Source organism: Planococcus faecalis, assembly GCF_002009235.1.
Taxonomy (GTDB): Bacteria; Bacillota; Bacilli; order Bacillales_A; family Planococcaceae; genus Planococcus; species Planococcus kocurii.
In genome coordinates this window covers 1863944-1921100 of sequence record NZ_CP019401.1, presented here as the reverse complement: position 1 = coordinate 1921100, position 57157 = coordinate 1863944, and the positions used below count along the sequence as shown (strand labels likewise).

Genomic DNA, 57157 nt, shown 5'->3' with positions numbered 1-57157 from the left:
ACGAACCGATTGCTTGTTCGCCATTATCTTGCTCTGTCAAATTGACGGCCAGTATTTCGACATCGCCATCTAGATTGTTTTCATGAAATTGCTGCATGTGTGGCATTTCTGCACGACACGGAGGACACCAAGTAGCCCAGAAATTGAGAATAACTTTTTTGCCGTGATAATCGGATAACTGAACTGTTTGACCATGTTGGTCGGTCAAAGTGAAATCGGGTGCTTTTGCTCCTAGAGAGAGTCCTGTTGAAGTAGGTGTAATGGTTTCTGATTGCTTAGTTGATTCACTCTTCGTAAAGAAATTGAGCGCCATGATGCCAATAGCAGCTAAAAGCAGAATTCCAAAAAGTATTTTTTTAATCATAGAGTCTGTCCTTTCTGTTCAAAGCGGATGTACATGATGCTAGTGACAATCGCTAGTAAAATGAATGTTGCGTTTTGCCATGACCAAAGCGAACCAAATGCACTTGAAATTAGCAACTCTAATGTTAATAATGCGGCAAGCAATAATACGTTCGGGACGTCAGTACGTTTTGCGAGAAAGCGAATAGCCAGAATGCTTATAATCAGAAGCAAAGTATGTAAAATTGCTTCAACCACATTTTTTTCAAAGCTTTGCAGAATTGCTTGATAAGATAAAAAGAACAAAAGCCAGGCAAATGCGGATTGCTTCGCTACCTTCCATTGTTTTTTCTGCACCATAATTAAATAGATACTAACGACAACAATTCCAAGGAAATGTCCATATAAACCGCCGTTAAAATAAAGGATGGATAAAGGCATATTACGAAAGTTTTCGAAATGAAACAGGCTGTAACTGAGTTTCCAGGTAAGGATATAGAACGTCAGCGCATTCCAATACCATTCTCCAATTTTTTCTCCGGTAAAAAAACGCATGAAAAGCTTAGCTACGGCAGCTGCTAACAAAACAGCAATCCATATAGCGGGAATGGTCAGATGAAAAATAGGAATGTAGCTCATGATTGCTCTTCTGATCGGATAGTATTCATTACAAAAGTACCTCCATCTGTATTGGAATTTAACTACTCAACGTGTCCCATTATAGCTGAATGCACATTTTTTTCATCTTTTTTGTTTTGCAGTTAAGCTAAAACAAGATGATTATAAGAGGCACAGTATGATGTCATGGCAGGAACGCTTTGAAACAGAGGAATAGTTGTATAGACAGTGCCAAATGAATTCATCGAAATGATTTATCCGAAATTCATACCTAGTACAGTTACTTTTTTATACAGAGTATCCTATAGATTACCATAGAAATTCACCCTATGAAGACGATTTCACAAATTCGTCTTAACTACAGAAGTAAGTGAGCAGACTTTTATCAGTGATTATGAAAAAAGCTAGAAAGTGACAGTTGTCAACTGAGATAAATACGCTCTTTTTTAAGCAACAAAAAGACGTCTAGCTAGCACCTATTTTCAAGTGCTGGCTAGACGTCTTTTACTTGAATAAATCATTTAGTTTGTCATTGAGGCAAAGGGACCAAATTACAATAGTTTTAGCTTGTTACTGCTTCTTCACTTCTTAATAGGCTTGTTGTCTAAAGGCTTTTCCGACAAGGCAGAAAGTAATTGTGCTTCTTGTTTTTCTTTTAACTTTAAATGAGTTTTTGTATAGCTCGGATTAATCGTGCCGCTGCCTAGTCCTTCATTAATCATCTGGTCAATCGCATGAAAGCGATCAAGTGCTGTTTGTTGTGGATCTTTCATGTTACTTCCTCCTCATTGTCGTTTTAGATTTATCTGGGACAGCATATTGATTCGAATTCCTCATACTTTGCATCATTTTCATTTAGTATACCACATTATCTCAATTTTCTGATAAATATGTTAAGGTAGAGTTAATCTTTTGAGTATGAAATAGAGAAAAAGGAATTGGGGTTTATGGAAAAAGTCAATAACGTTTAGTTTACACAATAAAACTATTGCTACGCTGATTAAAAGGAGATGAGAATCGTGGGAAATGTGCAGAAGACCGTTATTTTTGAAATCGAACGAAGAAACACGCCGGGAGAAAGTTCTTACTGGGAAGAATTTGAATTACCCTATGTGATGAACATGAACGTCATTTCTGCTTTGATGGAGATTCGACGAAATCCTGTCAACATGAAAGGAGAAAAAACGACGCCTGTCACATGGGATATGAACTGCTTAGAAGAAGTATGTGGAGCCTGTTCGATGGTTATCAATGGCTATGCTCGCCAATCATGCACAGCTTTAGTTGACCAATTAAAACATCCTATACGGCTACAGCCTATGAAAACATTTCCAGTTGTTCGTGATCTGATTGTTGATCGCAGTTCGATGTTTGATACGTTGAAAAAACTCAAAGTGTGGATTCCGATTGATGGAACTTATGATCTTGGCGAAGGTCCGCGCATGCCAGAACGCAAACGCCAGTGGGCATATGAGTTGTCAAAGTGTATGACGTGCGGTGTTTGTTTAGAAGCTTGTCCAAACGTCAACGACAAAACCAATTATATTGGGGCAGCTCCTATTTCACAAGTACGCTTGATGAATGCCCATCCAACGGGTGCGATGAACAAAGATGAACGGTTGACCTTACTCATGGGACAGAGCGGCATTCAAGAATGCGGCATGGCGCAAAACTGTGTAGAGGTTTGTCCGAAAGGAATCCCGTTAACCACGTCGATTGCCTCGATGAATCGCGACACAACAGTCCAAATGTTTCGTAATTTTTTTGGGAGTGATCATATGGTTAACTAGAATAGACTAGTGCTTTTTCTCAAACGAATTATAGTCGAAATCTATTTTTTAGTAGATGTGGGATGTTGACCGAATAGATAATTTTGAGTAATTCGTCTTAGGATTAAATTATTAAAGCTATTGATTGTATATTCGCAGGGATTGAGATGAGGCTACAGTCTGTAGTTTTTCGTCTCAAACCTGAGCCAAGAAATGTATAAGTATTTACGTGAGACAGGATGAAATCCGTTATGATATATGCAATAATATCTTCTGAATAAGAAAAGATCTTTTTCAGTTTTTGTAGCTGAATAAAGGTCTTTTTTTTTCACATAAAGGTAACTCAAAATAGTAATTTGCAAACTACAAACCCATCATAGGTGCAATAAGGAATTTTAGCATTATAATGATGGATATAGCTTTTGGAATGTACAGCTTTCCAATCGAACAATCTAGCTAAACGTAGCAGTAGGAGGAATACATATGAATAATCCAGTCATCATTATAGGTGCAGGATTAAGCGGTTTGCGCGCGGCATTACTACTTACAAAACAAGGAATAACTTGTAAAGTGCTTGAAGCACGAGATAGAATTGGTGGCAGAATTTTAAGTGAGTCTGTTCCAAATCAAGAGGATCTCGGAAGATTTGATCTGGGGCCAACGTGGTTTTGGCCGCAACACGAGCGCAAAATTTCGGCTCTAGTAGAAGAATTAGGGTTGGTGAACTTCGTTCAGCAGAACGAAGGAGACATGCTAATGGAACGGTTTCAAACAAAGCCTCCAGAGCGCTGTGTTATGGAAGAACACATTGACGCCAGAGGAGTTCGGTTAACGGGGGGAATGCGGTCCTTAATAGATGCATTGGCAGAGCAAATCCCTGCAGAAATGATTGAGTTAGAAACTCGTGTTAAAGAAATCTGTATGGACGAGCCTGGAAAAATTATGGTTACAGTAGAAAGAGCAGGTGGAAAGTTAGAAAATATGCGTGCAGCTTCGGTTATTTTGGCATTACCACCGCGTCTTGTAGCACGTCATATTAGATTTTCCCCAGCACTTCCGACAGAACTTTTAACTGATATTGCAGAAAAGCCGACATGGATGGGCTCACAAGCAAAAGTGGTTGTGGTTTTTGATCGTCCATTTTGGAGAGAATCTGGATTGTCAGGTTTGGTGTTGAGTTCGGTTGGTCCCTTGCAAGAAATCTACGATGCTTCGCCTACTAATGGGGCAGGTGCGCTCTTCGGATTTTTCGGGATTTCTTCTGAAGTGCGTCAACATATGGGACCAGAAAAAGTAAAAGAATTGGTCGCTAATCAATTAGTTAAACTGTTTGGCAGAGACGCTGAAAATCCCCAAGCAATTCTTTATAAAGATTGGTCTAGCGATTTTAATACTGCAGTTGAAGAAGATTCAAGCCCATTCAAAAATTATGCGAGTTATGGTCAACCGCCATCAGCTGGTGACTGGGAAGAAAAAGTGTTTTTTTCAGGAACTGAGACAAATTCACAGTATAGTGGCCATTTAGAAGGAGCGCTTCAGTCAGCTGAATATGTCGTAAGTAAAATTCTTACATTAACTAGTAAGTAAGATAAAATCAGATACGTTGTTTTATTTGAATGCAGGCCCCATCGCCACAAAAACCTTCAAGCATTTAGTTGCTTGAAGGTTTTTGTGTTGGAGTTATTTTACTCGTTCGCCTTGGACGAACACCGAGATAATATTGCGACGTTGCGTCATATAGACGAGCTTCTGAAAAATATCTTGGAGAGAGTTCATGCCTTCGAAAATTGGCATGGATGAGTCTTTTATCTTGGTATCGATAATTTGTGCGTCAAAAGCATAATTTTTCGCAAGTCGACCAACTGGCAGGCTAATGCTTTCACCGCCACCTGCTGTAGCAAAATAAAACGCTTCATTGACCGTGATACGCGAATCAGCACGTCCGCGAGAATCAGCGTTTTTAGAAGGATCTACACCATCTTCTAGCATGCGAGAAGAAATAACGGCTTGGCGAATGGCGGAATAAATTCCAGGGTCATAACCTGCCGACAAATCCGTACCGAGTCCAATTTCAACACCCATGTCAGCAAAATGTTTGACCGGAATTACACTATTGGCAAAATAAGCATTGGAAATAGGGCAGTGAGCGATTGCAGTTCCTTGTTCGATATACGTTTTTGCATCATCATCGCTCAAGAAATTAGCATGCGCCATAATCGCTTTTTCAGTCAATAAGCCGAAATCATTTAATACTTGTGCGTCATTTTTGCCGAAACGCTCTTTCACATGATTGTGTGCCCAGTCACTCTCGCTACAATGCGAAGTGATATGAACATCGTGTTTAGCGGCAATTTTCCCTAATCCTTCTAAAGCTTCAGATGTACAACTTGGTACAAAACGCGGCGTTACTACTGGGTAGACACCTTGCTTTGTTGTTTTATTCAACTCTTTTACTCGTTGAATAAAGCGTTCTGTGCCTGTTAATGCTTCTTCTAGGCTAGCATCTCTGTAGAAATCCGGGTTTTCAGCCGAGTCATCCATCACGACTTTTCCAACGAGTCCGCGTTGTCCTTTTTCGGCACAAATTTTTGCTAGCAAAAAACTTGCTTCTTCGTGGATGGTCGCAAAGTAAAGAGCGGTTGTTGTGCCGTTTCCAAGCAATGTATCGACTAAGTGGCTATAAGTTTCTTCGGCAAAAGTTATATCTGAAAACTTAGCTTCTAGTGGGAATGTGTACGTATTAAGCCATTCATAAAGTGGCAAATCAAGTGCTGTGCCGGTTTGAGCCCATTGAGGAGCATGAATATGCAAATCGATAAACCCAGGAAGCAAATACTGACCTTCTGTTAGTTCCATCAGCGTTTCTTCACTGCGAGCTTGTTTCAATACCATGTTGTAATCTTGATCATTCGGTGAAAGACGTTTAGCAATAAAGCCATCATCATTTATACAGAAAAGATAGTCTTCCAATATTTCGATTTCCTGTCGGTTAATACTTGAAAAGCCTGTTCCTTTAATAATTTTATTCATAACAGCCGATGCCTCCATAGTTGTTTTGTATAGGTAGATTAAAAGTTCTCATGTGTGTTGACTTATTTTTCATGATGACCATACGTTTCCGACGAGTGTGATTTTTCTTTTGGTTACTTTCAACAATATCAAAACAAGATAGAATAACAAAAGAGTGGGACCGGTATGGGTCAACACTCTTTTTAAAATTGAAACTTTATTTTGCTACCGTTTCCAGCGCCACTTCAATCATGTCATTAAAAGTCGTTTGTCTTTCTTGTGAAGTCGTATGTTCCCCGGTAAGAATATGATCGCTAACCGTTAACAACGTTAATCCTCTTACACCAAATTTAGCAGATAGGTAATAAAGAGCAGCTGCTTCCATTTCAACAGCTAATACACCGTGCTGACCAAGCTTGTTAGTTGTTGCTTGGTCATCAGAGTAGAAACTATCAGAAGAAAATACATTTCCTACATGAAGCGTAAGTCCTTTATCTGTAGCAATATCATAAGCATTTTTGATTAAATTAAAGTTTCCAATTTGAGGAAGATCAATTCCTGGGAAATCTTTGCGGATCATCGCAGAATCCGTTGCAGCAGCTTGTGCAATAATCACATCGCGAATGTTCACGTCTTGCTGAATTGCACCACATGTTCCGATTCTCACAAGATTTTTTACCTGATAGTCATTGATTAACTCATGAATGTAAATGGATGCTGAGGGCATACCCATTCCGGTTCCTTGAACAGAAACGCGGTTTCCTTTATAGGTGCCTGTATACCCCAACATGCCACGCACATTATTGTAGCAACTTACATCTTCAAGAAAAGTTTCTGCAATATAGGTTGCGCGTAACGGATCTCCGGGAAGTAACACTGACTCTGCTATTTCTCCTGCTTTTGCTTCAATATGAAAACTCATTAGAAAAACCTCCATTGTCGTTGTTGTTCTTTTGCATGTAACTGCATCTTTACAAAGCATCATAACATGACAAAAAGAAGTGAGCTGTGAAGACAACTACCTTATTATTGTGAACTTGTTCACAAAAAAAGCAGAGGATAAGGTAGCTGTTTTTTGATTACATACTATTCCACTTGCGAAGCATTTGTATTTCTTCTGCTTGATTGCAAATAGACTCGAGTTTTTTCATATCTACTATATAAATATTCTTTTCACGAATCTCAATTATCTTTTCGTCTTGAAATTCGTTCAAAGTTTTAGACATGGATTCTCGTGTAATCCCAAGCATCGTTGCGAGGAAGGATTGATTGATTTTTAAGTCCACTTTGTAGCCGTCATTACTTTGATCGCCAAAATTGAAATAGAAATCGACGAGTAAATTCGCGACTTTTGTTCGGACATCATGCAAGCTTAAATAACGAATCAAGCGATTTAGTATACGCGTGCGTTCAACAAGGATCTTGTAGGCATTTCTTAAAATCGCTGGGTATTGTTCCACAAGCTCCAAGAAGTCTGTCTTCTTAATTTGCCAGGCTGCAACATTTTCGAGTGCTTCAATAGAAGAAATTCGGTAATTAACAAGAGATAAAGCTTCAACTTCTCCTAAAATTTCTCCAGGTAATGCAAAGCTGAGCACAATTTCTTTGTCTTCGTGCAAACGAAAAATTTTCAGTTTTCCAGAACGGATAATGTAAATATCTTCGCTTTCATCATTTTCAAACATGAGCATATGATTTTTCTTGAATTGACGCTCTTTGAGCAGTAGAAGAATCTGCTGCAAATCGTTTTCTGAGATACCTGAGAAGATAGGGATATCTGAGAGGTTTGTCATCATGTGAATCCGTCCTTTCGATTCGGTAAGTTTCATTGCGTATCCGCCGCTGTTTTTCTAATACCGTAATCCCTTATTGAAAGTCACATGTAATCAACTAGCAATCGTCTATGCTAACTTGAATGTAAGGGAACTTTATTTTTTATTATACAGCACAAACTGAAAATCATATGATGGCGGCTGAATTACACTAATTCTTTTATTTTTCCAACTTACAATGCATAGTATCAATAAATAGAAGCGAGCGAAAAAGTGAGATTGAAAATTTAGAAAAAGGGTATTCGAAAAGAGACGATATAAATGCGAGTTAGAAAAAATAGATATTTGACTTGCTTGATCGTTTAAAAGTAGTTGATTTTTACTGAAAAATAGGGGGTATGAATATGAATAAAAAAGTAGTCGGGATGTCGATCATTGCTTCAATCGCTTTGGTCGGGTGTAGTTCGGGAGAAGATGCAAAAGAGCCAATTATTATTGGAGGAAAGCCTTGGACTGAGCAGTATATTTTGCCTTATATTTTAGGTGAGTACATAGAGTCCAAATCAGAGTATACGGTTGAGTATGAAGATGGCCTAGGAGAAGTGTCAATTTTAACACCTGCTTTGGAAAAAGGTGATATTGATATGTATGTTGAGTATACCGGTACAGGATTAAAAGATGTGCTGAAACGTGATTCAGAACCAGGTCAATCATCTGAAGAAGTGCTCGAGGCAGTTAGAGAAGGGTATGAAGAAGAACTAGGAGCGACATGGTTAGAGCCGCTGGGTTTTGAAAATGGCTATACGTTAGCTTATTCTAAAGATAGCGGCTTTAATGCTGAAACTTACTCTGATTTAGCTGCGATTTCTGCTTCTGAGGATGTCACTTTCGGTGGACCACACTCTATTTATGAACGACAGGGTGATGGCTATGAAGATTTAAAAGCTACTTATGATTTTAAATTTTCGGCTACCGAAAGTTTTGATCCCTCTATTATGTACGAAGCTGTGAAAAATGGAGATGTAGACGTTATTCCGGCATTTACAACAGATAGCAGAATTGAGTTGTTCGACCTAGCGACGACAAAAGATGATTTAAACTTCTTTCCAAAATACGATGCAGCTCCAGTTGTTCGATTAGAAACACTTGAAGAATATCCTGAGTTGAAAGATGTCTTAAACGAGCTTGCTGGGCAAATCAGCGAAGAAGAAATGTTGGCGATGAATTCTAAAGTAGATGTTGATAAAGAGCAACCGCAAGACGTAGCTCGAGAATTTCTAATCGAAAAAGAATTGATTGAAGAATAGAGAAACTTATTAACATGTAAAGTAAGTAGGAAATTTTTAGTAGGTAAGGGGAGTTATTCGATGAAAGCAGTAGAAAATACGTCTATAGCAGAGCGCTTTGCAGAAATTAGAGGCGTTACGATGAAACTAATTGAGCCTTTAGAAACGGAAGATTTTATCATTCAATCCCACGAAGATGTGAGTCCAGCAAAGTGGCATATTGCCCATACCACCTGGTTTTTCGAGCGTATGATTTTAAAAGAATTCAAATCGGATTATGAAGAGTTCAATCCAGCTTTTGATTTTTTGTTTAATTCGTATTACAACACGATTGGACCTTATCAACCACGCCACCAACGCGGCGTGCTATCACGACCGACTGTAAATCAAGTTATTGAATATCGCAATTATGTGGATCAGCAAGTAACTAACTTACTTGCTGAATCAGCTAGTGAAACAAAGGAAGAAATAGAAGCTTTAATATACATGGGCCTTCAACACGAACAACAGCATCAGGAATTGATCTTAATGGATATAAAATACAACTTTTTTGTTAATCCACTTTTTCCTACGTATACAGAAACTGAAAAACGTCCAGTAAGTAAACAGCAGGAATCGCAGTTTGTTGAGTTTGAGGGAGGATTGGTCGAAATCGGTCACGACGGGAATGGCTTTGCGTTTGATAACGAAAGTCCGCGTCACAAGGTTTGGCTTGAACCTTTCAAATTGGCAACAAAACCTGTAACCAATGGAGAATTTCTTGAATTTATAAATTCCGGAGGCTATGAAAAACCGGAATATTGGCTTTCTGATGGTTGGAGTATAGTCAAAGAACACAATTGGAAAGCACCACTTTATTGGCTGAAAGACAAACAACAGCACTGGCAAATCTTTACCTTAGCGGGCATACAGGACCTAGAACTCGATGAACCGGTTAGTCATATTAGTTTTTACGAAGCAGATGCTTTTAGTAGATGGAAAGGCAAAAGGTTACCTACTGAAGCTGAATGGGAATATGCTTCTCAAAGCGTTGCTATTCATGGAAATACGTTGGATGAGGGAGTTTACCATCCTGTAGCAAGCAGTAGCGATTCACAAAGTGAATTGTTGTCTAGGATGTTCGGAGATGTATGGGAATGGACTGCCAGTGCCTATTCACCGTATCCAGGGAGTAAACCGTTAGAAGGTGCATTAGGTGAATACAATGCAAAATTCATGTGCAACCAAATGATTCTTCGCGGAGGTTCATGCGCAACGCCGCTAAAACATATCCGAGAAACATACCGAAATTTTTTTCCGCCAGAAAAAAGATGGCAATTTAGTGGGTTTAGACTAGCACAAGACCAAAATTAATCATTTAAGAGAAGTACAACTGTTTTATGCGAAAAAGCAGACAACCGATTCTACTCGGGTTGTCTGCTTTTTTCTGTAAAAAAAGAATGATATTTCGACTTACTTATTGCAATTTCGTCAAAAAAGAGTAATATACCTAAATAGACATTGCATATCCACAATGGATATTGCAAATAGCTACTTAACATTGAAAATAACTGTTAACTTATATTAGACAGAAAAGGAGTGCAGATTATGCAGCTAACAAAGGGTGTCGAGCAGGCTATTTGTATTATTGTGTTGCTGGCGACGCAAGAAAGCAGCGCGCCGCTTGCTTCAGATGAAATTAGCAAAAGGCTGGGCGTTTCACCGTCTTATATGAAGAAAATAACGAGGAAATTAGTCGTTCAAGGAATTGCTGTTTCGGTACCTGGCAATAATGGCGGCGTTTCACTAGCAAAATCGGCAACGCATATTACAATGCTTGACGTTATTGAAGCAATGGAAGGACCAATACAACTTTACCCAGATACAGGGTTAATCCGTCTCGCTTTTAAAGATGGAGAGTATGCACAAAAAGGACAAGAAATTCTTAAAAATGTTTTTTCACAAGGAGATCGGTTATTGATTGAATATTTATCTAAAGTTACGGCTGCAGATCTCTTGAAAGAAGGATTAGGGATGTCGAATTTACCAACATTAAACTGGAATAGAGAAACGTTAAGTGATGTATTGAAAAAAGAACAGGATGATTTAAAATGAAAATGTTTAAACAGGAATGGAAGCAATTATTTTCCAAACCACTTTTGTTAGGAACCATGGTTGTTATGATGTTTATCCCGATTATTTATAGTGGTTTTTTCTTAGGCTCGTCGTGGGACCCTTACGGAAAAACAGAACGCTTACCGGTAGCGGTCGTTAATGAAGATGTACCATCAGAATATGAAGGCAAGACACTTGATATCGGTTCAGAGTTAGTTGGAAATTTAAAAGAGAATGATGCATTGGATTGGCAGTTTACCGATGCAAAAAAAGCAGAGCAAGGAATGGACGATGGGAAATACTTTATGGTTTTGACCATTCCAAACAATTTCTCGGAACATGCAGCATCTGTAATGAGTGATGATCCAAAACCGATGGATTTGCAGTATGAAACCAATCCCGGTCGCGGATTTTTTATAAAATCAATAAGTAAACAAGCGACTACGACGATTAAAGAGGAAATTGCAGAAAGTGTGACAAAAGAATACGTAAAAGCAGTATTTGAACAAATTGATACATTGGGTGAAGGTTTAGGAGATGCAGCAGAAGGTGCGGAACAACTTGATGATGGAACTGTCAAATTACAAAAAGGCAATGCAGAATTAATCGTAGGGCTTGGCACACTTTCAGAAGGAAGTTTAACTTTTCAGGAAGGCGCAGAGCAATTAGAAATTGGTGCCGGACAGTTTGCTACAGGAGCCGCAGATTTAAATCAAGGAGCGAACCTGTTGAATAAAGGGATTATTTCTTATACAGCAGGAGTAGGCAAGTTGCAAAGCGGTGTGGTTGGACTTGCTGAAGGAACCGCAGAGCTAAATAATAATGGTCCAAAACTTGTTGAAGGATCACAAAAGTTAGAACAAGGTCTAAATTCTCTCGTTCCAGGAGCAGAACAACTGAGTCAAGGTCTGACAGCTACTGAAGCTGGTAGTGCACAGCTAAATAATGGCTTACATGAGCTTCAAACACAAACAAGCGAGTTAACAGGGAGTTCTTCTGGCATTCAACAGTTGGTAGTAGGTCAAGCTGCGCTTGGTGAGGGTCTTGCTAAACTGGCTAATGGCAGTACCACTCTTCAAGAGGGACTTGGTGCATTAAATAACCAACTTCCAACACCAGATCAACTCAACAATTTGCAACAAGGTTTATTAGCTATTCAAGAAAACGTTAACCAATTAAATGGTGCTGTTTCAGCCAGTAGTGCACAGAATGCATCAAAATTGCAGGCGAATCTAGCGGCGGCACAACAAGCTGTTAGCGAAATGCAGCCAACTTCTTCAACTGCAACAGTGGCAGCTCTTGAAGCAACAGCTACTTATAGCAGTTTAACTGCGGAGCAACAAGCCGAATTATCAGCTGCAGTAACTGGAAGTACACAGCAACAAGCAGCAGCACAACAAAGTTCACTTGAAACGCTCGAGCAAAGTCTTGCTGCTGTATCAGCTAACATAAACGAGCAAATTATTCCCGCATTTCAATCACTCGGATCCATGCCTGAGAAAGTAGCAGAATTGAACAGTGCTGTAGATCAAGTAAATCCTGCAGCCCGAGAAGCTCTTGGTGGATATTCAGCTGTCCGAAATGCACTGAACGATCAACTTATTCCAGGTGTGAAGAATCTCAATGCGGGAGCAGAGCAAGCGGTTGAGACAAGTGGACAACTTCTTGCGGGAATTGAAAAAACAGCAGAAAGTCTACCTCAGCTTGCAGATGCAGTTGACCGGTTAGCAGAAGGAAGCTCTTCACTGAATGACGGTGTATCTTCTCTTGCTTCAGGCTCAATTGGACTTGTTGAAGGTGCGAGCGCGTTGCAACAAGGGTCTATAGAATTAGAAAAAGGAACAACTGAATACACAGCAGGAGTATCAAAAGCAGCACAAGGAGCAGGGCAGCTTCAAGAAGGAACGGCTGAACTTGCGGCTAACTCTGCAGAGCTAAATTCGGGTTCCAGTGATTTGGCAAATGGTGCAAATCAGCTAGCCGAGGGCGTACCAGCGCTTTCAAGTGGTGCAGGTGAACTTGCTGGTGGAGCAACTGATTTACATAGCGGAGCCAGCAAACTAGAAGACGGCTCTGGTGAATTAGGTCAAGGCCTTACAGAGCTAGAGGAAGGAACTTCTGAACTTACTACAAGTTTATCTGATGGCGCAGAAGATGTAGCAAGCAAACAAGTAACAGATGATAATTACGAAATGATCGCTGCACCAGCAACAGCAACAGAAAGTGAACGGAGCGATGTACCGAACTACGGTCATGCATTAGCACCTTATATTTTGTCGCTTGCTCTTTTCGTCGGAGCTTTATCTTTCAATTTAGTATTCCCAATTAACGCACCAGCTGGACGCCCGACTTCAGGAGTTGGCTGGTGGTTTAGTAAGTTTTCACTTGGTTTTATCCAAGCAACAGCAGCAGCACTCATTGTTGATGCAATTATGCTGTTCGGTTTCCATCTTCAAGTCGATCACATCGGAGAGTTTATTGCGGTCTCAGTCATCACTTCACTTACCTACATGTTCTTAATTATGTTCTTAGGTATTACTTTTGGAAATCCAGGACGATTTGTGGCAATGATTATTCTCGTTCTCCAATTGGGTGCAAGTGGTGGTACATTTCCTGTAGAATTAACAAATACATTTTTCCAGACGGTGCATGATTTTGTTCCCATGAGCTATGCCATCCTCGGATTCCGAGAATCGATGTCTTCGGCATATGGAACACATACTTTCATTACGAGTATTTTAGTGCTTGGCGCTTTTATTGTCATCTTTAATCTGCTGTTATGGCTAGTACTTAGCTTGCGAAGTCGTAAAGCATATAGATTAGCAGAAGAAAATTAAGTACAAGGGGCTGTCTCAAAAGGTCATAAACAATGACTTTTTGAGTACAGCTCCTTTTTTATTTTGTATGAAAGGTCTTTCGCTTTTTTAAAGGACTTTTGCATTGAAAAGAGAAAGTACGAGTAGCGTAAAAATTACACCGAACAAAACTACGTGAATAGTAGGAAGGAGGGAAATCGAAAGTGCCATACATTCAGACAAGTAGATTGACCTTAATCACATTTACTGTGGCAATGATGAAAGCCGCAATTTCTAATAAGGCTGATCTGGAAAAGATCACAACATACCGAGTAGCTGACGGCTACCCGATGACTGCTTACAAAGAAATCATCCCATATAAAATAAAACAATTTAGCGAATATCCACACGAAAATAAATGGGAAGGCATACTTGTACATAATCAGACGCGAACCATTATAGGAGATATGGGTTTTCGGTACCGAGACGGCAAGCAAGATGAATTGGAACTAGGCTATAGCATCGTCCCGAGTTATCAAGGCCATGGCTATGCAACCGAAATGGCACAAGCTTTAGTAGCATGGGGGAAAACGCAGTCAGGTATCAACAGAATAATTGCCAGTTGCGATTACGACAACTTTGCATCTATTCGTGTGCTAGAAAAAGCTGGATTGAGAAGAGTTGAGAAAAAGGATAGTAAAATTTATTGGTCAACTTGAAAGGGATAAAAAATAAACCTTCATTGACTGATACGCAGTCAATGAAGGTTTAGACAAAGTGTTTATTCGACTGGAATTTTAGTGGCTTCTTTTCTGACAAAGTCACTAAATTCGTCGCCCCAATTACAAATAGATGTAACTACAGGCTCTAGACGAAGACCGATATCACTCAATTGATACTCTACTCTAGGTGGCACAACCGGATAAACAAAACGAGTTATGATTTGGTCTTCTTCTAATTCTCTTAGTTGCCTAATTAACATGCGCTGATTGGCTTGGGGAAGTTTTTTCTGTATTTCACTCAGTCGTAGTGGAGAATCATGTAATAGACACCAGATAACAGCTATTTTCCAACGGCCGCCAATAGCTGACAATGCCAAATCTTTTCCAGAGAAATAGGTTTTTTCTTTATAATGAATTTCCAAGTGTTCTCACTCCTTTATGTTTATACTAACCTGTAATGACAAAAAAGTCAGTACTGTTCAAAAGGACTTTGGTAAAAGATAAGTCTCGGCTAAAAAACAGGAGAAAGAGGGAGATGGCATGAATAAAAGAGCGGCGATTGCATTTAGATCAGAAAAAGTCCTTAATATGAAAAAGTGTGAAACTGAAAAATTAAAAACAAAAAAGTCATTATCAAATAATGACACTGATGAAACAATAGCTGAAGTTGACTGGAAGATTATTGGACTTAGACATTTCTTTTTGTATCTCGCTTAAACATTTGCAAAAGGAGTAGCCGTGTATAGTGACAAAATCGTCAGTATTGTTTAAAGGATTTTTGTATGTAATGATAGATACATAGTATAAAACAAACAAAAAGAAAGAAGGCATAAATATGAAAAGTAGAGCAGCAGTCGCGTTTAAAGCAGGAGAACCTCTTCAACTCGTTGAAATCGATGTAGAAGAACCAAAAGCAAAAGAAGTCATGGTAAAAATACTCTATACATCGGTTTGTCATACGGATGCGTTTACGTTATCAGGCAATGACCCAGAAGGCGTTTTTCCAGCTGTTTTAGGACATGAAGGCGGCGGTGTCGTGGTATCTGTCGGAGAAGGTGTAACGTCTGTAAAACCAGGAGATCACGTGATTCCACTTTACACAGCGGAATGTGGCGAGTGTAAATTCTGCTTGTCAGGTAAAACAAACTTGTGTAGTGCAGTGCGCGAAACACAAGGTAAAGGCTTAATGACAGACGGCACAACGCGTTTTTCTTATAACGGAGAGCCGGTTTATCATTACATGGGCACGAGCACATTTAGTGAATACACGGTTGTGAACGAAGTGAGCTTAGCAAAAGTGGATGAAGATGCTCCATTAGATAAAGTTTGCTTGCTTGGTTGTGGTGTTACGACAGGCATGGGCGCAGTGAAAAATACGGCGAAAGTTGAAGAAGGTGCTGTAGCGGCAGTCTTTGGAGTAGGCGCAATTGGGCTAGCGGTCGTTCAAGGATTGGTAAAAGCAAATGCCAGCCGTATTATTGTGATCGACTTGAACGAAGATAAATTTGAACTAGCGAAGAAAATGGGTGCGACTGATTTTATTAACCCGTCGAAATTCGATAAGCCGATTCAAGAAGTAATTGTTGAAATGACCGATGGCGGCGTTGATTATAGCTTTGAGTGTATCGGAAACGTTGAGGTTATGCGTTCAGCTCTTGAATGTTGTCATAAAGGCTGGGGCGAAAGCATTATCTTAGGTGTCGCAGGTGCGGGCAAAGAAATTAGCACACGTCCATTCCAATTGGTGACAGGACGCGTATGGCGTGGATCGGCATTTGGTGGTGTTAAAGGACGTACGGAATTGCCTGGCATGGTCAAAGACTTTATGAACGGGGACATTGATTTGGATTCGTTTATCACGCATCACTTAGCATTCCAAGAGATAAACGAAGCATTTGAACTTTTGCATAAAGGTGAGTCGATTCGTACGATTTTAACTTATGGAGAGTGATACAATGAATCTTAAAAATGTTGAAACAAAAATAGCTTTTGACGGGGAACAACGTAAATACAGTCATTTTTCGGAAGCCTTGCAATGTGATATGACATTTAGCATTTACTTACCAACCAATAATGAAAAGAAAGAAATTCCTCTTATCTGGTGGCTATCAGGCTTGACGTGCACAGATGATAATTTTAGTCAAAAAAGTGGTTTTCAACGATTGGCTGAAATACACCAAGTAGCGGTTATAATTCCAGATACGTCACCGCGCGGAGAAGCTGTTGCAGATGACGCTGCTTATGACCTTGGACAAGGTGCAGGCTTTTATGTAGATGCTACTGAACAACCATGGTCAGAGCATTATAAAATGTATACGTACATTACAGAAGAGTTAGCTGAAATTGCGTCTACACTGGTCCCTCGTTTTTCAGGCAAAGAAAGCATCATGGGCCACTCCATGGGCGGTCATGGAGCCTTAGTCATTGGGATGAAAAATGCACAACGTTTTAAAGCAATTTCTGCTTTTTCCCCTATTTTGAGTCCAAGCCAAGTACCATGGGGAATAAAAGCTTTTTCAACTTATTTAGGCAAAGATAAAGCAACTTGGTTAGAGTGGGATGCGACAGAATTAGTAAAAACAACTCATGCACCACCTATCCTGATTTCTCAAGGAACTCAAGATTCGTTTTATCCAGAACAATTGGAAGAGACAGCTTTCTTAAAAAATGCTAAAGAAAATAACCAATTGGTGGAGTACACGAAAAACGCTGGTTATGATCATAGTTATTTTTTTATCTCCACTTTCTTGGATGATCATTTCGCCTTCCATATGAAGAACTTAAAATGATTCTCATTTTAAAATAAGATGTAAAATGGGACATGCCTACATTGCAGTTAAATGTGGGGATGTCCTATTGTTTTTAGTTCATTTTTAAAAAATTGCAAAGCAGATTGAACTTAAGAAACACTAGATGTAAGATTTTCTGCGACCAAGCCTAGTATGACGATACAAAAACAAATATGCGTTATAATCAAAACAGGATTGATGCTATTTGCTATTGCTATTTCAATGTATAGTTTGAAAATAACAACAAGTTCGGAAAAAATATGTTAACTAAGAGGTAGAGAATATATGGATATGAAAAAAATGTTAGTCAATGAACGTGTAAAACCATATTTGTCAAAAGCTCGTTACGGTGTTGAAAAAGAAGGTCAACGGGTTGATTTGACGGGGATGTTGGTTCACACAAACCATCCTGAAAATATAGCGATGAGCGATGACCATCCTTATATCAAACGTGATTTTGCGGAGACACAGATGGAATTGGTTACACCGGTTACGGATTCACTAAAAGAACTTTTTGATTACTTAACAGCTATTCATGAAGTGGCTTATCGGTCGATGGATGAAAACGAAATGCTTTGGCCACTAAGTATGCCACCGGAATTACCAAAAGACGAAAAAGATATTATTATTGCAAAATTAGCTGACGATGAAGGTGTTCAATACCGTCAATCATTAGCCCATTCTTATGGTCGTCGCAAGCAAATGATTAGTGGTATTCACTATAACTTTGAATTTAGTGATGAATTGCTCCAAGCTTTGTTTAAGGCGCAGTCTGAAATCATAGCTTTTCCTCATTTTAAAACTGAAGTTTATATGAAAATTACTCGAAACTATTTGCACTATAGATGGCTAATTACCTATTTGTATGGGGCCTCTCCTAGCAGTGAAAAGAATTTCTTTGACAATGATTCTTTAGATGAGCCAGTGAGAAGCATTCGAAGTAGCAAATACGGTTATACAAATCGAAACAATGTGCAAGTATCCTATAGTAGTTTAAAAACCTATATAGCTGATATTTCTTTAATGATTGAAAAGGGAATACTCAGTGAAGAAAAAGAGTTTTACTCGGCTGTCCGTTTAAGAGGTGGAAGTCAAGTTGCAGATTTAGAAGAACGCGGCATTGGATATATCGAATTAAGAAACATCGATATTAATCCTTTTGACAAAAATGGAATTAGCTATGAACAAGCAGAGTTTCTGCATCTGTTCTTGATTTATATGTTATGGAAAGATGAAGAGATGGATTGTGACGAATGGGTTAAAAAAGGAGAACTTTATAGCGAAGCAGTGGCACTTGAACACCCATTGGCAATTACACAATTTAAAGCAGAAGCTGAAACTATCGTTGATGAAATAGAGCAATTGACACAATTGCTAGGATTAGCTGTTTCTGAAGGCTTATTTGCTAATTTTAGAGAAATGTTACAAGACCCAAGTAAAACTTTAGCAGGAAAGCTTTTTGAAAAAAGTAAAGACAGCAGTCAAGGTCAAGTAGCCACGTGCATTGCGAAAGAATATCATGAAACTGCATGGGAAAAACCATACCAATTAACTTCATTTACAGATATGGAATTGTCCACTCAATTTTTAATATTTGATGCAATGCAGCAAGGAATTCAAGTGGAAATTGTAGACCGTCAAGATCAATTTTTAAAACTGAAGCTGAATAATCATATTGAATATGTCAAGAATGGCAATATGACCAGTAAAGACAGCTATATTGCGACTTTAATTATGGAAAACAAAACCGTAACGAAGAAAATTCTTCAGCAGCAGGGATTCCATGTTCCAGCAGGTGAAGAATTTAACGACATTGAACAAGCTTTACAAGCCTTTGAGTTATTTTCCACTAAAGCTTTTGTCGTAAAGCCGAAATCGACAAATTATGGTTTGGGAATTTCGATTTTCAAAGAAGGGGCAAGCTATGAGGATTATCAAAAATCTCTTACACTGGCCTTTGAAGAAGATTCTTCTGTGTTAATAGAAGAGTTTCTTAACGGAACAGAATACCGATTTTTTATCATGAATGACGAAGTACAAGCCGTTATGTCAAGAATTCCAGCAAATGTCGTCGGGGATGGTAAACACACGGTTGAAGAATTAGTAGCTCAAAAAAACCAGGATCCACTGAGAGGCAGAGATCACCGAACACCGTTAGAAAAGATTCAATTAGGCGAGTTAGAAGTGTTAATGCTTAAAGGGCAAGGAAAGAAATTGGATTCAATTCCAAAAAAAGACGAAATCCTCTATTTGCGCGAGAACTCAAATGTGAGCACAGGCGGCGATTCAATTGATGTTACCGACCAAATTTCAGATGACTATAAAAAGATAGCTGTAGATGCAGTAGCTGCTCTTGGAGCTAAGATTAGTGGCATTGATTTAATTATTGAAAGTATTGAAGTTCCAGCGTCGGCTAACAATGCTTATGGAATTATTGAAGCGAACTTCAATCCCTCTATGTATATGCATATTTTCCCGTACAAAGGAAAATCGCGCCGCGTGACAATGAAGTTGATACGTTATTTATTTCCGGAGCTTGTGTAAGTTGATAGAGATCGAACTAAAAAAGATGACGTCGGCGTTTTTGCCGGCGTCATCTTTTTTGATTTAATCCTTATGAGAAACTGGAATTTCAGCATTCACTAATCTTTTTTTCATTAGTGGCATTAAAAAACGATTTATTTAATTCATTTATTGTTTGGTCAAATAATCGTTGCCTTGCTTCTAGGCGATAAAAATGCCGCCAATAGACAAATACTTCCTTGGCTATCCCAATTTTTTTGGAGCCTTCTACAGCATTTAGGTTCTTGACTACACAAACTTCGTACATCAAGTCTTTTAATGGTTTTTTGTATTCACTTTCAATTGCATTTTTAAAGTGTCTGTATTTCATTAGAAACCTCCTCATTCATAGTGACCTTGGATATGGTGAAGGGACATCCATTTATTTAAGGAATTATGAAAAACTAGCACAGGCAATAGCTTAATATTGCCTGTGCTAGTGTATTGAAATTCATTTGCTAAAAGATATTATCTTATTTAAATGCAACATTGTGCTGAACTTGATCTTGGTTGGTCCATTCAATCGTTGTTCCAGGAGCAACAGTAATGGTTTCTTCGCCAAATGCATAATCTGCAATATCGACTTCTATTTTATCCATAGCTTCAGCACCTTCTTCAACAATCACGGTCATTTGCATAACAGGATGCGGTTCACAGAATATCGAAAATTCACCTGCTTCGTTAAACACAAAGCTCGTCTTGTCTCCATTTGATAATAAATCAGAAGCGGTACCACTTTTTGCTTCAGGTGAGCTTTCTTCTACGGGTTCAGCCTCTGTTGTTTCTTCAGCTGGTTCCTCTTCTTCAACAACTTCTTCCGCAGGCTCTTCTTCTACTTCTTCAGTAGTAGTTTCTTCTGCGGTACTTCCTTGTTCCTCAACTGCCGGTTCAGCCTTTTCGTTACCCGACGTTTGTTCTTCCCCACAAGCTGCTAATGACAAGATTGATGCAGCGAGAATAAACCCGAATTTTTTGTTAATCATTTTAGTTCCTCCTCGTTTTTTGTTCTTGCCTATAAAACGCAGTAAGGGGAGAATTAGATTACTTTTTTTGAAAAAAGATTTTTCCTTCTATATAAATGTGCAGAAAAGTCAATTGCTCATTTTGGGCGTAGAGCTAGTGCTTGATTCAACCACTATCACACAACAAAGTAGTTGCAATAGCTTAATGAAAAGAAAATAGATTGAAATCGTCACTAATTATATGTGAATAAGCAAAAATCTTTTCTTGTATGTAGGTTGATTAAGCCTGTCTCTAATAAATGTTAATTCAATCTTTTTAAAAATAAAGTGATCTAAAAAAATGCCCTTTGCGTTATGTCTGTATAACGAAAAAAAAACAAGAAAAAGGGAGCGATTTTAGTATGAAATTAAACAAATTACTGTTAGCCCTACCACTTAGCCTAGCGTTGCTTGTACCAACAGCAGCACTTGCCGACAGCCACGGCGGTCATTCAACAAGCGAAACTGCAACAGAAGTAAGCACGACAACACCTGCGGCGGAACTGCGCATCGCACTGGATACGACCTTAACAGAGCACGCATTTCTAGCAGTTGAAGCGATGCGTAAAGGCGTCGACGGGGCAGAAGATTTTGATCAAGCAGCAGGGGCCTTACTGGCAAACGCTGACGACTTGTCTGCAGCCGTTGGTTCAGTTTACGGGGAAGAAGGCGCCGCACAGTTTGACGAAGTATGGAAGTCGCACATCGGCTATTTCGTCGATTACGTGACAGCAACCGCTGAAGACAACCAAGAAGGCAAAGATCAAGCGTTAGCGGAACTGGAAACTTACAAAGTCGAACAATCGAAATTCTTTGATACCGCCACAGGCGGACTCTTGCCAGCAGCGGCGGTTCAAGAAGGATTGGACATGCACGTCGATCAGTTGATCATGGCGTTTGACGCGTATGTAGCGGGCGATTTTGAAAAAGCTTACTCACTTGAGCGCGAATCGATTCAACACATGAGCATGTTCGCCGAAAGCCTGTCTGTAGCGATCACGACGCAATTCCCGGATAAATTTGACAACACCAGTGCCGATACACCGGCCATTGATTTGCGTGCCACACTCAACACAACGTTCACTGAACACGCAGGACTTGCGGTTATGGCGATGCAAGACGGCGCGGACGGCGCCGAAAGTTTTGACCAAGCAGCAGGGGCACTTCTTGCGAACGCAGATGACTTAAGTGCAGCCGTAGGATCGGTTTACGGCGACGAAGCCGGTGCACAATTTGAAGAAACATGGAAGTCGCACATTGGTTACTTTGTGGATTACGTAACAGCAACCGGTGAAGGCAACAAAGAAGGGCAAGAACAAGCACGTGCCGAGCTTGATCAGTACATCGTAGACCAAGCAGCCTTCTTAGACGCAGCAACAGAAAGTCGCGTTCCTGCAGCAGCACTGGAAGAAGGTTTAACTGCTCACGTTGGGCAACTACTGGCGGCATTTGATTCGTATGTAGCGGGTGATTATGACGCAGCGTACAGCTCGATTCGCGAGGCGTATGCACACATGCAAATGCCAGCAGCGGGCTTGTCTGCAGCGATTGTCGATCAATTCCCAGACCAATTCGGCGCGACTGAAATGCCAGCCGAAATGCCGAAAACAGGCATGGGTGGTATGTCTGATACCGGATCATTCCCATTCATGTGGGTACTGGCCGGCTTAATGTTAGCGGCATTGACGACCGTAGTCGCAGTTCGTACACGCAAGCAATAAGCGTTAGTTTAAACGGAAAAGGGACTGTCTCCTAAGTCTCTACAATAAAACAGACGGAGAAAAGGGTGTCCCTTTTCTCCGTCTGTTTTTTTAAATCGCGACCTGTAATCTCGGATTTGCTGTGTGCTCTTTTGAATTTATTAGAATTAATTGTCGGGAATGCCCAATTGCCTTTAGTAGGACCGAAGATATTTTCTAAGTCAGTTTTACGTCATTTTTTTAGATTCAAAGGGGCTGAACTCAAAAGGTTGCTTGTCATATCCATTTGTCATAGTCCCTTTTTTCCAAATCAAGTGGTATTAAAGTCAATAGACAGCCATGATTTTAACCGGCCAATAATGACTGTCACACAAAAACTCTTCCATGTAGTATGTAGGGAATTCCTACAACAGCATAGAAGAGTTTTTATGTATCTGTTTCTAACAAGTTATTTTCTTAAGCTTGTTCTGAGAAAGCTTTAAAGTCCGGCACAGTTGGATTTGCGATATAATGTCCGCCTTCGACTTGGATTGTTTGTCCTGTAATAAATTTAGATTCATCAGAGGCAAGGAAAAGAGCTGTATAACCGATATCGTCTGCTTCGCCATGGTAAGGAAGGGCATTGTATTTTTCGAAAATAGATAATACTTCAGGAGTTAAGTTATTTTTTGCAGCAGGTGTCAAAATTAGTCCTGGAGCAATCGCGTTGCATCGAATATTGTCTTTGCCGTATTGTGCAGCTGTGTATTTCGTTAAATTGACAACAGCTGCTTTTGAAGCACCATAAGCAGAACGAATAACATCTCCTGTAAATCCGGACATGGAAGCGGTATTGATAATCGAGCCGCCTCCAGCTTTAATCATATGGGGAATGGCGAATCGAGCACCTAACAGCACGCTTTTCAAGTTTACATTCATAAGTCGGTCCCATTCATCCAAGTCAATGTTGACGACATCTAAATCTTTTTGAAGATTTGTCAAACCGACGTTATTAAATAATACGGTAATTGTTCCGTACTGTTTTACTGTAAAGTCAACGGCTTCTTTGATGGAATCTTCTTTCGATGCATCTAAAAAGATACTCGAAGCCTCTCCGCCTTCTTCGTTAATTTTAGCGGCAGCCTCTTTTGCGCCAGCTGTATTAAAATCAGCAATGACTACTTTTGCCCCTTCTTTTGCTAAAAGACTAGCTGTTGAAAGACCGATGCCAGAAGCTCCTCCTGTTATTAATGCTACTTTTCCATGAACTCGTTTCATAGTTAACGCTCCTATCGATTACTTTTTTTGGTTTTCAAACTTTTTAATAATTTTTCGTTAATAGATAAGTATTGAGCAATCTCTTCTTCATCCAATACTTGGAACATTTCGATGTGCTGTCGTTTCCCTAACCTTTGCGCTTCTTGAAGCAATAAAGATCCTTTTGGTGTAACTTTCAGTAAAACTTGTCGGCGATCACTGTCATTAAATGTCCGAATGGCCAGTTCAAGTTTCACAAGTTTGGATGCAATATTTGTCATGGCACCACCAGTAAAGCCAAGTAAATCTGCTAGTTTCATTTGGTTTTGCGGGCCGTTTCGTTCTAATTCGCTTAAAACCAATATAGGAGAAACACCTATATTATGAGGGAAAATATCATTCCAATCAACGATTGCTCTGTTCGTGATCGCTTCTACTGTGTGGATAAGTTTAAATAAATTTTCTGTCTCCAATTCGTTTCACGCTCCAATTCTAATTTTCTGTTTGAAAAAAAGATGCACAGAAACCACGTATCGTTATGTGTATTGATTGAATTTTTAGCTCATAAGAGGGATTACTCACAAAAAATACTTTAACACTAAAGTATTTAATATTAAAGTAATTAGATTGCGATTTTGAGTAGATAGTGCAAATGATTATAAATTGTTAACTTTGTGGCTATGCTAAGGATGACTAGAGTGTGCGTCAAGACTTTGATTCGTCTACCATTATCATTAAACGGTTTTTCGTTCAATCATTTTTACAAATAACTCATCATGATGAACTTGTCGATGATTGATAGCTTGCAGCAATAGATTTTTTCCTATTTCTACTAATGGGATTTCAAGAGTGGTTATGTTCATGACTTGTGCAATGGGCTGATTGTCAAAACTTAGGATGGCCAATTGATCTGGTACCGATATGTCCTCTTCCGTACAACAAACCAATATTCCAGCAGCTACTTGATCGTTAGTAACGATCAAAGCTGTAGGAGGACTGTGCATACCAATCAGTCGCTGTATTACGGTTTGTCCATCTTCAAAGTATAAGCAATCATAAAATACATAGTCGGGAACAAACGGCTCATTTATTTTTTTGAGAAAATCTTCATAAGCTTTTTCTCTATATCTACTATTAGACCCTGAATTCCGCGCTAAACAGTAACCAATTTTTTTATGCCCTTTGCTATGCAAATAATTCAGTGCTTGAGAAAAGCTTTTGTAATGATCAACGAAAGTAGAAGACATATTTTTTTCTCTGCTATCTTCACACAGGGTAATGGGACCGTATTTAGTATAGTCATCTACCACGCTAAATGGAGAATTTCGAGAACAAATGATTAACGCATCGATTTGCTTATGCTTCAGCATTTCCAACGCTTCGATTTCTCTTGTTTCTTCGTAATTTGTTTGAAAAAGAACTAATTTATAATTATTTTTAACCGCTTCATTGGCTATTCCTTCAACCAATAAACCAAAATAGGGATGATTTACAAAAGGGACAATCACACCAATTAGCATGGTTTTGCCTTTACTTAAATGTACAGCATTTAAGTTTCGTTGATAATTGGATGCTTTCATAGCCTGTTCGACTGCATTCCGTTTATTTTCACTAACATACGGATGATTGTTTAATACGCGGGAGACTGTCGCTACTGAAACTCCTGCCATTCGAGCGAGTTCTTTAATATTTGCCACGATGATCACTCCTATTTAAAGTTTATTTCTGTGCTTGCTCTGAAACCCGTTTCATAGGCTATGCTTAACGAAACAGGGGAGGGCGGTATTAAAATGTCCATATTAATAGGGTTGGCAAGTTTATGTATGATGTGTATGTTTGTTGTTATTTTTGCATCATTTCCTATTTCTGAATACACGAAAAAAAAGCGAACAACATTAAATGCTGTAGGTGATAATAGGGATCATTATGGATTTTTGTTTATTGTTTATGACGAGTCGACTAATACTCCTAAAATATAAAAGAAATAAGTTTTTTCTAAGTGAGTGATGAAAAATAATTAGTCATTTCAGTATAACCTCGTTAGACGTATTTTGGCTTTCAGTTCTGTTAAGCTGATTATAACTGTGAATGTTTTTTACAGAAAGTTAACTATTTTTATATCAAGAGTAGCTAATTCAAAAAAACTTCAAAATTAAAAGAGCAATCCAAACATCAATACTGATGTTTGGATTGCTCTTTCTATTGCTAGGTTAGTTAATTTTTTTTAATTCTTGTAGTACATCTGAAGGTTCAACACGGTCTTTATAATCTGATTTTGTGTATTCATAAGCGATTGTACCATCTGTCTGAATGATATAAGTTGCAGATACAGGAAGTGTCCAAGTATCATCTCCGTTGTGTTTAGCTACATCTAGACCGATAGCTTTATAAAGCTCAACTAGGTATTCTGGCAATTGGTAAACCAAATTAAATTGGTTTGCTACGGTATTGCCTTCATCGCTTACTACCAAGTACTCTAAATCGTGCTTTTCTTGAATAGACATGGACTGGTCTGGTGTTTGCGGGCTAATGGCAATTAGCTCAGCGCCTTGGTCGTGAATTTCTCCAATGATCTGCTGGTAAGCGCGTAGCTCCATGTTGCAATACGGACACCAATTCCCGCGATAAAACGTTAACACGACAGGACCTTTTTTTAGCTGCTCGTATAGTTCAACCGTTTCGCCTGCGGCATTAGGTAAGTTAAAGTTTGGTGCTTGTTCGCCTGTTCTTAATCCTTTTCCTTCGTTCGATGCTTCTAATTCTTCAATCGCATGTTGCATTTTTACTTGAACTTCTTTTGGCTTGTTGGCTTTAAATTTTTCGATATATTCATTAATTTCTTGTGTCATCGTTGTCATAAATTACATCTTCCTTTCATTTAACTAGTTGAATTGCTAGGATGCACGCCGGTATAAGTGCATATCAACAGTGAATAGAATGATAGCAAAAATGTTCTTATTAAGAAATGTGTTTTTGGGCGATTGAAAGAATTTCTTCTTTTGGCTGGAAGCCAACTGATTTCTCCATCAATTCTCCATCTTTAAAGAAAAGAAGTGTCGGAATGCTCATAACGCCATATTTTTGTGCTGTTTCTTGATTATTATCAACATCTAATTGAACGACGCTTATTCGGTTATGTTGGTCCTCATTAATTTCTTCTAATGCAGGAGCGATCATCTTACAGGGGGCACACCAAGCTGCGCCGAGTTCGGCAATGACAAACCCTTTTTCGGTTGCTTGAACAAATGTTGAATCCGTAACGTCTTTAATCGACATAGTATCTCTCCTCTTCTTATTTTATAACCACTTAATTATCTTCTTGTGGTTAGAATTAAACTTTACGGTATGATAGTATGTAAGTCAATCAATCAGTTTTAAGGAGTGTTCCGAATGGAGAACAATATGGAAACAAAATATTCTTTCGTAAGTCAGTATCTTTTCATTAATTTTTTAAATACGATCAATATCAAAAAAATTACAGCGATAGACTTTCTTGAAGAAAAAAGAGGCATAGATGACTGGCTAGCATTTTTGGAAAGTCAGGAAGTACTAAATCTGCAGCAAGTAGAAAAACTTAAAAGCTCGCCAGTTGAAGCTAAAGAGCTGAAAGTTTTTCGCGATCAGTGGAGAAATTATTTCTCCACTGATCAAAGAGACAAAAGTTCTTTGAACTCTTTGGTAGCATATACAACAAAAGTTCCTTTGTATTTTAACAAAGCATGTGAGCCTATTCCGAGTAAAGGCGGAACAGAAGGATTGTTAGCGCTCTTGTCGTATGACATGCTGCTGGCATTACAAAACGGAGTTTTCGAAAAAATAAAGAAATGCCAGAGTTCGCTTTGCTATGCTTTTTTTGTAGACATAAGCGGAAAACGTAAATGGTGTTCGATGGAAATTTGTGGGAATCGAGAAAAAGCAAGGAGACATTACTCGAAAAAAATCAAAGAATGATTTCATAGACTGTGTCATAAGTTTCTAAAATAAGATTGGTAGAGAAAAGGTTTGATTTTTCTCTACCAATTTTTACGTTCTATAAAGTTTGAATGAAAGAGACAAAAAGCAAATAGCTTCCTTCATTCAATGTTTTTCTGACGGCTATGCTTAACACTCTATATTTTCACTACATTGAAAATATAGGCATACACAAGCTTTTCCTATTTACAATCTTACACAAAAAGTATAAAATAAAGAAAAGTTTCCTATAGGAAAAATATTTCACAACGGAAAATAAATGGCGGAGGGGAAGTAAAATGGTTCCTGCAGTTAAAGTAGAAAATATCCAGGTCTCTTATTTTGGCAGACCAGCAATTGAAGCAATTGATTTGACGCTTGAACAAGGAAAAGTCTTAGGAATTATTGGTCCTAACGGCGCGGGTAAATCAACGCTATTAAAAGCATTATTAAATCTTGTCTCCATTGATCAAGGTAGTATTGAAATATTTGGAGAGACATTAAAGGAAAATCGCAAGCGAATCGCATATGTACCTCAAAGAAATCAGTATGACTGGGATTTTCCAATTCATGTTCTTGATACTGTATTGATTGGCACTTATCCGAATTTGGGCATATTCAAGCGTCCAAAGAAAAAAGACAAGGAATGGGCTTATGAATGCCTGAAAAAAGTGGGAATGGAAGAGTTTTCTAATCGTCAAATAGGCGAATTATCCGGTGGGCAGCAACAGCGTGTCTTTCTTGCCAGAGCACTTGCGCAAAAAGCAGACATTTTCTTTTTGGACGAGCCATTTGTCGGAATTGATGTCTCTAGTGAAGAAATGATCGTTAAACTCTTGAAAGACTTACGCGATCAAGGCAAAACAGTAGTAGTCGTTCACCACGATTTAAGTAAAGCAAACGAATACTTTGATGAGTTGTTGTTATTGAACAAACAAGTCATTCAATTTGGTAACCCACAGCAAGTATTGCGTCCAGAAGTTATGCGCAAAGCGTATGAAAGTGAATTATCTTTTCTATTTGAAGTTGGGGTGAACTAATTATGGCTTTTATTGAAGGATTGATTGAATATGACTTTTTGCAAAAAGCATTGCTTACATCGATTATGGTCGGTGTCATTTGCGGAGTCATCGGTTGTTTTATCATCTTAAGAGGAATGGCGCTTATGGGGGATGCTATTTCACATGCTGTTTTACCAGGAGTGGCAATCTCTTACGCACTTGGCATCAGCTTTTTCTTTGGTGCCGTGTTTACAGGCGTATTAACAGCGATTGGTATCGGTTTTGTTAGTCAAAATAGCCGAATCAAACAAGATACGTCAATCGGCATAGTATTTTCTGCAGCATTTGCACTAGGTGTTATTCTCATAACGGTGCTTGAAAGCAGTACAGATTTGTACCATATCTTATTTGGTAACGTATTGGCTGTACGGCCTTCAGATATGTGGATTACGTTAGGTACAGGGTTGGTTGTACTGGTTTCTGTTTTTGTTTTTTACAAAGAACTTCTTGTGACGTCTTTTGACGAAACAATGGCACAAGTATACGGACTACCAGTGAGACTGATTCATTACTTTTTAATGACCTTACTGACGATGGTTACAGTTGCTTCACTTCAGACCGTGGGTATTATCCTCGTAGTTGCCATGCTGATTACACCTGCAGCAACAGCTTATCTCCTGACCGATCGTTTATCGACAATGATTTTCTTATCGGCTTCAATCGGAGCAAGTGCAGCTGTAATTGGTTTGTATTTCAGTTTTACTTACAATTTGGCCTCAGGTGCAACGATAGTGCTTGCCGCGACAGCTCTTTTCATCGTAGCTTTTCTTTTTTCACCAAAACAGGGAATTTTATGGCGGAAAATAAGCACAATGAAAAAAAGACAACTAGCTAATTAAACTTGTAAAGAAAAAGGAGAATGTTTATGCGTAACAGTACTAAGTTTTTTATGATAAGTATCGTTTTGCTGTTTATTTTAGCTGGATGTTCAAACAATGACAGCAGTAATGAAAAGACCAATCATGATAAGTTACAGGTCGTAACGACGTACTCTATCCTTTACGACATTGTTAAAAATGTAGGCGGTGACAAAATCGAATTACACAGCTTAGCACCGATTGGCTCTAACCCTCATGAATACGAAACATTGCCATTAGATGCGCAAAAAGCAACAGATGCTGATGTGGTTTTCTACAACGGATTAAATTTAGAAGCTGGCAATTCATGGTTCGAAAAATTAATGGATACCGCTGGTAAAAGTGGCGAATCAGCACCTGTTTATAAGATGAGTAAAGGTGTTGAACCTATGTTTTTAACAACTGAAGGAAAAGAAGGGGAAGAAGATCCTCACGCATGGTTAGACCTGCAAAATGGGATTAAATATGCAGAAAATGCAAGAGATGCATTGATTGAAGTAGATCCAGAGAACGCAGAAGAATACAAAAAAAACGCAGAAGAATACACTAGTCAATTGGAAGTACTTCACCAGGAAGCTCTTGATCAATACAGCAAAATTCCAAAAGAAAAACGCGTTTTTGTAACAAGTGAAGGAGCGTTTAAATATTTTAGTAAAGCCTATGATTTCCAAGCAGAATATATTTGGGAGATCAATCAAGAAAACCAAGGGACACCGTCACAAATTACACAAGTTGTAGACAAAATAAATGATCAACAAATTCAAGGATTGTTTTTAGAAACAAGTATTGATGCCCGCAGCATGGAAACAGTCGCAAGAGAAACCGGTATGGACATTAAAGGAAAAGTCTTTACGGATTCAATTGGTAAGCCAGGAGAAGATGGCGATACGTATATCAAAATGATGCAGTGGAATATTGATACAATTTTATCAGGATTGATCGACTGATTTGTGAGAAGCGATTTGCAAGTATCCAAAAAGCCGACAAACGTCGGCTTTTTTTAAGAAGGTAACACATGGTTAATAACATGGAAATATGGAGGTGTTTCGTCAAGATAGCGACAACAAGTGAACCGTAAAAATCTTGCGGTTCATAAGAAAGCTAAGCTTACAACTACATTTTTTATAAATAGTGAGCAGCTCGTGTTATACTAAAGAACTTAAGGCAGCTAAGCTTTTTGCTCGTAATTGAACGGATGCCAAAAAGCCTCCGCTTACCGATAGAATATGGAGGTGTAACAAAATGAACAAACGATGGACCTTTAAAGAAATTAAAGCATTTGTCGAGAAAAATTCGGACAGTAAATTACTGTCGACTGAATACCACGGATTTTCTCAAAAGCTACTGTTCAAATGCGCATGTGGCAATAACTTCGAAAAAACATTTACGAAATTCAATACAAAAAACCAACGTAAATGTGACGTGTGCCAACCACCAAAAGCGCCACGTGGCGAATAATGAATTAAAAACACTGATTTCTGTTTAAAGAAATCAGTGTTTTTTAATAGAGAATTTAGTTGTTCCGAACGTGAATTTGATACCGTGTGTTGGTAAAGGTAAGATAATGACAATCGTAAAAATACTAAAAGCTATGATGAATCTGAGACAATCGAATAAAATAACAGTAGGATTACTGCTCTGACTAAAAGAGAATGCATTGTAAGGTAGGTTTTGTATAAACCACCGAGCATGACACGTTTTCTCCATCAGCGGAAATTTTTAGTGATTTTTTAGTGTAATTTTTGTCGTTAATTGAGGGAAGTTGACGCTCTGAATACATTTTCTGTGTAAGACCAGGGAGTATGAAAGACAGTGAAGCGCCCATAAACACTAAAGCGATACCTGTCACAAGCATCTAAAAAGATTGAGCAGTTATAGCAGTTGCACTTAAAGATGCTAAACCGATCAACGTGGCAAGCTTAGAACAAAGACGGGCATCTAAATACTGTCTGTACATACGTCCTTCCGCAGCATCTTCTTCATCTCCAGTAAACTTTTGATTGGTAAGAGACAAAATACTGAAATAACGATATAGTAAAAAAAGTCAGTAGTGCTGCGAGTGTTAGAAGAATGGTATTGCCAATAAATGCATAGCCAGACAAATCAATAAGAAAATCGGCTTCCAGCAAAACTAGCATTCCGAAAAATCCAACTAACGCTCCAATAATCAATTGACCACTTGTTTAAACAGATTCCTCATGCTAATTCCTCCTCGTCGAATTGAAAAATCTCTTGAACCGGTTTATCAAAAATACGCGCAATTTTCGTTGCAACGAGCAATGAAGGCATAAATTCTTCGCATTCGATCAAGCTGACGGTTTGGCGCGAAGTCTTTGTGCATTTTGCCAATTCTGTTTGGTTTATCCCTACATTCGTGCTTAACTCTTTTAATCTTGTTTTCATGTCTACACCTCTTTAAAGCTAAAGTGCAAACGATATGTTTCAGAAATGACAAGTATGTTAGTCAGAAAGAATAGCTAGTCTTTAGAGTTTTTTGGTAAGAATGATTAAATGAAAACAAAGAAATTCTATATCACCTGTATTCTTGAAATAAGGTACAATCAAATTAGCCTAGGACGTGAAAGGATTTTCTGGTTCCCTCAAGTTAAATCCAATTCCAAATGAGACATTTTGCATGTTCTATTAAATGGCACTAAATCTTATTTTAGCGGCTTAAACTGGTTGACTAGCTATCCATTAAAATAGTAGAAATGAGAGATGTATAATGAAGGTAAAAGGATGGGGTATAGCCTTACTTATAGGCATCGTAATTATTGGGGGAATCCTGGTCATTGCTCTTCGTGAAGATGACAATATGGTGATAACTGAGCCTTATGAGGATACTACTAATGCAGTTTATAACTTAAAAGTGAAGTTGAGTCCTAAAGACGACTTTCACATTGAGGCTTCAATTGATGTTACAAATGATTCGGCTGAATCGTGGTCAGATATCGGCTTTTATTTAATACCCAATGCGATGAATTCTAATGAAACAAACGTTTATGAAGGTGACGAAGCGGTTATTGCGATTTCTTCGGTTGTGGTTAATGGTAAAGAAGCGGCGTATGCACTTGATAACAACGAGTTAATGGTCGAGCTAGAAAAAGCTTTAAATACGGACGATTTAGTAAACGTAACAGTCGACTATTCGATGACTTTACCTAAAGGCGGTATGCGCTTGTCTCAAGTAGACGATAATTTTTACTTAGCACATTGGTATCCGATGCTCGGGCAGTACCGAAATGGTTGGAACATCGAAGATTACAATTCAAACGGCGAATCTTACAACACGGATTATGGCGACTTTACAGTAAACTATGCTTTACCGAAGGACTATTTAGTTGCAACTTCCGCAAATGATGGGGAAATCCAACCTACATCAAAAGGGACGGTAACAGGTGAAAACATTAAAGATTTTTATATGGCTATTATGAATCCTGATGAATGGCAAGCAGAAACTGTACAAGCTAACGACACGACGCTTCGTGTATTTACACCGGCGTCACAAAATATGCTAGAAGAAACTTCTTCACTTGCAGTTGACGCTTATGAATATTTTGAAGAAAAAATAGGCGATAATCCTTTTGATGAACTCGATATTATTGGAAACGATGGCTACATGGAATACCCAAACATTATTGAAGTGGCAGCAGATCAGCAATCTCAGGAGTCAGTTTTAGTGCATGAAATTGCGCATCAATGGTTTTATTACCTTGTTACCAATGACCCCTATTATGAATCCTGGTTAGATGAAGGCGTAACAGAATTTAGTAGCTCGTTATTCATCAGTGATCGTTACGATGATGATGAATTTGGATTTTGGGGTGCCTCTTCAGCAGAACAGTATTACCGGCCAGAAAAATATGTCAATTTACCACTTTCTAAGTTTGGTAACGAAACGTATTATTCTACGATCTATGGCAAAGTTCCAATGGTGCTAAAAGAATATTTTGATGAGAACGGTGGAAGAGAAAGTGCACTTGAATTTCTATCGGCTTATTATGTCGAGTTTCAATTCAAACAAGTAAACACCCAACAATTTAAACTATTTTTTGAAGAATATTTTGAAGGTAATCAAAGTGAATTTTTAAATAATTGGTTGAAATAAAATAGTTAAAGAAGAAATAGGAGCAGCTAGATTTACAGCAGCTCCTATTTTTCTATTTGTAGGTTTATATAACATAGTTATTGACTTTCATTCAAAATAGAATTATGATACAAAGTAGTTGTAAAAAAGTGCTTTTATTAAAGTAGTTTGTTTGAAGTTATTTTGACAGAGAGTAGGATAAGTTAAATGAAATTTGTACAGTTTTTAAAAACAAAAGGCGCAACCGGCGCTATTGTTATGGGGATATTTTACGCCATTGCGATGCTAGGCATCTTCCTGCCAGGCTATTCAGCCATTCCTGCAAATATTGATAAGTTACCAATCGCCATTATTAATGACGACAATGGCGATTATGGTGTAGGAATTGCAGATCAGTTGACAGAAAACCTACCATTTAAAAAAATCGAAACCAATCTAACAAATCAACAGGCTTTAGAGGAGTTAGAACACAACAAAGTCGCGTTAGTTGTGCACATTCCAGAAAAATTTTCTGAAAATCTCCAAATAGGAGAAATAACTTCAACGATTGACTTTACAATCAATGAAGCTGGCGCACAATCAGTTTCTTCTGCGATGAATTCAGTCGTAGCGGAAATTAATAACCAATTGAGTACACAGTTCTCACAGCAAACAGCTCAAAGTGTGTTAATGAATAGTAATGTCCCAGAAGATCAAGCTGCAGCGTTAGCTGAAAAGATTGAAGCAGCTTATGCAGGAAACATCGTAGCAATCAACAAAGTGCCAGATGGTATGAATAATGGTATGTTGCCCATGTTCTTATCAATGGCGTGTTATGTGGGCGCAATGATAGGCGCCATGCAACTAGTTAGTGCATATAGAGAAAATCGAACAAAAGCAAGCAAGACACGATTATTCAGTTATGTTCAACTGACTGCTCTAATCATCGCCGTTCTTTCTACGGTAGTTGCTTTAGGGGTAACGTATGTGATCAATGGACCGAGTGGTAATTTGTTTTTTGAGCTCGCGGGTCAGCAAATTTTAAACTATATGGTGTGTTTTAACTTTGCCGCAATCGTCATTTTCTTAATCGGTGAAGGAGGCATGATTCTAAACTTGCCAATTTTATTTTTTCAAACATTATCAAACGGTGCGATTATGCCCCGCGAAATGATGTACTTGCCTTACGAATGGATGAGTTATATTTCGCCTATGTATTATTCGGTGCAAGCATATACTGCGAATCTATACGGGAATATTAGCACGGCTCCATTTATATGGTCGATGGTGGCTGTTGGTGGAGTAGCTATGCTTATTAACATTTGCATCGTCGCATTTCTTCATAAGCCAGTTGAACTAGAAAACAACAATGCGGATGAGAAAACCAATAAACGGCTCAACCCATCTGAAGTTTCTGTGTAATTTCTGGTACAATTGGAATACGATCTATCTCTAAGGAGTTTTAACATGTCGATTCAAGTCTTTATTTTAAGTAACCTGATGAAAGAAAACAGCTATCCTTATAAATTGAAAAAGCAGTTGTCAGAGCCTATCCCACTGGATCAATTAGGTGGATTGACCGAAAGTAAATTGTATTATCATTTTGAAACTTTAGCCAAAAAAGGATTAATTGAAATCGTTGAAATTATCAAAGAAGAACATCGTCCAGATAAACAAGTGTTTGCGATTACGGCTAAAGGACGCGAAGAGTTACCCAAACTTATTTACAAACTGTTTGAAAACACGGATATCGTCAAAGATATGATAGTGGGCTTAATTAGTTTGCAATATGTCGATAAGAAAAAAGTCGTCGATATATTGGAAAATAACGTCAACGAGATCAAAGAACGCTGGAATCAATTGAGCGGGATGGAAGGAAAAGTCCAAGTAACTGAAGAAGACAAGGAATTACGAAATTTTGTTAGAGGATACATTACGGCAAGAACTGACCATAATGTTCAATGGCTAGAAGAATTAATTAATAAAATCAAGCAAGGTAAGCTGTGATTAATTTAATTAGAGGGAAGGAACTTTTTCAAAGTTCCTTCTTTTTTTATTGCTTTGAAGAGAAATTTTTTAAAGACAATAAATGAAGGGATTATTTGAATAAATGGAGAATATAACCTTAAGTCGAGAGGAGATTTTGTGTTCTCCGATTGTCTGGGAAGAAATTTTAGGTTTTGCAAATAACGTGTGAAATTGCGCAAATAAACGCGAATACTTCCATAAAGCGGTTGGAGTTACCGTGAATTTAGACTTCAAACAAGAGAACAGACTAGCTTTAATCAGCGTTGTCACAATCGTATTAAAAAAAGATTTCGATTGCTGGGAATAACAACTTAGAAAGAAGGTAAGAAGAATTCGAAAGGGGAATTACCATGTCTCATGACGCAGAATGTCCATTTTGCAATCCGAGTAACGATTTTAATCAAAAAATCATCTTTGAAAATAACAGCTGTTACTATTTGCAGCATACAGAGCAACAAGAGGTACTACAAGGAAGTGGTGTAATTGTTCCAAAGCAGCATCGTACCAATACGTTTGATTTAACAAAAGAAGAGTGGAGTGACACATACGAGCTTCTCCAACAAGCCAAAGATTACATGGAAAGTGAACTTTCTCCAGATGGTTACACCCTTGGCTGGAACGTAGGGGAGGCATCAAATCAGTCGATCAAGCACAGTCATCTTCACGTAATCCCTCGGTTTAACGACGAACCACTCGCAGGCAAAGGGTTACGCCATTGGTTGAAACAACCAGAAAATAGAAGAGTTAGGGATAACTAAAGCTTGAGCTATAAAAGGGGATGTTGTGAAGTGATCATCTCAAGCTACGCAGACTGTAATTTTGAGTGCTGCAAAAAGCGTGATTTTCTGCAACCAAACAAAGTGACACCGCAAACAAACGAGAGAATTACGCAAACAACTCTTACTCTTTCGCAAACAAAAACACTTATTTTGATACACCACTTTTAATTCAATATAAAATGATCCATATGAGCTGATGCGACAAGATGCATCAATAGCATCGAAGTTTCTGGAGGGGAAGCAGATTTTAAAACAATGGAAAGTTCCCGCGATCCTACTAGGATCTTTAGGTATTGCCAATATTGGAGATTTCCTCTACTTAGTTGCTATCAATATCATTGTTTATCAGATGACGGGTTCTGCAGCTGCTGTAGCGGGTTTATGGATGGTCAGTCCTTTAGTCAATATCTTGACAAAGTTTTGGACGGGCAGTTTTATAGATTACCGAAGTAAGCGAAAAATCGTGTTGGTGACGATGGTGTTAAGAGCGACTTTTATCGCTATAATTCCTTTTGCACCAAGCCTTTTTGCGATATACGCGATTCTTGTTCTGTTAAGCGTTGCCAAATCATTTTTTGGACCAGCCTCCATGACCTATGTCACAATGCTTGTTCCTCAGCAAAAGCGAAAACGGTTTAATTCACTGCGTTCGTTTACCTCTTCTAGCGCTTTTATTATTGGACCGGCTTTAGGAGGGACACTTATACTACTAACTAATATTTCGGTGACTTTATGGTTAAATGCTGGATTCTTTTTAGTTGCTGCCGTTTTGTTGAGCCTTTTACCGGACACAGAAAAAGTCAAACACGAAAAGATTCCTGCTTTGACTTTTTCACAAGTAGCCAAAGATTTCACTGTCGTTGTTGATTTTATTGGTAGCAGAAAGTACGTTTCTGCAATTTATCTAGGGTTTCTCGTAGTTATGCTATTTTCATTTGCGATGGATGTTCAGGAGGTTGTTTTCACTCAACAAGTAATTGGCCTTTCTGAAATCGAATACAGCTTGTTAATTAGCATTACGGGCATCGGTTCAGTGAGTGGCGCATTATGGCTTTCCTTATTTGCCAATAAAGTTTCGATTCGGGTAATGATGATTATTGGCATGTTGATGATGACAACCGGTTATCTTATTTATGCGTTCTCCTGGTCTTTTGCATCCGTTACTGTCGGCTTTATTATCCTCGGTTTCTTTAATGTGTTCTTGAACGCCGGAATTACGACATTCTATCAAAATAATGTGCCAGTATCTGTGATGGGCAGAGTGACGAGCATCTTTGGACTCATCCAAAGTATTTTGCAACTTTTTTTCATCTTAGTAATTGGTTTACTCGCAGATTTTGTTTCGCTAAAGCTGACAATCGGCTCTCTCGCAATCCTTATGCTGATAACTGCTGTATTGTTCACAATCGCGGTGTTAACTCCGAAATATTCAGATTGGTACGCTGAGGAGGGAAAGAGTCTCGAGAAAGTCAGCCTAGTCAGCAAAAAGCATCAGTAATTAAGTAATAAACTTTAAGAATCAGTAAAATAAAAGGAGAAATAAAAGATGCAAATAGAAACAAAACGACTAAAAATGATACCCAGTGATAGCCATTCGGCGATAATGATAGCTACTCAAAATTATAGAAATGGCCCTCAAATTGCCGATCATATAGAAGCGCTAGCAAACGATTCAACTTTATATGGATGGGGAAGCTGGCTGGTTTTACGAAAATCCGATGACGTGATTCTTGGAGATGCGGGTTTCAAAGGCAAGCCGAACGCTAACCAAGAAGTGGAAATCGGTTATGGATTTCTAGAAACTTTTTGGTGTATGGGTTATGGAACTGAGGCAGTACGAGGTCTTATAGATTGGGCTTTTAGTACGATGACTGTAAAAACCGTAATCGCAGAAACAGACATAGACAATATTGGTTCTATAGGCATATTAGAAAAAGTAGGAATGGAAAAAACAAAAAATGCGAGTGATAGAATCTATTGGCAATTAACGAAGCAATAGCATCAGAACGAGGAAAAGGCCGGAAGCCGATGCTTCCGGTCTTTTCCTATACAACCTCAATTCTTGACTCGTCTTGGCTCAAAGTTTCTCTAATACCTGATCTATGTTCTCCCATTCATAAATCAATTCGTTCAGAACCGTTCCACCAATTTTGAGTTGAACAGTATCGATTAGCTTGGCACCATAATATTCATAGAAAAATCGTGTTTTATTTTCTTCTAATACTTCAACAAAAACTCTTACGTAATCCAGGTGTTTGAAAAACAAGAAAAGGTCTTTCAATAACATTTTTCCAATGCCTTGACCTTGATAGTCTTCAAATAAGTAAATGGAAGTCAAATCGCCAGATCTTTCCACAGTATTGCTTTTTCTCTTTGCAGCCGTAGCAAATCCAATGATGATGCCGTCGCTAGTTTCTGCAACAATTATGTGATTTTCTTTTTCTAAGAGGTTTTCTTCCCACAGCTCTGTCCGTTTTTCATAAGAAAGGCCGTTAAGGAAATCACTTGACATAATTTGTTTGTATGTGGTTCTCCAGCTGTCCACGTGGACTTTTGCAATAGCGGATGCATCCTCTTGTTCTGCTTTGCGTATATGCATGTGCTCACTCCTTTTGTGATTTAATGATTAATTTATTGGAATTGGCTGTCATGTATAAGTTCTATATTTTTAAATAATAGCATATCAATTAATTAATGCGATTTTTCTTTCGAAAAAATTTACAATTGAACAAGAGGTTTAGTATTTTGATCATTTCGACTTCAAAAGACTGGGATTTGAAAATTCCGTAAACAAATAAAAAGATTACGCAAACAGCAGCCTCTTTCTGCAAACAACCTCAACTTTCCCAAATCAATAGCAAAAAAAGTGAAAAAAAATAACCTCTAGAGGAAAAAACTGAAGATTTTCCCTCGCGAGGCCCAATTAAAAGCTAAACTATATTCTTGTTGGTTCTGAAAACGCTGGGCGCTTCCATAAATACGTTAATGCAATTCCTACTGCTAAGACGACAGTAGCAAAATAGAACGGATAGTTTAAATCAATGTCGAAAAGAATGCCGCCAATAATCGGACCGAAAATATTACCGATACTTGTGAACATGGAGTTCATGCCCCCGGCGAATCCTTGTTCATTGCCGGCGATTCGTGACAGATAAGTAGTAACGGCTGGACGCATCAAGTCAAAGCCGACAAACACGACCATGGTAACAAGCAAAATCGACCAGTAACTCGTAACGAAAGTCATAATAAATACTAAAACGGTTGACACAAAAAGACTGTAACGAATCAATCGGATTTCACCGAACCGTCGCGTTAGTTTATCAAACAAACCAACTTGGAAAATGACTCCGACAATTGCGCCGAGTGAGATAATCACGGCAATATCTTTTGCCGTAAAGCCGAATTTGTGATCAACGAATAACGCGAAAAGCGATTCGAATGCGGCCAGACCAAATGATGATATGAGAATAACCATAAAAGCGATAACATACATCGGTGAAAAAATTCGTTTCCATCCTGATTTTGGCAGGGGCTGGTGTTTTTCCTCAACTTCGTAGCTGCGATTGGGTTCTTTTAATGTGATAAGTGACAAAATCGTTGCAAACAAACCAAATCCTGCTGCAAAGAAGAAGGGAAGTCGCGTGCTGATATCGGCTAAAAACCCACCGATTCCTGGACCGATAATAAAACCGGTAGAAATCGCCGCAGACATATAACCTAAAGCTTTTGGTCGTGTGCTACTGGTCGTAATGTCAGCAATATAAGCCGTAACAGCCGGCATAATAAAGGCTGCGCTAACACCCCCGAGAATACGAGAGGCAAACAGCACTTCTACTGTTTCACCAATACCGAATAGAAATTCGGAAATACTGAAGATTGACAGGCCGATAATGATCATGGGTTTACGACCAATATTATCTACCCATCGTCCGGCAATAGGAGAAACAATGAGCTGAGCTAGCGCAAAAGCAGAAACCATATAGCCCACGACAGTTCCTGATATGCTTAATTCGTTCATAATGGTCGGAGTTACTGGAATGACCAGTCCAATCCCTAGAAATGCGATAAATAGATTGAGTAGTAAAGTTGAAAGAACTAATTTATTTGTTTTCATGCAGTGATCTCCTTATAATCTTCGTGCTTGATAGGTGTTTCTGGTCTACTGTGATTCGTGTATTAATGGATTAAGCCACGCCAAAAAATTGGCCAAACTGCTTGAAGTCGCTTTTCATATCTTTCGATGCCGCTATAGACAAGTTCAGACATCGTTCCTTCAATTACAGTCAGATAAGCTAACGCTGTATTTGAAAAATCTACAGAGTGTAATACGTTTTCATAGCGATGTCTTTCTCGTAATAACCGAGTAAGATGCTGGTGCATCAGGTCAAAAAACGGATTAAACAACTCGCCGACTTCTTTTTCTAATTTGAGTGGAGGGAAATAAGCAACACGCAAGATAAACTTCATTCGTTCGTTGTCTCTGCTTTCTTTTGCCAACCAATCAAAATAACCGAAAAGAAGAGTTTCTAACGATTCATTTTTCGTAGAATTAAAATAACTAGCTAACTGAGCTTTTTGAGTATTGAGTGAATACTGAAGTGCAGAAATAAATAAATCATCTTTTCCTTTGTAATGGGCATAGATAGATGGCTTTTTGATTCCAACTTCTTCAGCGATTTTACTGAGAGATGCGCCTTCAAAGCCTTCTTTTGCAAAATGGCTGACAGCGGTTTGGAGAATAAGATCTGCTTTCACTTTTTCACCTTCCTAACGGTCGTTAGGTAATAATCTCATGATTAATAGAGGTTTGTCAATTTTTCGAGATTTTTATCAAATCTCTTTAATAGAACAATAAAAGACGCCTATTCAAACCCCGTAAGGAAATGAATAGGCGTCTTTTATTTTAATAAGTCAATTAATCATCTTCCACCGAGTAAGTCAAATAATCCACCAGCGGCACTGCCTTCCCCTTTCGAACGACCAGCAGGGTTTTGTGGAGCGGCTGCAAATACACGACTTGCTAATCGGCTGAATGGCATCGATTGAATCCAGACACTTCCGGGACCACGCAAAGTTGCAAAGAATAAACCTTCACCACCGAACAATGCTGTTTTAATGCCCGGGACTGATTCAATATTGTAATCGACATCTCCGGTCATGGCGACTAAACAACCCGTATCCACACGCAATACTTCTCCTTTTTGAAGGTTTTTTCGGTAAATCGTACCGCCAGCATGTACAAACGCCAAGCCATCTCCTTCCAGTTTTTGCATAATAAAGCCCTCACCGCCAAAAAATCCTGCACCCAATTTGCGCTGAAATTCAATGCCAATCGAAACTCCTTTGGCAGCAGCTAGGAAAGAATCTTTTTGACAAATAATCTTGCCGTTTAGCATGCTCAAGTCCATAGGAATAATCTTGCCAGGATAAGGCGCAGCAAATGACACATGGCGTTTACCTGTTCCGTTATTAGTGAAAGCCGTCATAAACAAACTTTCACCTGTGATAATTCGTTTTCCTGCGCCCATTAGTTTGCCCATCAAGCCGCTACCACCTGAACTTGTAGAACCGTCTCCGAAAACCGTTTCCATCACAATGCCGTCTTCCATCATCATTAAAGCTCCTGCTTCTGCAACAACCGTTTCAGCTGGGTCTAGTTCTACTTCCACAAACTGCATATCGTCTCCGTGCAACTTAAAATCAATTTCGTGGTTATTCATTATTATTCCTCCTCGTTTGTTTATGGACTTATGTTATATAATGAATACGTCTGTAGAGATAGAAAGTTTCATATAAACAAGCGGTTAGAAGAGAAGGAATGGAGTTGGATATAGTGAATGCTGAAGATTGGATTACCTATTTAGACATGACGGCGCATCCCGAGGGAGGATATTACAAACAAACGTTCGTTTCTCCTGAAAAAATCACGACCACTGAACATCCGGTAGAACGAAATTTGTACACCAGTATTTATTTTTTATTGCGCTCGCAAGATATCTCTCATTTTCACCGATTGAAATCAGACGAGCTGTGGTATTTTCACGCAGGTCATGCCGTTACCGTGCATATTTTAGATGCGAATGGAAATTATCGTACTGAGAAACTGGGACTGGATTTAGCGGCAGGGGAAAGGCCACAAGTATTGGTTGAAAAAGGAAGTATTTTCGGTTCAACAGTAGAAGCGGCAGATACATTTTCACTAGTGGGCTGCATGGTTTCGCCAGGTTTTGATTTTGAGGATTTTGAATTATTGCTGCAGGCGGAACTGCTTGCACTCTATCCTGAACACGAGCAAATTATTAAGAAAATGGCTTATGAAAAATTCTAATTAAACTATCAGAGCTAAAGGATACATGCTAGACTTATGAAAGACGAAGCAAAGGGTGAGGGAAAGTAATGGGGAATTTTTTATTGATATCTATTATTGCGGTTGCGATATTTGTAGGGATCGCTTCTAAGAAATTTTACGACAAGCCCTATATTATGAATTTTGGGATTGCTGTAATGATGGCTTTATTGGTTATACAGACATTTCAAATGACACCAATTGGCGGACTCGGCTATGCCGCTATTATTCTTTGTTCGATTGCATTTTTGTTCCAAGTGGTGATAGGTATTAGAAATTTAAAAACAGTTGAATAATCAAAAAACAGGCCAGATGATCTTAAATCATCCGCCCTGTTTTTTTACATCATAAACATATTTACAGCTGATTGAGCGCATGGTCAATGTCGTCTTCACCAGAAATAATGGCAAACGTTTTGTTGAAGACATGTTCGTTATCAAGCGAATGCAAAAGGACACGCGCTACATCTTCGCGAGAAATTTGTCCCGATTCCAAGTCCTCTACCGCTAGTATTTTACCGGTACCGGCATCGTTTGTTAAAAGACCTGGGCGAATGATGGTATAGACTAGACCGCTTGCGCGTAGAATGTTATCGGCATGATGTTTTGCGACATAATAATGAGCCATATCTTCTTTCCACATTTGCCGTTTGTCGGCATTGATGGCACTGATCATGAGAAAGCGTTCAGTCCCCGTTTGTTCGGCGGCTTCAATGGTTTTTGCAGCACCGTCCAAATCAATCAGTAAGGTTTGATCGGCTCCGGTTTTGCCACCGCTACCAGCTGCAAAGACCACAGCGTCACAATCTTTCATTGCTTCAGTAATTTCTTCAACACTGCCTTCGAGGCTACTTAATACGGATTCTACTCCGAGACCATTGAAATAGCTGATTTGTTCTTCTTTACGGATCATCGCTTTAGGTGTGTATTTATCACTATCAGCAAGCATTTTGACAAACTGCCGTCCGATTTGTCCATTTGCCCCAACTACCAACACTTTCATCCCAATCACCTCTCCAGAATTTTTCTATTCTCTCCTATCATATACCTCAAAAAAGTCATTTCAAGAAGTACTTCTGTTTGTTTGTTCTGAAAAATGACAATTAGCCAAAAAGGGGACTATATTCTCAAGTTAAGTTTAGTATAATGGAAGGTATCTTACAGATTCTATTGCTACTGATTTTAGGAGGAACACTATGAACCCGATGACAGAAACGAAAACGACAAAATTGCAAAAAACCAAGCCAAAGAGAGAAACACCGCCTGACTTTTCACAATTTAAAGGGGAAAGATTGGATAAGGAACCGAGTCAGTTTTTCGAAATGGTCAAACAAGCACTTTGGTTTTGTGTAGGTGCTAGTATTTTAATCGCAATGATTTTTTCGCTTTTTTATTTTGTTTAAACTAAAAGGGGGACTATTGAATGATTCGTTATCCTACTACTACCTTTAAAACAATTGGCATTACCGCACCGTCTTCAGGAGTGGGAACTGAGCACCACGATCTTCTCAAACTGACGATTGAACGGCAAGAGCAGAAGGGGTTTACTGTTGTGACAGGGGACACGGCTTGGACTCAAGAGCTGGCTAAGTCAGCTCCTGCTAAAAAGCGTGCAGAAGAATTTATGGAAATGATGACCAGCACAGAAATTGAGTTGATCTTCCCGCCCTGGGGCGGGGAATTATTGATTGAAATGTTGGAATACGTAGACTTCACAAAGATACAAACGAAATGGGTACTTGGTTATTCTGACCTCAGCGTGTTATTGTTGGCTATCACGTTGAAAACCGGTATTGCCACGGCACATGGTACGAACATTATTGATTTGCGTGGTGAAAAAAGCGATGAAACAACAGCACGCTGGCTAGATATTTTAAAAACAGCAAAAGGAGAAACTGTAAAGCAAATTTCTTCTAAACTCTATCAGAAAGAGTGGGACCATTCCATTGCTTCACCAGTCGTCTTTCATTTGACAGAACCGACTAAATGGCAAACGGTTTCGGGAACCGAGGAAATATTCTCAGGCCGCTTGCTTGGTGGCTGCATTGATGTGATCCATCACCTAATTGGAACGCCATTCGGAGAAGTTCAACCGTTCAGGGACAAGCACATTCCGGGCGAACAGGTCATTTGGTACTTAGAAAACTGCGAAATGTCAGTGGCGGATTTAAAAAGGTCGCTAACGCAAATGAAATACGCGGGATGGTTTGACAATTGCTCAGGTATTCTCTTTGGGCGAAGTATGGCAAATGAGCCGGTCGGTGGATACACTGTCGATAGAATGTACCAAGATTTAACAAAAGAATTAGAGTTACCGATTGCGTACGATATCGATTTAGGTCATATGCCACCACAGATCACATTTATCAATGGCGCACATGCAGAAGTACGAGTCGCAGACGGTAAAGGAACTGTGATACAGAAATTCATATAAAAACGTTGATGAAAACCTGATAGTCAAATTTATTTAGTAACTAAAAGGTGTATTGGACTTGTCCAATACAGCTTTTAGTTTGTACACGGCTATTCATTTAATTTATAAAGTTTATCGTCACCGTCTGCAGGTGTGCCGCGACCGTCCGTGTTGTTCGTGATAAAATAGAGCGAGTCGCCATCAGAAAAAACATCTCGGACACGGCCAAACCCTTCAATTGAATCTGTCACTTCAGCACTCTTAGGATCCACCACTTTAATTGCGGTTCCTCGAAGCGCAGCTACGTAAAGCAGACCATTATGCATGTCGATTCCACTTGGCGCCCAAGTATCGCTAGAGCCTGTTGTGTAAAAAGGAGCCTCCATGCCGTCTTTTGACTGATCGCCTTCGATTGTAGGCCAACCGTAGTTATTGCCTTGTTCAATAATATTGATTTCATCATTGGCGGATTGACCATGTTCAGACGCGAACATCGTGTCATTGTCCCAAGTCATTCCTTGTGGATTGCGATGACCCGATGAATAAATTTCAAACTCGTTGGCTGTATTGAGTTTCAATATTTTGCCATTTACTGAACCTAAGTCTTGTGCAAGTTCAGGAGTGGAAGCATCACCAATTGTTGCAAAAAGTGTCCCATCATCGTCCAATTCTAAGCGGCCACCATGATGCACATTCCCTGTTGGAATACCTGCCAACAAGACATCTTGTTCTTGCCAAGTTTCATTTTCTAAAACAAGTGTGACGATTTTATTGTAATCTTCGCCGTCTTGTTCGTAGACGTAATAGCCGTATGCAGTTTGGCTTTCTTCAAAATCTTGTGCCAAAACAAAGCCTAAAAATCCAGCTTCTGAAGCTTCAGATAAACTATCAGAAAAATTGACGCTTTGCCGTGTCATGACCCCTTCTTTGTCTATATGAACAACTTTTCCTGGTCGTTCCGAAATATAAAATTCATCATTTATTTTATTGATCGCCCATGGAGCTTCAAGCCCTGTCGCAATTTCTTCAAAAGGGGCGGACGCTTTGTCTGGATTAGGAGCCTCGTTAGCGCAAGCTGCTAAAAGCAGTAGGGAAAGTGAAGAAACTAAAATTTTTCTCATTCAGAAAACCTCCTTTTTCTATCATAATTGAACAAACTGTCTATAGGCAATAATCTAATGGGAGAGGTGAACTTATGCCATTATTAAAAGACGTTAAAGAACAAGAAGAGATTCGTAAAAAACAGAACTTAATTCGCGTCATGACATGGGTGTTTATAGCGATTGCGCTCGTACTTATTTGGTATTTTACTAGCTAAAAAAGCGGCATAAATTCAACTGCAATACACAAAAAAACCACGGTTAACTCGAATTGTTCGAGCTGACTGTGGTTTTTACTGTCTTAAGAGGGCTTTTTTTTCGTTTGAATTATTTCTGCGATAACGACACCGATCGTGATACCCAACAGCACATTAATAAGCAAAGGACTTAAAAATTGATCGCGAAAAATAGTTGCAACCGTCAGTATATAAAAAGCCACTTGTGAAGTTTTTGCAACTGCCGGTAATGCGTCTTTCGGATAGCGCGTGCGTCCTAATTGAAAAACAAGGAAAGCCAGTAGTAAAACTAAATAATAGGGCCACGTTAAAACAGCGATCGTATTATTGATCACTGCGAAAATCAACAGCGGTATAAGATAAAACAATAGCGATTTCACGTTAAAAGCCTCATTTCTCCTTATTTTTTCATGTTATTTTGCTGTCTGCGAACTGCCAGCAAATAAAGATTGTAAATGGAAAAAATAACCGCGACGGTAACGATAACGACCGAAATCATCGGATAAACAGAAACTCCACTTTGCATCATTTCAATAATGCGGGAATAGACGATCCATGGTCCAATGACCAAAATGAAAATATCGAGTGCAGTACCAAGTTTTGTTCTCATGAGGTTCCTCCAATAAAAGATAATACATTTATCTTATCAGACTTTCGCTGAAGAGTATGCACAGAAACCAAAACAGCCACCCTGAAAAGATAAGGGCGGCTGACACAGTTTGGACAGATTATTTATGTGCGCGAAGTTCAGTTCTGGCTAAGGCGTCGGCTGCCCGATTTTGAGAATCTGGAATCCATTTGATAAAACAAAAATCAAATTGGTCGCCGAGTTCAAGCGCGTGTAAAAGCAATGGCTTAAACTTAGCATTTTTGATGCCTCTTTTTTCAAAAGCGTTTACCGCTACTTGGGAATCAGATTTAATCGATACCATTCCAGATGTTAACCCTATTGCTAGTTCCAATCCCTTTACGAGCGCGGTGAATTCCGCAGTATGGTTGTCCATTTCACCCACGTATTCGCTCCAGTGAATCAAATGGCCTTCCCCTCGAATAAAAACACCGACTGCACTTACTTGAGGTGAACCCGCAGTCGCCGCATCCACAAACACTTCAAGCATCTGATCACCTACTTTTCGTCAATGGGTTTGATGATTTTTGCCAAATAGCCGAAAGGCGTAGCCATGACAGAAACAATAAACTTCAATACATATGTTGAGATGAAAATTTGAATCCACACATCAAACGGAAAAACTCCCCAAAATGCAATGGATGTAAAAATTAACGTATCCAACAACTGACTAATCAACGTAGAGCCGTTATTGCGGATCCAAAACTGGCTATCTTTTGGAAACATTTTGCGCAGTGCACTGAAGATGATGACATCTAGATGCTGACTGGCGAGATAAGCTACCATGCTACCAATAGCAATTTGCGGAATTAAACCAAAAATAGTTTCCAACGAATCTTGTGCGAAATCACTGTCATCCGGTATGAACTTTATCCCGAACTGCATGACTAGTACCATAATGAGCAAAGAAGAAAAACCAAGCCAGACAGCTTTTTTGGCTTCTTTTTTGCCATATTTCTCGTTCAATATATCGGTCGCGAGAAAAGTCGAAGCATAAAGACTGTTGCCTAGAGTTGCTGTCAATCCTATGATTTCGATCGTCTTCGTTACTTGGATATTAGCCAAAACGGTCGAAATGGCTACCCACGCAAACAATCCAGTCTTTCCGAAAAATTTATACATGATTACTAACAGAACAAAATTGAACAAGGCAAAGCCAAGTCCCCAAAATTCATTAAACAAAATACGTCCTCCTTAGTTTTGGTAAAGCGGGAATTTGCGAACCGCTTGGTACCGTAAAAATGTCCTCAGTTAGTATAACTATTGTTGGAATAAAAAACAAATGCGTAGTAGAATGAAGAAATGACGATTTGCAGTGAGGTGACAAAGTGAAAAAAATGTCTATTATTAACGAAATTGATGAAATGATGACCACATACTGTGAAGGTTGCTTTGTGAAATCTCAGCTTCGCAAAGATGAAGGAAAGACCGCTGCTCATAGATTTTGTATTAGCAATTGTACAGTTGGAAGTCAACTGCAATTCCTTGGAAACGAACTGAATAAAGTCGGAACCGGCAGCAAAGCGTAACGACTGGTTGTTCTTCAAAACTATAAAAAGCAGAGACGGAATTCCCGCCCCTGCTTTTTTCTATTAGTTTATTCTGAATCAATTTGGATAACATTTGCAGCCTGAGGTCCACGATTGCCATCAATAATATCGAACGATACAGTTTTGCCTTCATTCAATGTTCGAAACCCTTCACCTTGGATGCCGGTAAAATGAACAAATACATCATCACCGTCATTATACTCAATAAATCCGTAACCTTTTTCTGAGTTAAACCATTTCACTGTTCCCTGGTGCATGCGAGTTCCCCCTATTATTGAGTATGTCATGGACCTATAGACGCCATGTTATGGATGGGTATACTATACATGAAGCCTATGGAAACGTCAATAATCGTTGGGAATACAGGCATTTTGCTTCAACTTCAGGTTATAATAGAAGAAACAAGCGATTGGAGCGGAAGTATGGACCAGGAAAAAATCAAGCAATGTCGCAATGAGGTTAAGAAAATCTATGAACAGTTTGATGCTAGCCATGATTGGCAGCATATCGAACGGGTCATGAAAAACGCCAAAATGATTTTGCAACAAGAAACAGCAGATGCATTTATAGTCGAATTGGCCGTACTTTTACATGACGTTTCGGACCCGAAGTACAAAAAGCCCGAGGAAGACTTGGAGCGTGATATTCTGAATCGTTTAGAACTTTCAGATGCTCAGCGCCAAGAGATTCAGAAAGTTATTGAATCGGTTTCTTTTAAAGGCGGCAATGGCAAAATGGCAACGAGCATTGAAGCGAAAATCGTCCAAGACGCTGACCGATTGGATGCTATTGGTGCAATCGGGATCGCGCGAGCATTTGCTTACGGTGGGGCAAAGGGACGTAAGTTGTACGACTGGAACGAACAGGCACGTACAAAAATGACGGAAAATGAATACCGCGAAGCACAAACCAGTAGCGTCACACATTTTTATGAAAAGCTTTTATTGTTGAAAGACCAAATGACTACGGTAACGGGTAAGCACATGGCTGAAGAGCGCCATGAATTTATGCTAATCTTTTTAAAGCAACTACAAACAGAAACGGATGGGAATAAATGAGCCACTTAAATATTACGAAGTTAACGAAAACTGTTGGAGCAAAAACATTATTCAAGGATGTCGAATTTTCATTATATCCAGGAGAACGCGCAGGTTTAATCGGCGTAAACGGTACAGGGAAATCGACTTTAATGTCAATACTAGCGGGATCAATGGATGCAGATAATGTTGTCATGGACCACCCGAAAAAATATCAAATTACGTATTTAATGCAAGAACCTGAATTTGATGAATCATTGACTGTACTCGAAACAGTTTTCTCAGGGAAATCCCCGATTTTAGCATTAAACCGTGCTTATGAAAATGCCTTGAAAAATATGATGGTCGATTCAAGTTCTACACAATTACAAGACGAGTTGATGGATATTCAAGAAAAAATGGAGCAAGAAAATGCATGGGATATTAATGCCCTGGCCAAAACCGCACTGTCAAAACTAGGGATCGATATGTATGACCAAGTAGTACGTGAATTATCAGGCGGTCAGCGTAAACGTGTGGCTCTTGCGAAAGCATTGATTGAACCAGCAGATTTGATCCTTCTGGATGAGCCAACAAACCATTTGGACGCGGTGTCAACTGAATGGCTGCAAGAAACCCTGTTGCGCATGGGTTCAGCTATGCTTTTTGTCACGCATGATCGGTATTTCTTGGATGCGGTTTCTACACACATTTTCGAAATAGCAGACCAAACCATGTACACGCACAAAGGCAACTACGGCGATTATTTGGAAAACAAAGCGATTCGTGATGAAATGAATGCATCGTCTCAGCAAAAATTAGAAAACCGTTTCCGTTCTGAGTTAAAATGGATTCGCCGCGGTGCAAAAGCCCGTTCGACTAAACAAAAAGCGCGGATACAGCGTTTCGATGAAATCAAAGAAAACGTGCAAAAAGAAAACGACAATACATCGCTTGAACTATCCATGCAAAGCCAGCGACTTGGCAAGAAAATCATTGAAGGCCAAGATATGGGCGTTGCTTATGGGGACAAACAAATCTTCAGCGGCTTTGATTTCTTGTTGCAAGGTGGAGATCGCATTGGAATTGTTGGACCAAATGGTGCCGGGAAATCGACGTTGATGAAAATGCTTGCCGGAGAATTAGAACCAACTTCAGGAAAAATGGAATACGGCAGTACCGTGAAAATTGCTCACTTTACACAGCATTTGCCTGAAATGGATGAATCGCAGCGCATGATTGAATACATTCAAGAAACGTCGAGTGATTTTGAAGCAGAAAAAGGTGTTCGTTTATCGGCAACTCAAATGCTTGAACGTTTCCTGTTCCCGTCAAATGGTCACGGCACGCAAATTGGTAAATTATCAGGCGGCGAGCGAAAGCGTCTGTATTTATTGAAATTACTGATGGAACAGCCGAATATCTTATTCCTCGATGAGCCGACAAACGATTTGGATATCCAAACACTATCTGTTTTGGAAGATTTCTTAGAAAACTTCCCAGGCGTAGTTATTACAATTTCGCATGATCGCTTTTTCCTTGACCGCATTGCCCAAAAATTGTGGACAACAGGAACAGGAAAAATCGAAGAATATCAAGGTCTTTACTCTGAGTTTATTAAAGAAAAAAATAATCCGGTTGAATTAGCTGAACAACAGCTTGTTGAAACGGAAGTCGCACAACCGGCCAAAGTTAAAAAGAAAATGACCTACAAGGAGCAGCAAGAATACAACGGTATTCTTGATAAAGTTGCACAAACAGAAGCGAAGATTGAAGCTCGTGAGGAAGAAATGGCTTTAGCTGGGGCCGATTACGATAAATTGCAGAAATTGACCGAAGAAGTCAATGGATTAACTGCGGAGTATGACGCGTTAATTGAACGTTGGACTTATCTTCAAGAAATAGCAGAAGCATGATCTATTAATTGCAGGAGGGATTTTTGTGAAAATTTTAACGATTGAACCGACACCAAGCCCGAATACGATGAAAGTGATCATCGACCAGGAATTGCCGTTTGGCAAAAGTCATAACTACACGAAAGATAAGTTAGAAGGCGCATCTGAAGAAGTGCAGCAGTTGCTAGCGATTGACGGTGTAAAAGGCATTTACCATGTAGCTGATTTTTTGGCAGTCGAGCGCATTTCTAAATTTGATTGGGAAATTATTTTGACGCAGGTTCGGAATGTTTTTGGCGAAGACCGTCAGCATAGTGGAGAAGAAGTCCAATTAGACGAGCATTTTGGGGGAATTTATGTCCATGTGCAACAATTCAAAGGAATTCCACTACAAGTCAAAGTGTTCGATAATAGTTCAGAGCAACGCTTTGGTATGCCAGAACGTTTTGTCGCGGCGATGAAGCAAGTTTTGGACCCGACAGAAGAAAACTACCTCATGCAGCGTAAATGGGTGGATTATGGCGTTCGCTATGGGGATAAAAGTGAAATTGGCAAAAGCCTGATGGAAGAAATCGAAGCTGCGTATCCACAAGAACGATTAGTTGCAATGACGACGAAAGAAGATGCAGCTCAAGCTGAGTCAGCCCCTCGTGGTCAAAGAGTGTCAGTAGAAGACTTTGATGCACCCGACTGGGAAACTCGCTTTCAGCTACTTGATCAAATGATTGAGGCAGATGTTGATGATTTACCGTTACTGGCAGTGGCATTAAACGATGAAAAAATGTCGATTCGTCGTCAAGCCGCTATTTTCCTAGGCGACGTTAAAGACAAAGCTGTTGTGCCCTATGTTGAACGTGCGATGAAAGACAAGAGCTGGGCTGTCCGCAGAACAGCAGGCGATACCATCAGCGATCTCGGTTTTGAGAAATTTGAGCCGGTTATGCTTGAAACCTTACGTGATAAAAACAAATTGGTTCGTTGGAGAGCAGCGATGTTCCTCTATGAAACCGGAACAGAAGCCGCTTTACCAGGTCTGAAGCAAGCCGAAAATGATCCGGAGTTTGAAGTGAAACTACAAATCAAAATGGCAATTGCACGTATTGAAGAAGGCGAAGATGCAAAAGGGTCAGTTTGGAAACAAATGACCGAAGCGCGTCAAGCGATAAAAGAGGAATAGTAGAAAAGGCCAGTGACTAAACAGTCACTGGCCTTTTTTTTGCTTGTTGGCTGCTTGGAACTGCATTAAATGTTTCCTCATTGCTGTTAAGAGGTAAAGTGCTGGTAATCAAACTAATTATAATAGTTGCTATACGAGGAGGAAATGAATATGTCAAACAATGTTTTTTCAATGGAGATTTTATACAGCGGAAAATATGAATCATGGGAGTTTGAAAATCGACAAAAACGCGATGTTTTTTATGAGCAAGTCGTTCAACAGTTTGCTGATCAAAAAATAAATGGTCAAGAGGAAGGGATCGATGATACACGCATTGTCCAACTGTCTTCTAACAATCTGAAAATCCAAGAAAATGGAGAATACGCTCAGGATACAAGGTATGAATGGTTTGAGTACGATGTATTTAGCCAAATGTTGGACTTTATTAACAACAAGTATAACCAAAGCGAGTAAGTTTGTTAGAAAATAAATTTTTAAATGCAAGCAAATATAAAATGATAAAGTGTAGGAGTACAAAGACTCGGTGAATAAAGATGTCTTTTGAATATTTTTTTAAAAAAGGTATTGCTTTTCTTTTTTACTTAGACTTACAAAGCTAGTACTAAAGAATTAATGAGTTAAAACGATGTCGATAAATAGTCAGAGCATATTGAAAATATCTAAAACTACCCAATTCGGGTAGTTTTTTTATTGCTAGAAATATGTGATAGGCTATTTCGGATTATCATAAATATAGAGCGGAATAGGTATTTAAAATCACTTTATATAACAAAAGGCATAAAGTTATTTATTTTTAATAAAAAAAATAAAAAATATTAGGTCCATGTATACGTTTGTTGTTGTTAAATTTATGATATCTTGTAAGTATACATAGGAGGGTTACAGGTGAATCTTACGGTCAATGGAGTAGTATTGAGTCAAAAAAGAAGTGCACTTATCGTTAGAGAATTAATAAGAGAGTCTGTCGCAGAACATGCGAAAGACGTAGAAGAGTATTTAAAGGATTATCAGGTAGAAGACTTGGGAAGTTCGATTATTCTTCGTCCGCCGTCAATTGAAGGAATTCAAATTTCATTATTCAAGTCATCCTGAGGGGTGGCTTTTTATATTGTGTGGAAAAAGAAGCTATCTGCTATTTTAGTCTAGGTAAATCTTAGAAAACTAAATAGGCAAGGCGTTTTTAATGACTGCTTAGCGTTCAGGAAAATGGGTATACTCTTCATTTTGTTTAAGAGTTCACTGATGGTTAAGTGATTTTAAAAAAATTATATGTTAAAAAAACGAATGATTGATCTAGGAATGGCGATTAAGGTATTCCAAACCAATGAAAAAACAATTTCAAAAATTACCCCTATACTGAGGTCCATAAATAAATCAGTAAAACAGTTTTCTCTCTTCTGCTTGTTCTTCTTCATTGGTGGTCTCCTTGTCATGTTCTTCTAATTCGGAAAGGCGTATCTTTGTCTATACGTAATCGTTTTGTCGCTTAAAAAGCATGGACCGACTGTAAAGAGCGTCGTAATGCCGTAACAACTCCTCCGAATTCTTTAATCTGACATCCTATCCATAGTGCTTCGTAATGATTCTCGGAAGTTACTCGTTCTATTATCGCATCTTTACGAAAAGGGAGTAGGGGTGTTTTCTGGTTCCATGGATGAATAGGCTGTAAAGACGTTCAAACCGAAAGTCTTTTTTCTGCAACTGAGTTATAAACGTTGTTAGAGACCGAACATTATCTAAGTGAAATCCAGGGACAATGTTTGAGCATTTGTAAAATGAGACCACTTCATCGATCGCTTCTTTAGGAAAGCTCGGCTCTTTGTTGAGGTAGGCATGGTTTGCGTCGTTATAATCTGGTTGAGCTCGGTTAGAAAAAAAACACCCCGATCAACCGTGCTTAACAGAAAAGACGGTAAAAAGAAACATCTAGCTCTTCGATTTGTTTTTATAAATCCATTTATTTCTCTCTACTCCTTTTGGTGTAATCTGTCTTTTCAACAATACGACTCTAATCTCCTATAATGAATGTTCCATTATCTATTCCTTTTAAGTAAACTCCTATTCAAATCCTTTCACGATGAAATTACCAACAAACTAGGTTACACTGAAATAGATAGGAAGCAATATATTGAGAAAATCGATTTTAAAGAAAAGAGGCGAAAGCATGAACGCATATGATGAGTATATGAAAGGCATTGTCGTGCCTATGCGCCAGGAGTTGACTGGAGCAGGTTTTAAAGAATTATTGACAGCAGAAGAAGTCAATGAACATATGAGCAGTGCTAAAGGAACGAGTCTTGTTGTGATTAACTCTGTTTGTGGTTGTGCAGCAGGGTTAGCGCGTCCAGCAGCTATTGGAGCCATTCAAACTGTGGAAGCAAAACCAGATCATTTAGTGACCGTATTTGCAGGTCAAGATAAAGAAGCAACTGCACAGATGCGCAATTACTTTGAAGAAGTGCTACCATCGTCTCCATCGATTGCCGTATTGAAAGACGGTGAATTGGCTCATTTTATTCCACGTGAACAAATTGAAGGCTACCCAATGGAACAGATTCGCGATCATTTGTCGCAAGTTCTTCAACAGGTGGCAGCTCAGTGAAAACAATAGTCACCACAGCATACCGGCCAACTTCGTCTGCATTGGCATGGGCAAATCGCGTTTCAGCAGAACTGGAAATTTTACAAGTTCCGCGCAATAAGCGTTCCATTGACCGGATGCAAGAAGATGAACAAGCTGATTTGTTGGTGTGCTTAAAAGAACGACTTGAGTTTTACCCAATGGGTAAAACCGAGCCGTTCTTTTTTCATCCGAACTCAGCAGCTTTTCGAACAAAAAGACCTCTTGAACAAGATCCGCTGATTGAAGTGGCAGGTTTAGTTCCAGGCGACTCATTTTTAGATTGTACATTAGGGTTAGCATCTGACTCAATTGTGGCAGCACAGCGTGTTGGTCAAAGAGGACGAGTGGTGGGCTGTGAAAGCCATCCAGTGCTCGCTTACGTGGTGGCGCAAGGGTTGCAGCAATATAGCAACATGCCACATTTAGAAGAGGCGATGAGGCGTATTGAGGTAATGTCATGCCAAGCAGTTTCATTTTTGCGAACTTTGCCAGCAGATTCGATAGATGTAATTTACATGGATCCGATGTTTACAGAAGAAATAACAGAAGCTTCAAATTTTACGCCACTCAGAGGAACAGCTGACCGAGGGCAATTAACAGTGCAGTGGGTAACTGAGGCAAAGCGTGTAGCACGAAAAACTGTCGTTTTAAAAGCACATTTTCGTTCTCAGGATTTCGAACGTTTTGGATTTATTAGGCGCATGCGGCCCAATACCAAGTTCCACTATGGTGTCATTTCAATTGAACCAGAGAGTAAACAATAAAAACGGATGCTCGTTAGTTGGGAATTTAAAGTATAGCTATGTTTCAGGTTCGTGATCTCAAGCTGACAGTGTTCTGGAGTACATTTGGTTTCACTTATAGAACACATGTAGATTCAATTTATCTGCATGTGTTTTGTATTGTGAATCTATTTTCAAAGCAAGCTAATTTCTTGTGCAAAATATACCCCCCGTGGTATGTTTTGGGTGTATTCAAAAGAGTTCTTTTTTAAGGGGGTGAGCCGTTATGTCAAACCAAGTAACAGTTTATTCAACGGATACCTGCCCACATTGCATCATGATGAAAAAAACTTCTAGCGGCAAGTGATGTCCCTTATACGAAAGTAAACGTACAGCGAGACCAAGCGCCTTGTGCAGACAAACGACCAAAATGGGTGCTTGGATTTGATCCAAACCGTGCCACAGAACTAGTGAACGCCTAAAACAAAAAATGTGAAACCCCACATTGAGTAAAATTCAACGAAAACCAAATTACTAGGAGGAATAACAAGTGAAAGTGATTTCGACGCAAGAATTGCAAACATTACTAAAACTAGGCAAACAAGTGAATATAATCGACGTGCGTGAAGCGTCAGAAGTAGCCGGTGGGAAAATTCCTGGAGCTGTCAATATGCCTTTAGGATTATTGGAATTTAAGATGAATGAATTGGACAAATCAGAAGAATACTATGTTAATTGCCAAGCTGGCGGACGTAGCGGTTCGGCATGTAAGTTTTTAGACTATCAGGGCTATAAAGTGATAAATGTCGAAGGTGGCATGAACGCATGGGCAGGTGACATCGAGCGGATTGATAATTGAAAAAGCTTATGAGTTTAGCAATGGAGCTCAAGGCAAGTCTTTGTGAAAAGACACTGAAGAGTAAGAGTTGGTTTATGCAAAAACTGAAGATGAATAGCAAAAGGACTGTCAATGGACAATTGAATTGACAGTTCTTTTATTGCATAATAATATAAA

63 protein-coding genes (1 of these 63 only partly in view) are annotated in these 57157 nt (G+C 39.0%); 37 read left to right on the top strand and 26 right to left on the bottom strand.

What is annotated here, in order from left to right:
* From AJGP001_RS09605 to AJGP001_RS09595, 3 genes are all read right to left on the bottom strand, one after another.
* Positions 1 to 364, bottom strand: partial view of a peroxiredoxin family protein gene (locus AJGP001_RS09605; RefSeq protein ID WP_058385162.1) — the 5' portion only. The gene continues 185 nt to the left of window position 1, outside the view; 364 of the gene's 549 nt are visible here — the first part of the coding sequence; its start codon is at positions 362 to 364; the stop codon falls past the left edge of the window.
* Positions 361 to 981, bottom strand: a complete 621-nt coding sequence (locus AJGP001_RS09600; RefSeq protein ID WP_071154285.1) for a hypothetical protein — start codon at positions 979 to 981, stop codon at positions 361 to 363. The genes AJGP001_RS09605 and AJGP001_RS09600 overlap by 4 nt, the downstream gene beginning before the upstream one ends.
* A gap of 560 nt (positions 982 to 1541) precedes the next feature.
* Entirely contained in the window at positions 1542 to 1733 is a 192-nt protein-coding gene (locus AJGP001_RS09595; RefSeq protein WP_058385164.1) for a hypothetical protein, read from the bottom strand.
* A gap of 246 nt (positions 1734 to 1979) precedes the next feature.
* Between AJGP001_RS09595 and sdhB the strand changes: the two genes are divergently transcribed.
* Positions 1980 to 2750, top strand: coding sequence for a succinate dehydrogenase iron-sulfur subunit (gene sdhB, locus AJGP001_RS09590; protein WP_245830159.1), 771 nt, complete (start codon positions 1980 to 1982; stop codon positions 2748 to 2750).
* A 462-nt stretch (positions 2751 to 3212) separates the two neighbouring features.
* Positions 3213 to 4316 (top strand): flavin monoamine oxidase family protein, encoded by a 1104-nt coding sequence (locus AJGP001_RS09585; RefSeq protein ID WP_071154287.1) that lies wholly within the window; start codon positions 3213 to 3215, stop codon positions 4314 to 4316.
* Positions 4317 to 4409: 93 nt separating this feature from the next.
* Here the strand turns inward: AJGP001_RS09585 and guaD are convergent, their stop codons facing one another.
* The 3 genes from guaD to AJGP001_RS09570 form a co-directional block, all read right to left on the bottom strand.
* Positions 4410 to 5759, bottom strand: a complete 1350-nt coding sequence (gene guaD, locus AJGP001_RS09580; protein ID WP_078080467.1) for a guanine deaminase — start codon at positions 5757 to 5759, stop codon at positions 4410 to 4412.
* Positions 5760 to 5955: 196 nt separating this feature from the next.
* The gene (gene deoD, locus AJGP001_RS09575; protein ID WP_065524529.1) at positions 5956 to 6660 is read right to left on the bottom strand and encodes a purine-nucleoside phosphorylase; all 705 of its coding nucleotides are present in this window, start codon (positions 6658 to 6660) and stop codon (positions 5956 to 5958) included.
* A gap of 157 nt (positions 6661 to 6817) precedes the next feature.
* Positions 6818 to 7567: a Crp/Fnr family transcriptional regulator gene (locus AJGP001_RS09570; protein WP_245830157.1), complete on the bottom strand. Its 750-nt coding sequence runs from the start codon at positions 7565 to 7567 to the stop codon at positions 6818 to 6820.
* 347 nt (positions 7568 to 7914) lie between these two features.
* Here AJGP001_RS09570 and AJGP001_RS09565 point away from each other — a divergent pair, with 347 nt between their 5' ends.
* From AJGP001_RS09565 to AJGP001_RS09545, 5 genes are all read left to right on the top strand, one after another.
* Positions 7915 to 8817, top strand: coding sequence for a glycine betaine ABC transporter substrate-binding protein (locus AJGP001_RS09565; RefSeq protein WP_078080466.1), 903 nt, complete (start codon positions 7915 to 7917; stop codon positions 8815 to 8817).
* Between the two features lie 60 nt (positions 8818 to 8877).
* Positions 8878 to 10149, top strand: coding sequence for an ergothioneine biosynthesis protein EgtB (gene egtB / locus AJGP001_RS09560; RefSeq protein ID WP_078080465.1), 1272 nt, complete (start codon positions 8878 to 8880; stop codon positions 10147 to 10149).
* 234 nt (positions 10150 to 10383) lie between these two features.
* Positions 10384 to 10890, top strand: a complete 507-nt coding sequence (locus tag AJGP001_RS09555) for an RrF2 family transcriptional regulator (RefSeq protein WP_071154701.1) — start codon at positions 10384 to 10386, stop codon at positions 10888 to 10890.
* Positions 10887 to 13727, top strand: coding sequence for a YhgE/Pip domain-containing protein (locus AJGP001_RS09550; protein WP_078080464.1), 2841 nt, complete (start codon positions 10887 to 10889; stop codon positions 13725 to 13727). The genes AJGP001_RS09555 and AJGP001_RS09550 overlap by 4 nt, the downstream gene beginning before the upstream one ends.
* A 182-nt stretch (positions 13728 to 13909) precedes the next feature.
* On the top strand, positions 13910 to 14404 hold the full coding sequence (locus tag AJGP001_RS09545) for a GNAT family N-acetyltransferase (RefSeq protein ID WP_078080463.1): 495 nt from the start codon (positions 13910 to 13912) through the stop codon (positions 14402 to 14404).
* Positions 14405 to 14466: 62 nt separating this feature from the next.
* On the opposite strand, the gene AJGP001_RS09540 is transcribed toward AJGP001_RS09545, so the two are convergent.
* Positions 14467 to 14829 carry a winged helix-turn-helix transcriptional regulator gene (locus AJGP001_RS09540; RefSeq protein WP_071154702.1) on the bottom strand — a complete coding sequence of 121 codons (363 nt, stop codon included), beginning with the start codon at positions 14827 to 14829 and terminating at the stop codon, positions 14467 to 14469.
* Between the two features lie 118 nt (positions 14830 to 14947).
* On the opposite strand from AJGP001_RS09540, the gene AJGP001_RS17520 reads away from it, so the two are divergent.
* From AJGP001_RS17520 to gshAB, 4 genes are all read left to right on the top strand, one after another.
* Positions 14948 to 15124: a hypothetical protein gene (locus tag AJGP001_RS17520; RefSeq protein ID WP_169835267.1), complete on the top strand. Its 177-nt coding sequence runs from the start codon at positions 14948 to 14950 to the stop codon at positions 15122 to 15124.
* 118 nt (positions 15125 to 15242) lie between these two features.
* On the top strand, positions 15243 to 16358 hold the full coding sequence (locus AJGP001_RS09535) for an S-(hydroxymethyl)glutathione dehydrogenase/class III alcohol dehydrogenase (protein ID WP_078080462.1): 1116 nt from the start codon (positions 15243 to 15245) through the stop codon (positions 16356 to 16358).
* A 4-nt stretch (positions 16359 to 16362) separates the two neighbouring features.
* The gene (gene fghA, locus AJGP001_RS09530) at positions 16363 to 17196 is read left to right on the top strand and encodes an S-formylglutathione hydrolase (RefSeq protein WP_058385176.1); all 834 of its coding nucleotides are present in this window, start codon (positions 16363 to 16365) and stop codon (positions 17194 to 17196) included.
* A 285-nt stretch (positions 17197 to 17481) separates the two neighbouring features.
* Entirely contained in the window at positions 17482 to 19740 is a 2259-nt protein-coding gene (gshAB, locus tag AJGP001_RS09525) for a bifunctional glutamate--cysteine ligase GshA/glutathione synthetase GshB (RefSeq protein WP_078080461.1), read from the top strand.
* An 88-nt stretch (positions 19741 to 19828) separates the two neighbouring features.
* Here the strand turns inward: gshAB and AJGP001_RS09520 are convergent, their stop codons facing one another.
* Together AJGP001_RS09520 and AJGP001_RS09515 are read right to left on the bottom strand one after the other, a co-directional pair.
* Positions 19829 to 20089 carry a hypothetical protein gene (locus tag AJGP001_RS09520; protein WP_071154600.1) on the bottom strand — a complete coding sequence of 87 codons (261 nt, stop codon included), beginning with the start codon at positions 20087 to 20089 and terminating at the stop codon, positions 19829 to 19831.
* Positions 20090 to 20231: 142 nt separating this feature from the next.
* Positions 20232 to 20741 carry a plastocyanin/azurin family copper-binding protein gene (locus tag AJGP001_RS09515; protein ID WP_071154599.1) on the bottom strand — a complete coding sequence of 170 codons (510 nt, stop codon included), beginning with the start codon at positions 20739 to 20741 and terminating at the stop codon, positions 20232 to 20234.
* 380 nt (positions 20742 to 21121) lie between these two features.
* On the opposite strand from AJGP001_RS09515, the gene AJGP001_RS09510 reads away from it, so the two are divergent.
* Positions 21122 to 22480 (top strand): copper amine oxidase, encoded by a 1359-nt coding sequence (locus tag AJGP001_RS09510; RefSeq protein ID WP_071154598.1) that lies wholly within the window; start codon positions 21122 to 21124, stop codon positions 22478 to 22480.
* 435 nt (positions 22481 to 22915) lie between these two features.
* Here AJGP001_RS09510 and AJGP001_RS09505 read toward each other — a convergent pair whose 3' ends face one another.
* From AJGP001_RS09505 to trxA, 5 genes are all read right to left on the bottom strand, one after another.
* A complete protein-coding gene (locus tag AJGP001_RS09505) occupies positions 22916 to 23716 on the bottom strand; it encodes an SDR family NAD(P)-dependent oxidoreductase (protein ID WP_058385181.1) in 801 nt (266 codons plus the stop codon).
* Between the two features lie 11 nt (positions 23717 to 23727).
* Entirely contained in the window at positions 23728 to 24168 is a 441-nt protein-coding gene (locus tag AJGP001_RS09500) for a MarR family winged helix-turn-helix transcriptional regulator (protein WP_071154597.1), read from the bottom strand.
* Positions 24169 to 24429: 261 nt separating this feature from the next.
* Positions 24430 to 25392: a LacI family DNA-binding transcriptional regulator gene (locus tag AJGP001_RS09495; protein WP_078080460.1), complete on the bottom strand. Its 963-nt coding sequence runs from the start codon at positions 25390 to 25392 to the stop codon at positions 24430 to 24432.
* A gap of 513 nt (positions 25393 to 25905) precedes the next feature.
* A complete protein-coding gene (locus AJGP001_RS09485; protein WP_071154595.1) occupies positions 25906 to 26553 on the bottom strand; it encodes a peroxiredoxin-like family protein in 648 nt (215 codons plus the stop codon).
* Positions 26554 to 26653: 100 nt separating this feature from the next.
* A complete protein-coding gene (trxA, locus tag AJGP001_RS09480) occupies positions 26654 to 26971 on the bottom strand; it encodes a thioredoxin (RefSeq protein WP_058385186.1) in 318 nt (105 codons plus the stop codon).
* Between the two features lie 126 nt (positions 26972 to 27097).
* Here trxA and AJGP001_RS09475 point away from each other — a divergent pair, with 126 nt between their 5' ends.
* The 5 genes from AJGP001_RS09475 (at position 27098) to AJGP001_RS09455 (ending at position 31022) form a co-directional block, all read left to right on the top strand.
* Complete coding sequence (locus AJGP001_RS09475) at positions 27098 to 27646, top strand: CGNR zinc finger domain-containing protein (protein ID WP_245830155.1); 549 nt, start codon at positions 27098 to 27100, stop codon at positions 27644 to 27646.
* Positions 27647 to 27945: 299 nt separating this feature from the next.
* On the top strand, positions 27946 to 28686 hold the full coding sequence (locus tag AJGP001_RS09470) for a metal ABC transporter ATP-binding protein (protein WP_071154593.1): 741 nt from the start codon (positions 27946 to 27948) through the stop codon (positions 28684 to 28686).
* A 2-nt stretch (positions 28687 to 28688) separates the two neighbouring features.
* Positions 28689 to 29546: a metal ABC transporter permease gene (locus tag AJGP001_RS09465; protein ID WP_071154592.1), complete on the top strand. Its 858-nt coding sequence runs from the start codon at positions 28689 to 28691 to the stop codon at positions 29544 to 29546.
* A gap of 26 nt (positions 29547 to 29572) precedes the next feature.
* Positions 29573 to 30511 (top strand): metal ABC transporter substrate-binding protein, encoded by a 939-nt coding sequence (locus AJGP001_RS09460; RefSeq protein ID WP_143039561.1) that lies wholly within the window; start codon positions 29573 to 29575, stop codon positions 30509 to 30511.
* Between the two features lie 295 nt (positions 30512 to 30806).
* Positions 30807 to 31022: a hypothetical protein gene (locus AJGP001_RS09455; RefSeq protein WP_058385191.1), complete on the top strand. Its 216-nt coding sequence runs from the start codon at positions 30807 to 30809 to the stop codon at positions 31020 to 31022.
* A 738-nt stretch (positions 31023 to 31760) separates the two neighbouring features.
* On the opposite strand, the gene AJGP001_RS09445 is transcribed toward AJGP001_RS09455, so the two are convergent.
* Positions 31761 to 31967 (bottom strand): helix-turn-helix transcriptional regulator, encoded by a 207-nt coding sequence (locus tag AJGP001_RS09445; protein ID WP_071154589.1) that lies wholly within the window; start codon positions 31965 to 31967, stop codon positions 31761 to 31763.
* A gap of 322 nt (positions 31968 to 32289) precedes the next feature.
* On the opposite strand from AJGP001_RS09445, the gene AJGP001_RS09440 reads away from it, so the two are divergent.
* From AJGP001_RS09440 to AJGP001_RS09415, 6 genes are all read left to right on the top strand, one after another.
* Complete coding sequence (locus AJGP001_RS09440; protein WP_078080459.1) at positions 32290 to 33672, top strand: M1 family metallopeptidase; 1383 nt, start codon at positions 32290 to 32292, stop codon at positions 33670 to 33672.
* A gap of 186 nt (positions 33673 to 33858) precedes the next feature.
* On the top strand, positions 33859 to 35052 hold the full coding sequence (locus tag AJGP001_RS09435) for a YhgE/Pip domain-containing protein (RefSeq protein WP_078080458.1): 1194 nt from the start codon (positions 33859 to 33861) through the stop codon (positions 35050 to 35052).
* Between the two features lie 45 nt (positions 35053 to 35097).
* A complete protein-coding gene (locus AJGP001_RS09430) occupies positions 35098 to 35637 on the top strand; it encodes a PadR family transcriptional regulator (RefSeq protein ID WP_071154588.1) in 540 nt (179 codons plus the stop codon).
* A gap of 371 nt (positions 35638 to 36008) precedes the next feature.
* Entirely contained in the window at positions 36009 to 36416 is a 408-nt protein-coding gene (locus AJGP001_RS09425; RefSeq protein ID WP_071154587.1) for an HIT family protein, read from the top strand.
* Positions 36417 to 36633: 217 nt separating this feature from the next.
* The gene (locus AJGP001_RS09420; RefSeq protein WP_071154586.1) at positions 36634 to 37935 is read left to right on the top strand and encodes an MFS transporter; all 1302 of its coding nucleotides are present in this window, start codon (positions 36634 to 36636) and stop codon (positions 37933 to 37935) included.
* A gap of 48 nt (positions 37936 to 37983) precedes the next feature.
* Positions 37984 to 38436 carry a GNAT family N-acetyltransferase gene (locus AJGP001_RS09415; RefSeq protein ID WP_071154585.1) on the top strand — a complete coding sequence of 151 codons (453 nt, stop codon included), beginning with the start codon at positions 37984 to 37986 and terminating at the stop codon, positions 38434 to 38436.
* A gap of 78 nt (positions 38437 to 38514) precedes the next feature.
* Here AJGP001_RS09415 and AJGP001_RS09410 read toward each other — a convergent pair whose 3' ends face one another.
* The 4 genes from AJGP001_RS09410 to AJGP001_RS09395 all read right to left on the bottom strand — a co-directional run bounded on the left by AJGP001_RS09410 (position 38515) and on the right by AJGP001_RS09395 (position 42157).
* Positions 38515 to 39036, bottom strand: a complete 522-nt coding sequence (locus tag AJGP001_RS09410; RefSeq protein WP_071154584.1) for a GNAT family N-acetyltransferase — start codon at positions 39034 to 39036, stop codon at positions 38515 to 38517.
* A gap of 336 nt (positions 39037 to 39372) precedes the next feature.
* Positions 39373 to 40551 (bottom strand): MFS transporter, encoded by a 1179-nt coding sequence (locus tag AJGP001_RS09405; RefSeq protein WP_058385205.1) that lies wholly within the window; start codon positions 40549 to 40551, stop codon positions 39373 to 39375.
* 62 nt (positions 40552 to 40613) lie between these two features.
* On the bottom strand, positions 40614 to 41192 hold the full coding sequence (locus AJGP001_RS09400; protein ID WP_058385206.1) for a TetR/AcrR family transcriptional regulator: 579 nt from the start codon (positions 41190 to 41192) through the stop codon (positions 40614 to 40616).
* A gap of 164 nt (positions 41193 to 41356) precedes the next feature.
* Positions 41357 to 42157, bottom strand: a complete 801-nt coding sequence (locus tag AJGP001_RS09395) for a TIGR00266 family protein (RefSeq protein ID WP_071154583.1) — start codon at positions 42155 to 42157, stop codon at positions 41357 to 41359.
* Between the two features lie 98 nt (positions 42158 to 42255).
* Here AJGP001_RS09395 and AJGP001_RS09390 point away from each other — a divergent pair, with 98 nt between their 5' ends.
* Both AJGP001_RS09390 and AJGP001_RS09385 read left to right on the top strand, forming a co-directional pair.
* The gene (locus tag AJGP001_RS09390; protein WP_071154582.1) at positions 42256 to 42765 is read left to right on the top strand and encodes a cupin domain-containing protein; all 510 of its coding nucleotides are present in this window, start codon (positions 42256 to 42258) and stop codon (positions 42763 to 42765) included.
* Between the two features lie 68 nt (positions 42766 to 42833).
* Positions 42834 to 43079, top strand: a complete 246-nt coding sequence (locus tag AJGP001_RS09385; protein WP_058385209.1) for a hypothetical protein — start codon at positions 42834 to 42836, stop codon at positions 43077 to 43079.
* A gap of 61 nt (positions 43080 to 43140) precedes the next feature.
* Here AJGP001_RS09385 and AJGP001_RS09380 read toward each other — a convergent pair whose 3' ends face one another.
* On the bottom strand, positions 43141 to 43785 hold the full coding sequence (locus tag AJGP001_RS09380) for an SDR family oxidoreductase (RefSeq protein ID WP_058385210.1): 645 nt from the start codon (positions 43783 to 43785) through the stop codon (positions 43141 to 43143).
* Positions 43786 to 43978: 193 nt separating this feature from the next.
* On the opposite strand from AJGP001_RS09380, the gene AJGP001_RS09375 reads away from it, so the two are divergent.
* Both AJGP001_RS09375 and AJGP001_RS09370 read left to right on the top strand, forming a co-directional pair.
* Positions 43979 to 44185, top strand: coding sequence for a hypothetical protein (locus tag AJGP001_RS09375; RefSeq protein ID WP_071154581.1), 207 nt, complete (start codon positions 43979 to 43981; stop codon positions 44183 to 44185).
* Positions 44186 to 44205: 20 nt separating this feature from the next.
* Positions 44206 to 45216, top strand: a complete 1011-nt coding sequence (locus tag AJGP001_RS09370; protein WP_078080457.1) for a S66 family peptidase — start codon at positions 44206 to 44208, stop codon at positions 45214 to 45216.
* A gap of 89 nt (positions 45217 to 45305) precedes the next feature.
* Here AJGP001_RS09370 and AJGP001_RS09365 read toward each other — a convergent pair whose 3' ends face one another.
* Complete coding sequence (locus AJGP001_RS09365) at positions 45306 to 46316, bottom strand: PQQ-dependent sugar dehydrogenase (RefSeq protein ID WP_071154580.1); 1011 nt, start codon at positions 46314 to 46316, stop codon at positions 45306 to 45308.
* 74 nt (positions 46317 to 46390) lie between these two features.
* On the opposite strand from AJGP001_RS09365, the gene AJGP001_RS17715 reads away from it, so the two are divergent.
* Complete coding sequence (locus tag AJGP001_RS17715; RefSeq protein ID WP_256204436.1) at positions 46391 to 46513, top strand: hypothetical protein; 123 nt, start codon at positions 46391 to 46393, stop codon at positions 46511 to 46513.
* Between the two features lie 83 nt (positions 46514 to 46596).
* Here AJGP001_RS17715 and AJGP001_RS09360 read toward each other — a convergent pair whose 3' ends face one another.
* The 4 genes from AJGP001_RS09360 to AJGP001_RS09345 form a co-directional block, all read right to left on the bottom strand.
* Positions 46597 to 46911, bottom strand: a complete 315-nt coding sequence (locus tag AJGP001_RS09360) for a hypothetical protein (RefSeq protein ID WP_071154579.1) — start codon at positions 46909 to 46911, stop codon at positions 46597 to 46599.
* Between the two features lie 20 nt (positions 46912 to 46931).
* Positions 46932 to 47141: a hypothetical protein gene (locus AJGP001_RS09355; protein ID WP_058385217.1), complete on the bottom strand. Its 210-nt coding sequence runs from the start codon at positions 47139 to 47141 to the stop codon at positions 46932 to 46934.
* A 118-nt stretch (positions 47142 to 47259) separates the two neighbouring features.
* Entirely contained in the window at positions 47260 to 47649 is a 390-nt protein-coding gene (locus AJGP001_RS09350; RefSeq protein WP_058385218.1) for a ribonuclease HI family protein, read from the bottom strand.
* A gap of 8 nt (positions 47650 to 47657) precedes the next feature.
* Positions 47658 to 48341 (bottom strand): queuosine precursor transporter, encoded by a 684-nt coding sequence (locus tag AJGP001_RS09345; protein WP_058385219.1) that lies wholly within the window; start codon positions 48339 to 48341, stop codon positions 47658 to 47660.
* A gap of 155 nt (positions 48342 to 48496) precedes the next feature.
* On the opposite strand from AJGP001_RS09345, the gene AJGP001_RS09340 reads away from it, so the two are divergent.
* Positions 48497 to 48688, top strand: coding sequence for a zinc-finger domain-containing protein (locus AJGP001_RS09340; RefSeq protein ID WP_410477408.1), 192 nt, complete (start codon positions 48497 to 48499; stop codon positions 48686 to 48688).
* Positions 48689 to 48756: 68 nt separating this feature from the next.
* On the opposite strand, the gene AJGP001_RS09335 is transcribed toward AJGP001_RS09340, so the two are convergent.
* Positions 48757 to 48966 carry a cold-shock protein gene (locus AJGP001_RS09335; RefSeq protein WP_058385221.1) on the bottom strand — a complete coding sequence of 70 codons (210 nt, stop codon included), beginning with the start codon at positions 48964 to 48966 and terminating at the stop codon, positions 48757 to 48759.
* A gap of 165 nt (positions 48967 to 49131) precedes the next feature.
* On the opposite strand from AJGP001_RS09335, the gene AJGP001_RS09330 reads away from it, so the two are divergent.
* The 8 genes from AJGP001_RS09330 to AJGP001_RS09290 all read left to right on the top strand — a co-directional run bounded on the left by AJGP001_RS09330 (position 49132) and on the right by AJGP001_RS09290 (position 57001).
* On the top strand, positions 49132 to 49767 hold the full coding sequence (locus AJGP001_RS09330; protein WP_078080835.1) for an HD domain-containing protein: 636 nt from the start codon (positions 49132 to 49134) through the stop codon (positions 49765 to 49767).
* On the top strand, positions 49764 to 51641 hold the full coding sequence (locus tag AJGP001_RS09325) for an ABC-F family ATP-binding cassette domain-containing protein (protein ID WP_071154578.1): 1878 nt from the start codon (positions 49764 to 49766) through the stop codon (positions 51639 to 51641). The genes AJGP001_RS09330 and AJGP001_RS09325 overlap by 4 nt, the downstream gene beginning before the upstream one ends.
* A gap of 25 nt (positions 51642 to 51666) precedes the next feature.
* Positions 51667 to 52797, top strand: a complete 1131-nt coding sequence (locus tag AJGP001_RS09320) for a conserved virulence factor C family protein (protein ID WP_071154577.1) — start codon at positions 51667 to 51669, stop codon at positions 52795 to 52797.
* 150 nt (positions 52798 to 52947) lie between these two features.
* Entirely contained in the window at positions 52948 to 53250 is a 303-nt protein-coding gene (locus AJGP001_RS09315) for a hypothetical protein (protein WP_071154576.1), read from the top strand.
* 432 nt (positions 53251 to 53682) lie between these two features.
* The gene (locus AJGP001_RS09310) at positions 53683 to 53889 is read left to right on the top strand and encodes a hypothetical protein (protein WP_058385225.1); all 207 of its coding nucleotides are present in this window, start codon (positions 53683 to 53685) and stop codon (positions 53887 to 53889) included.
* 1072 nt (positions 53890 to 54961) lie between these two features.
* Positions 54962 to 55399: a BrxA/BrxB family bacilliredoxin gene (locus AJGP001_RS09305; RefSeq protein WP_071154575.1), complete on the top strand. Its 438-nt coding sequence runs from the start codon at positions 54962 to 54964 to the stop codon at positions 55397 to 55399.
* Positions 55396 to 56184, top strand: coding sequence for a class I SAM-dependent methyltransferase (locus AJGP001_RS09300; protein WP_071154574.1), 789 nt, complete (start codon positions 55396 to 55398; stop codon positions 56182 to 56184). The genes AJGP001_RS09305 and AJGP001_RS09300 overlap by 4 nt, the downstream gene beginning before the upstream one ends.
* 508 nt (positions 56185 to 56692) lie before the next feature.
* Positions 56693 to 57001 carry a rhodanese-like domain-containing protein gene (locus tag AJGP001_RS09290; protein WP_071154573.1) on the top strand — a complete coding sequence of 103 codons (309 nt, stop codon included), beginning with the start codon at positions 56693 to 56695 and terminating at the stop codon, positions 56999 to 57001.
* Positions 57002 to 57157: the final 156 nt, after the last annotated feature.

Coding starts and splice junctions, on each gene's coding strand:
- AJGP001_RS09600 (WP_071154285.1), bottom strand. CDS start 981: ATGAGCTACATTCCTATTTTTCATCTGACCATTCCCGCTATATGGATT.
- AJGP001_RS09595 (WP_058385164.1), bottom strand. CDS start 1,733: ATGAAAGATCCACAACAAACAGCACTTGATCGCTTTCATGCGATTGAC.
- AJGP001_RS09585 (WP_071154287.1), top strand. CDS start 3,213: ATGAATAATCCAGTCATCATTATAGGTGCAGGATTAAGCGGTTTGCGC.
- guaD (WP_078080467.1), bottom strand. CDS start 5,759: ATGAATAAAATTATTAAAGGAACAGGCTTTTCAAGTATTAACCGACAG.
- deoD (WP_065524529.1), bottom strand. CDS start 6,660: ATGAGTTTTCATATTGAAGCAAAAGCAGGAGAAATAGCAGAGTCAGTG.
- AJGP001_RS09570 (WP_245830157.1), bottom strand. CDS start 7,567: ATGAAACTTACCGAATCGAAAGGACGGATTCACATGATGACAAACCTC.
- AJGP001_RS09565 (WP_078080466.1), top strand. CDS start 7,915: ATGAATAAAAAAGTAGTCGGGATGTCGATCATTGCTTCAATCGCTTTG.
- egtB (WP_078080465.1), top strand. CDS start 8,878: ATGAAAGCAGTAGAAAATACGTCTATAGCAGAGCGCTTTGCAGAAATT.
- AJGP001_RS09555 (WP_071154701.1), top strand. CDS start 10,384: ATGCAGCTAACAAAGGGTGTCGAGCAGGCTATTTGTATTATTGTGTTG.
- AJGP001_RS09550 (WP_078080464.1), top strand. CDS start 10,887: ATGAAAATGTTTAAACAGGAATGGAAGCAATTATTTTCCAAACCACTT.
- AJGP001_RS17520 (WP_169835267.1), top strand. CDS start 14,948: ATGAATAAAAGAGCGGCGATTGCATTTAGATCAGAAAAAGTCCTTAAT.
- AJGP001_RS09535 (WP_078080462.1), top strand. CDS start 15,243: ATGAAAAGTAGAGCAGCAGTCGCGTTTAAAGCAGGAGAACCTCTTCAA.
- fghA (WP_058385176.1), top strand. CDS start 16,363: ATGAATCTTAAAAATGTTGAAACAAAAATAGCTTTTGACGGGGAACAA.
- gshAB (WP_078080461.1), top strand. CDS start 17,482: ATGGATATGAAAAAAATGTTAGTCAATGAACGTGTAAAACCATATTTG.
- AJGP001_RS09520 (WP_071154600.1), bottom strand. CDS start 20,089: ATGAAATACAGACACTTTAAAAATGCAATTGAAAGTGAATACAAAAAA.
- AJGP001_RS09515 (WP_071154599.1), bottom strand. CDS start 20,741: ATGATTAACAAAAAATTCGGGTTTATTCTCGCTGCATCAATCTTGTCA.
- AJGP001_RS09510 (WP_071154598.1), top strand. CDS start 21,122: ATGAAATTAAACAAATTACTGTTAGCCCTACCACTTAGCCTAGCGTTG.
- AJGP001_RS09505 (WP_058385181.1), bottom strand. CDS start 23,716: ATGAAACGAGTTCATGGAAAAGTAGCATTAATAACAGGAGGAGCTTCT.
- AJGP001_RS09485 (WP_071154595.1), bottom strand. CDS start 26,553: ATGACAACGATGACACAAGAAATTAATGAATATATCGAAAAATTTAAA.
- trxA (WP_058385186.1), bottom strand. CDS start 26,971: ATGTCGATTAAAGACGTTACGGATTCAACATTTGTTCAAGCAACCGAA.
- AJGP001_RS09475 (WP_245830155.1), top strand. CDS start 27,098: ATGGAAACAAAATATTCTTTCGTAAGTCAGTATCTTTTCATTAATTTT.
- AJGP001_RS09470 (WP_071154593.1), top strand. CDS start 27,946: ATGGTTCCTGCAGTTAAAGTAGAAAATATCCAGGTCTCTTATTTTGGC.
- AJGP001_RS09465 (WP_071154592.1), top strand. CDS start 28,689: ATGGCTTTTATTGAAGGATTGATTGAATATGACTTTTTGCAAAAAGCA.
- AJGP001_RS09460 (WP_143039561.1), top strand. CDS start 29,573: ATGCGTAACAGTACTAAGTTTTTTATGATAAGTATCGTTTTGCTGTTT.
- AJGP001_RS09455 (WP_058385191.1), top strand. CDS start 30,807: ATGAACAAACGATGGACCTTTAAAGAAATTAAAGCATTTGTCGAGAAA.
- AJGP001_RS09445 (WP_071154589.1), bottom strand. CDS start 31,967: ATGAAAACAAGATTAAAAGAGTTAAGCACGAATGTAGGGATAAACCAA.
- AJGP001_RS09440 (WP_078080459.1), top strand. CDS start 32,290: ATGAAGGTAAAAGGATGGGGTATAGCCTTACTTATAGGCATCGTAATT.
- AJGP001_RS09435 (WP_078080458.1), top strand. CDS start 33,859: ATGAAATTTGTACAGTTTTTAAAAACAAAAGGCGCAACCGGCGCTATT.
- AJGP001_RS09430 (WP_071154588.1), top strand. CDS start 35,098: ATGTCGATTCAAGTCTTTATTTTAAGTAACCTGATGAAAGAAAACAGC.
- AJGP001_RS09425 (WP_071154587.1), top strand. CDS start 36,009: ATGTCTCATGACGCAGAATGTCCATTTTGCAATCCGAGTAACGATTTT.
- AJGP001_RS09420 (WP_071154586.1), top strand. CDS start 36,634: ATGCGACAAGATGCATCAATAGCATCGAAGTTTCTGGAGGGGAAGCAG.
- AJGP001_RS09415 (WP_071154585.1), top strand. CDS start 37,984: ATGCAAATAGAAACAAAACGACTAAAAATGATACCCAGTGATAGCCAT.
- AJGP001_RS09410 (WP_071154584.1), bottom strand. CDS start 39,036: ATGCATATACGCAAAGCAGAACAAGAGGATGCATCCGCTATTGCAAAA.
- AJGP001_RS09405 (WP_058385205.1), bottom strand. CDS start 40,551: ATGAAAACAAATAAATTAGTTCTTTCAACTTTACTACTCAATCTATTT.
- AJGP001_RS09395 (WP_071154583.1), bottom strand. CDS start 42,157: ATGAATAACCACGAAATTGATTTTAAGTTGCACGGAGACGATATGCAG.
- AJGP001_RS09390 (WP_071154582.1), top strand. CDS start 42,256: ATGGAGTTGGATATAGTGAATGCTGAAGATTGGATTACCTATTTAGAC.
- AJGP001_RS09385 (WP_058385209.1), top strand. CDS start 42,834: ATGGGGAATTTTTTATTGATATCTATTATTGCGGTTGCGATATTTGTA.
- AJGP001_RS09380 (WP_058385210.1), bottom strand. CDS start 43,785: ATGAAAGTGTTGGTAGTTGGGGCAAATGGACAAATCGGACGGCAGTTT.
- AJGP001_RS09375 (WP_071154581.1), top strand. CDS start 43,979: ATGAACCCGATGACAGAAACGAAAACGACAAAATTGCAAAAAACCAAG.
- AJGP001_RS09370 (WP_078080457.1), top strand. CDS start 44,206: ATGATTCGTTATCCTACTACTACCTTTAAAACAATTGGCATTACCGCA.
- AJGP001_RS09365 (WP_071154580.1), bottom strand. CDS start 46,316: ATGAGAAAAATTTTAGTTTCTTCACTTTCCCTACTGCTTTTAGCAGCT.
- AJGP001_RS17715 (WP_256204436.1), top strand. CDS start 46,391: ATGCCATTATTAAAAGACGTTAAAGAACAAGAAGAGATTCGTAAAAAA.
- AJGP001_RS09355 (WP_058385217.1), bottom strand. CDS start 47,141: ATGAGAACAAAACTTGGTACTGCACTCGATATTTTCATTTTGGTCATT.
- AJGP001_RS09350 (WP_058385218.1), bottom strand. CDS start 47,649: ATGCTTGAAGTGTTTGTGGATGCGGCGACTGCGGGTTCACCTCAAGTA.
- AJGP001_RS09340 (WP_410477408.1), top strand. CDS start 48,497: ATGTCTATTATTAACGAAATTGATGAAATGATGACCACATACTGTGAA.
- AJGP001_RS09335 (WP_058385221.1), bottom strand. CDS start 48,966: ATGCACCAGGGAACAGTGAAATGGTTTAACTCAGAAAAAGGTTACGGA.
- AJGP001_RS09330 (WP_078080835.1), top strand. CDS start 49,132: ATGGACCAGGAAAAAATCAAGCAATGTCGCAATGAGGTTAAGAAAATC.
- AJGP001_RS09325 (WP_071154578.1), top strand. CDS start 49,764: ATGAGCCACTTAAATATTACGAAGTTAACGAAAACTGTTGGAGCAAAA.
- AJGP001_RS09315 (WP_071154576.1), top strand. CDS start 52,948: ATGTCAAACAATGTTTTTTCAATGGAGATTTTATACAGCGGAAAATAT.
- AJGP001_RS09305 (WP_071154575.1), top strand. CDS start 54,962: ATGAACGCATATGATGAGTATATGAAAGGCATTGTCGTGCCTATGCGC.